We start from the raw sequence: 55,520 nt of genomic DNA, 5'->3' as shown, positions 1-55,520 counted from the left end.
GGGCTCCGTGGGACACCCCGCGTGGCCGGGCACCCGGAGGGGTCCACGAGGAGCGCCGCTCGGGAGGCACCCCCGCAGGCCGAACCCTGCGCGACCGTACGCGCGACCTGCGCGAACTGCTCGCCGGTGCCTTCGAGTTGCCGGCCGAGGAGACCGACCCCGGTGAGACCTCGGCCGTGGAGCCGTACACCGGCAACGGCACTGGCACCGGCGCTGACAACGACATCGACACCAACATCGGGTGGGACCGTGCGGCCGACGAGCCGGTGCCGCCGCACGAGCGCGCACCTGTCGACCGCGCGTCGCGCGCCCCCGCCGCTCCCGGCCCTGGCCCGAGTTCCGGACCCGACCTGCTCGGCACCCCGCCCCCGGACCCCGCCCTCCCCGCGGCCCACGTCCCGGACGCCCCCACCACCCCCCGCGTTCCCCGCACGATGGCCGCGCCCTCACGGGACGGTGAACTGCGGCGCACCTTCCGCCCGTTCCCGCCCCGTCCCTCCGCCGGGGAGGCGTTCGCGGAGAGCTGGTGGGGCAACGCGTGGGTGACGGCGCTGGAAGAGGGCGCGCTGGACACGGCACGGCTGGCGCGCGGCCGGGTGTACGCCGACAAGGGGAACGTCGACGCGATCACCGTCACGCCGGGGCTGGTGCTGGCGTATGTGCACGGCAGCAGACCCCGGCCGTACCGGGTGCAGCTCCGGCTGCGGACGCTGGACGACGCCGAATGGGACCGCTTCCTGGACGCGGCGGCGGAACAGCCGGGCCACATCGCCGCGTTGCTGGACAAGGAACTGCCCCACGCCCTGGCCGGGCCCGGGGCCCGGCCAGGAGGCGGATCCGGAGGCCGGGGCGTGCGCCTGCTGCCGGGCGCGGGCGAGCTCGAACCCCGGTGCAGCTGCCCCGACTTCGGGCACCCCTGCAAGCACGCGGCGGCGCTCTGCTACCAGACGGCGCGGCTGTTGGACGAGGACCCCTTCGTGCTGTTGCTGCTGCGCGGCCGGGGCGAGCAGGAGTTGATCGACGCGCTGTCACGGCGCAACGCGGCCCGCGCGGCGCGCGCCGCGCAGGAGCAGGAGCCCGCGCCGCTGCCGGGCGTACGGGCCCGTGACGCCCTGGCCCCGCGCGCCCTCCCGCCGTTGCCCGCCCCGGCGCCCCCACTGCCGCACCCGGAACAACCGCCGGTCTACCCGGGCGCGCCCGGCGGCCCCGACCCGTTCGCGCTGGACCAGCTGGCCACCGACGCGGCGGCCCGCGCGCACGCCTTGCTCACCACGGGTCGGGACCCGGTGGCCGAACTGACGCTCTGGCAGGACGCGGTGCGGCTCGCCGCCGCCCGCCCCGGCTCCGGTCTCACCGCCACCACCCGCGCCCTCTACTCCTCGCTGGTCGCCGCCACCGGTCGTACCCCGGCCGACCTGGCCCGCGCGGTCGCCGCCTGGCGCCAGGGCGGTCTCGAAGGGCTGGCCGTGCTGGAGCAGCCCTGGGACCCGCCGGCCGGCCGCTTCGACCGCGCCCGCCCCCTGCTGCTCGCCGCCGACTTCCCGGCCTTCCGCCCCTGGCGCAACCACCTCACCCACCCCCACGGCCACATGCAACTGCGCCTCGGCCAGGACGGCCTGTGGTACGCGTACGAGTCCGAACCGGGCCACGACGACTGGTGGCCGAGAGGCACTCCGGACCTCGACCCGGTGGGCGCCCTGACCGTCCTGGGACCGGCCGACGACGACTGACCACACCCCGCTACCGGAAGCCCCGCCGACCTCCGGCAGTCACCGACGCGGCCGTGCCCCGTGCCTCGCCCGCCCCTTCCCGTCGGGTTCGGTCGTGCGACACGCGGGGATGTGTGTTCGAACCCTGTACCAGTCGTCGCGTGGAGACGACGTGAGCGGCGTGTGACCTGCGTTGCGGTGAAGACGGTGCGAGAGTTGCCCGCTGACGTTCGGGAGTCGGCTGGGCGGATTCGAGGGCCTGGGACCGAGCACCGAGGAAGGGACGTCAGCGTGGAGCGGTGACCGTGGCGACTGCAGGCTGAACCACGTGGGCATCACGGTGCTGGACGAGGCCCGTCACCTTGGACCGTAACGTCGACCTGCTGGTTCGCCGCTGTCTGACCGACCCCGTCGTGCATTCGGGGCCATGACTCAGCTCGGCTTCACCCGCCGCGCCCTCCCCAAGGTCGCGCCGCTGGGCATCCCGGCTCGCTGCAGCACGCCTGCGTGATGCTCGGCACCCCCGTGACGGTCTGACCGGGTAAACAGGCACAAGCCGACATCTGACCACCAGTGTGGGCCCGACCGGTACGCCGGTCGGGCCCACACTGCGTGCAGCGGGTTCCCGTCGCCGTCGCTCAGTGGTCGGAATAACTGAAGTCGCCCACGGTCCAGGCGCTGACGTCCTTGATCGCAACCCGGTACATCCCGCCTGTCTCCGGGATCCCCATAGCGCCCTGGAGGATTCGGGCGACATGGAAGTGCAGATGTGTAGGCGGCCCCTTCGTCGCGGGAGTGTTGAAGACGGCGGCGAACTCGCCCAAGCGGGCGGAATCCGTCAGTACCTCCGAGACCCTCTGTCGCCACACTGCTTCGGGAGCCAGTCGACCGGTGATGACAGCACCACCGGTGACCACGGTCAGGGACATCTGGTTGCTCTGGCCGGACTCCACCAGGGCGGCGAGGTCAACCAGCAGTTCGTCAGGCTTCGACACGACACAGATTATATTCGCCGGCCATCCGGCTGCTTGAGCGGTGACGCCACCAGGCAAGGCAGGCGCTCACGGTCTTGCCGCCGGAGGCCCGGTGAGGACCACAGTCGAGGCATAACGGCACCTGCTGCCGTGCGCCCGTGTCTCGGCAGCCCACGGTCTGCTCGGGCCGGGGGCCGTGCCGGTCCGAGAAACCGGCCCATCCGCGACGATGCCACCGGCTTGACGAGCACGAGAGCGTGGCCGCGGACGAGGAGACAGATCCTCGGTACGGCGCTGAGGCGGCAGCAGGAGCGCCGACCCGCGGATCGCGGCACCCGAGTGCACACTTCCACGAGCTGCTCGATCGTCCCGGAATCGTCGAGGGCGGCGCAGACCCGGTCGAGGCGGATTACCTCGTCTTCGAGTGCGCGAAAATCTATATTGGCCAGAGTAGACATTGGGCTGCGGTGTGGTTAGGGTTTCTCTCGTAGCCGAGATCGAGCGAGGCTGGCAGAGATGAACTGCCGGTCAGTAGTGCAGTAGTTGCAGTCGCAGGACGGTGCGGTGGTGGAGTTCCGAAGCCAGAGTGGTTGCAGGACGGCGACGGGACTGACGACCGGACCGGGTGGCCCGCAGTGATCAGGGGCCGCCATGAGCAGTACGCAGTGGCAGTACCCGTAAGTGCAAGTTCGCAGTACCCAGCAGTGAGGTCATTGAGCGGTACCTCGGTGAAGGCGTCGGCTGCGGGCGCGCGCATCGGGAGGTTCGGCAGTGGGGTTCCAAGCCAGAGCAGACGAAGGACGGGCGACGGGGCTGGCTGCCGAAGAGTGGCGCTGTTCGAGGCCACCAGCAGTTTGCGGTACCAGCAATTCGCAGTTTCCGTCAGTGAGTAGTTGATCAAGAGGGAGAACGGAGGAGCCGAGCGCCATCAGGATCGCCCGGGCGGAAGTCTTGGACCCGGGTACCGCAGGACATCGACAGTGAGGTGGTCTCCGGTCAAGCAACCGCGATCCCCGCGTCCCCGACAGCGTTTCGGTCGGGTTTGCGGAAACAGAGGGCCGGTGCAGTGTCAGGGCCGGCGGATGGTGTAGTTCCTTCGGGGCCCTGGTGCCAGTACGGTGCCAGGGCCCCTCGACGCGTTCCACAGAGAGGTGCAATGACAGCAGACGACACGTTCGGCCGTCTCGACGACGACGATTGCCCCGCCTACACCATGGGCCGGGCCGCCGAGATGCTCGGCACCACACAGGGCTTCCTCCGCGCCATCGGCGAAGCCCGCCTCATCACCCCGCTCCGCTCCGCAGGTGGCCACCGCCGCTACTCCCGCTACCAGTTGCGCATCGCCGCCCGGGCTCGGGAACTCGTCGACCACGGGACTCCCATCGAGGCCGCCTGCCGGATCATCATCCTCGAAGACCAGCTCGAGGAAGCCCAGCGCATCAACGCCGAATATCGCCGCGCCGCCGAATCGGCGAACCCGACGGCAGCAGCATGAGATGAGCGTGCCCGTCAGCGTCGGCGGGCACCGCACGCACGGTCTCGTGCGCGGCTGATCACTTCCTGTGGTGACCCGGAGTGTGGGCGTGTAACGTCTGCGTCAGCTGTCGTGGTTCAGAATTCTCTGCCCGCGCCTTTGCTGTGGGCGTTTTGCTGTGCTGTGCCGCAGGGACCAGGGCGATCACCTCCGTCTGCCACATGGAGTGGGAGGCGTTCATCGACTGGAAGGCATGAGGCATGGCAACGGGAACTGTGAAGTGGTTCAACGCGGAGAAGGGCTTCGGCTTCATCGCCCAGGACGGCGGCGGCCCGGATGTCTTCGCGCACTACTCCGCGATCAACTCCACAGGCTTTCGTGAGCTCCAGGAGGGCCAGTCGGTGACGTTCGACGTCACCCAGGGCCAGAAGGGTCCGCAGGCCGAGAACATCAACCTGGTCTGACCTCGCAGACCTGCCCGAGCGGCGGCCCCCTGGTCTGTGGAGGCCCGGGGCCGCTGCGACTTCGGCTTGAACCTTCCTGACCTCGGTCGCCGCAAGCGTCGTCGGGCACGGAGCCGCATGTCTGGCGCGGCTACCGTGCAACTCGGAGGAACCGACGTTCAGACGCTCGCCCAGGCGTCGAGGAAGGCTTTCCGTCCAGCCGGAACGTCCGACCTGCGGGCTGCGTGCAGCACGCGCCAGGCGGTGAGCTCGAGATCTCGGAGCCACAGTTCTCCGATGACCTGTGTCTTGAGGTCGGGCAGATGGCCGGACTTCGACGAGGGCCTGACCGATCACCTCCCCGACCGCGACGCGCTGGGGCGGGAGCATCTCATCGACGGCCGAGAGGATCTGTCGGGCCAGGGCGGTTCCTTCTCCTGCCAGGGAACGCAGCACCAGAGCCTTGATGCCGACGGGTAGCAGGTACGCGGCGCCCGAAGACCTCCACAGCTCCGACCAGAAGCCTTCTCCTCCCTCGGTGGAAGCAGGCGGCGCGGCTGGCAGCCCGAGGAGATGGCCGGCTTCGTGACGCGAAGCCGGACCCAATTGATGTTCCAACTGGTGGGTCAGGGCAGCGGAGACGTGGGGGCGGACCTCAGGAAGCATCGGCGATCCTTGCGCGTGGGCGAGCGGAGATGCCCGTTCGGTGACCCTGGCCGGCCTGCGTCCCCAGGGCTGACGTCCGATCTCTGTGCCGGGCGCCCGGCCCTGGTGATCGGCTCCGCCATACGCCGGTCAGTGTCCGCCACTCGATTCGACGGCAAGGCGCTTGCGGAAGGTCTTGCCGCCGTCCTTCGACTCGTGGACGCCGTCCTGGGTGGCGGCCAGCACGTGTTCGGCGCCGACCGCGGTGAGCGCCTGGGGCGGGCCGCCCGGCACGGTGGAGACCTTCTTCCAGGTGGTGCCGCCGTCGGTGCTGTGGTTCAGGTCGCCGGCCGGGCCGATGCCGTAGAGGACGTCCGCGGTCTTCCAGGAGAGGAAGGCCAGCACCGGCTCCTTGCCCTTGGTGACCGCCTTGCCGGTAGGGGCCCTGCCTTCCGGCAGGGCCCCTAACAGTCAACGAGGTTGCTCACGGGCCTACTTGAAGGAGCGCAGGCGCAGGCTGTTCGTCACGACGAACACCGACGAGAACGCCATGGCTGCGCCCGCGATCATCGGGTTGAGCATGCCGGCCGCGGCCAAGGGCAGGGCGGCGACGTTGTAGCCGAAAGCCCAGAAGAGGTTGCCCTTGATGGTGGACAGCGTCTTGCGGGAGAGGCGGATGGCGTCGGCCGCCACCCGCAGGTCGCCGCGGACGAGGGTGAGGTCGCCGGCCTCGATGGCCGCGTCGGTGCCGGTGCCCATGGCCAGGCCGAGGTCGGCGGTGGCCAGGGCGGCCGCGTCGTTGACGCCGTCGCCGACCATCGCGACGGAACGCCCCTCGGTCTGCAGTCGCTTGACGACGTCCACCTTGTCCTGGGGGAGGACCTCGGCGATGACCTCGTCGATGCCGACGGCCTTCGCCACGGACTCGGCGACGAGCTGGTTGTCGCCGGTCAGCAGGACGGGCTTCAGGCCCAGCCTGCGCAGCTCGGCGACCGCCTCGGCGCTGGTCTCCTTGATCGCGTCGGCGACGGTCAGGACGCCGCGAGCCTCGCCGTCCCAGGCGACGGCGACTGCTGTACGGCCCTCGGCCTCCGCTGCGGCCTTGGCCTCGGCCAGCTCGCGCGGCAGCTCGATCATCCTCCCCCACTCTCGACTTCGCTCGAGCGGGGGGACCCCCATGGCGAGGAGCTTCTCGCGTCCGACAAGGACGGCGTGCCCGTCGACGACGCCCTGGACGCCGAGGCCGACGACGTTCTCGAAGTTCTCGGGCACCGGCAGGCTGCCGGCCCGCTCGATCGCTCCGGCGGCGATGGCCTGGGCGATCGGGTGCTCGGAGGCGTGCTCCAGCGAGCCCGCCAGCCGCAGCAGTTCGAGCTCGTCGACGCCTTCGGCGACGTACACGTCCTGCAGTGTCATCCGGCCGGTGGTGACGGTGCCGGTCTTGTCCAGGACGACGGTGTCGACGCGGCGGGTGGACTCCAGGACCTCGGGGCCCTTGATGAGGATGCCGAGCTGGGCACCGCGGCCGGTGCCGACCATGAGCGCGGTCGGGGTGGCGAGCCCGAGGGCGCACGGGCAGGCGATGATCAGGACGGCGACGGCGGCGGTGAACGCGGCGGTGGCATCGCCCGTGGCGCCGAGCCAGCCGCCGAGAGTGGCGACCGCGATGAGGAGCACGGCCGGGACGAACACGGCGGAGATCCGGTCGGCGAGGCGCTGCACGGCTGCCTTGCCGTTCTGCGCGTCCTCGACGAGCTTCGCCATCCGGGCGAGCTGGGTGTCGGCGCCGACGCGGGTGGCCTCGATGACGAGTCGGCCGCCGGCGTTGACCGTGGCGCCGGTGACGGCGTCGCCGACGGTCACGTCGACGGGTACGGACTCCCCAGTGAGCATGGAGGCGTCCACAGCCGAGGCGCCTTCGATGACGGCGCCGTCGGTGGCGATCTTCTCGCCGGGCCGTACGACGAACCGGTCACCGACAGCCAACTGCCCGACGGGGATGCGTACTTCCTTGCCGCCACGCAGTACCGAGACGTCCTTCGCGCCCAGCTCCAGCAGAGCCCGCAGTGCCGCGCCCGCCTTGCGCTTGGACTTCGCCTCCAGATAACGCCCGGCGAGGATGAAGGCGGTCACGCCGGCCGCGGCCTCCAGGTAGATGGCGGAGGAACCGTCCGAACGCGAGATGGTGAACTCGAAGCCGTGCCGCATGCCGGGCATCCCGGCGTGCCCGAAGAACAGCGCCCACAGCGACCAGCCCAGTGCGGCGAGGGTGCCGATGGACACCAGCGTGTCCATGGTCGCGGCACCGTGCCGGGCGTTCGTGAGCGCGGCTTTGTGGAACGGGAAGGCGCCCCACACGACGACCGGGGCGGCCAGAGTCAGCGACAGCCACTGCCAGTTGTCGAACTGCAGGGCCGGGACCATCGCCATCAGCACGACGGGCACGGACAGCGCCAGCGACACGAACAGCCGCTGCCGCAGCGAGAGCAGCTCGCCGTCCGCAGCCGTCGGGGCCTCGTCCTGCGCCCTGTTCCCGGTGGCCGGGGGCGGCGGTTCCTCGGCGGTGTAGCCGGTCTTCTCGACGGTGGCGATGAGGTCGGCGACCTCGATGCCCTCCGTGAACGAGACCTTCGCCTTCTCGGTGGCGAAATTGACGGTCGCGGTGACGCCGTCCATCCGGTTGAGCTTCTTCTCGATGCGGGCGGCGCAAGAGGCACAGGTCATGCCGCCGATGGAGAGCTCGACCTCGGAGGCGGGCGTGGACGCTGCGCGGGGGGACGTGTTTTCGGGAGCCGTGCTGGTCATGCGTATCTCCTGGGAGAGGCCGGAACGCACGGCGTCCGTATCAGCGGAGCGGTGCGTCCCGGCGCGGGAGGCAATGCGCGGTATGTGGGCCGGATGCCCGGACAGGACCTTCAGTCCCGGCCGACGAGCTCATAGCCGGCCTCGTCGACGGCGGCCCGGACGGCCTCCTCGTCGAGCGGGACGGCGGAGGCGACGGTCACCTCGCCGGTCTTGGCGATGGCCTGGACCGCAGTGACGCCCTCCAGGGCGGATATCTCCTGACTGACTGCGCCTTCGCAGTGGCCGCAGGTCATGCCCGAGACCTTGTAGACGGTGGTGACGCCGACGCCCTGGACGTCGGTCCCGGTGCCCGAGCCGCAGGAGCCGTCGGAGGAGCAGCAGGATCCGGAATTCGTCTGGGTGGTCATGGGTGCTCCCTCAGGGTGTGGATGCGTGGGGCTGCCGTCGCGAGGGCTGCTTCCGCGGTCCTCCCGACGATGCAGAGACTATACCCCCTAGGGGTATGGTGAGCCTGTGATCCCACTCACACGCACACGAGGCCGGCGGGTCCGGTGAGGCGTGTGCTCGTGGCGTACCGACGTGTGCGTGCCCTTCATGTGCGCCGCAGTGAACGGGAAGCTCGCGGCCGTGCGCCGCAAGGGCTTTGGTGAGAGGTGTAGTGGGTGGTGAGCGGTGACAGTGGCGGGCGGTCGGCACCGTGATCGCCGTCTCCGGAGCTGTGTGGCGTTTTCATGGCGTGGCCCGGCCGCGGAGCCGTGGTCGCTCTCGGGTGGCGGGAGGCGCCGCTGCTGCCGGCCGGTACCGTCTGCCTGGCGCTCCGCCTCTCGCTCCGTCCTGGTGTAGGGGCGAAGCGGGCTGAGGGAGGGAAGGTCGCGGTTCCGTTACGTGGGCCGTGGGCTGTAGTGGCTCAGGAACATGTCGACGCCGCTGGTGAGGAGACGGTCGGTGAGGTCGTCGTCGATATGTGTGCCGTAGGAGCCGAAGACCATATGGGGGAAGGCCAGGAGCGCGTAGAGCTGGATGATGGCCGTCTCCAGATCCGGGATCACCAGTCGGCCCTGGTCCGCCAGGGTGCGCAATGCGTTCGCGACCGCGGGATGGTGCCCCTCGGGTCCGTGCTGCTGCCAGGCCCGGCCCAGCTCGGGAAAGCGCTGCGCCTCGGCGGCCACGAGATTGCGCAGCGCCGCCACCTCGCGATTGGTGCGCACTGAGTGGACCCAGTTGCGTGCGGCGTCGAGGAGGGCCGTGCGGAGGTCCTCGGCCTCCGCCAGCCGTTCGAGAGCAGTCGCCGCATTTCCCGCGAGGGGTTCGTCGAGGGCGCCCGTGATCACCGCTGTCAGGAGCCGGCCCATCTCTTCCCTGCCCTTGCCCCCTGCTCCAATAAATCTCGGGTGTGTGTTCCTCGGCCTGCCGCTTTTCTACTAAAGATGTTCGTAGAATGTTCGCGCAGTCGACCTCATCCCCCGTTTACCCCCGTGGGGTATATTGACCGGCAGTACTCTCGACAGGAAGCCCCCGGTGCAGTGACGGCAGTCCCGGCAGCCCTCGCCTCGCGGACTCGCGCCCCCCGTGGCGTCGTCCGCTGGACCCGTGCTGCCGTCATCGCCCTGTTCGCCGCGCTCGCCGTACTGATTCACCATGAGGCGGCGGCCGCGCCCATGGCCTCGTCACCGTCGTCCGCCGTACACGTGATGCCCGGGGGCATGGTGATGGCAGGCAATCCCGCACTGCGGGCCATGGAGATGTCCCGGCACACGCACCGAGACGCGGCCGCGGAGCAGGCGGCCGCTGCGCTCGCCGGACCCGCTGCGGACGGCACCGAGAGCGCGCCATGTGTCGGCATGGCCATGCAGCACTGCGCGCCGGCGAGCGTCGGCGAGTTCACCCTCGTGCCGCCTGCGGACTCGACGGTGCCGTGGGGCCTCGACGCTTACGGCCCCGCCGCCCTTGGTGCGGCGCAGGCCGGGGCGGTGGGCCGGGCGCCCCCGGATCTGTCCGTTCTCTCTCAGTTGCGCATCTAGGCCGTGCCCAACGGCCTCCTCGCCGCTTTCTCATGCCGAGGAGCCGTCTCCGCACGTGTCGTCCCATGCGTACAGAGAGATTTGAGGTCAATCGACATGAACAGCATCAACCGCCGCTCCGTCCTGCTGGCCGGCCTCGGCGTCGCGGGCGCGGGCGCGCTCGCCGCCTGCAGCGCCGGCTCAGGCAGTACGCCTTCCCTGGTCAGCCCCTCCGGCTCGGCGGTCGCTGCCGCAGAGAAGAAGCGCCCCAGCACCGGCAACGTGCGCAACGTGACCCTGACCGCCGCGCCCGCCACGCTCGACCTGGGCGGTGGTGTCATGGCCAAGAGTTGGGCCTTCAGCGGCCGGACCCCGGGCAAGGAGATCCGGCTGTCCGTCGGCGACACGCTGGCCGCCGAACTCTCCAACCAGCTGCCGAACAAGACCACCACGTCCATCCACTGGCACGGCCTCGCCCTGCGCAGCGACATGGACGGCGTGCCCCCGGTCACCCAGCAGGCGGTGCGGGCGGGCTCCACCTTCACCTACCGCTTCCTCACCGATGCCCCCGGCACCTACTTCTTCCATCCCCATGTCGGTGTTCAGCTCGACCGGGGCCTGTACGCGCCGCTGATCGTCGAGGACCCGAAGGAGCCGCTGTCGTACGACGACGAGTGGGTCGTCGTCCTGGACGACTGGGTCGACGGTGTCACCGGCACGCCCGACGAGGTTCTCGCCGAGCTGAGGCAGGGCATGGGCGCCATGGACATGGGGGACGGCTCCGGATCCGGCAGCGGCCACGGTGGCCATGACATGGGGGACATGGAGGGGATGGACATGGGCGACGGTTCCGCCTCTCCGTCCGCCTCGTCCTCGTCCGGCGGGATGTCCATGAGGTTCATGCTGATGGGCGCCGAGAGCGAGCTGCTCGGCGGCGACGCCGGTGATGTGAAGTACGCGTACCACCTGGTCAACGGACGCGTCCCCGCGGACCCGGACGTCTACCGGGCCGAGCCCGGCAAGCGCGTACGGCTGCGGATCATCAACGCGGGCGGCGACACCGCGTACCGGGTGGCGCTGGGCGGCCACAAGCTGACGATCACCCACACCGACGGCTTCCCGGTCGAGCACCAGCAGGTCGACGCCCTGCTGATCGGCATGGGCGAGCGCTACGACATCCTGGTGACCCTCGGCGACGGCGTCTTCCCGCTGGTCGCCGTGGCAGAGGGCAAGAACGCCGGCGGTATGGCCCTGGTCCGTACCGGATCCGGCAGCGCGCCGCAGCCGTCCGTCCGGCCGAAGGAACTGAACGGCAGGATCCTGACCGCCTCCCAGCTGAAGGCGGCGGACGACGTCCGGCTCGCGTCGAAGAAGGCGGACCGGGTGCACCGCATCGAGCTGACCGGCGGCATGGGCACATACAACTGGGCCATCAACGGCAGGGCGTTCGACATGGACGACCCGTCCGCGAACCCCGTCCTCGTCGAGGAGGGCCGGCGGGTCCGGCTGGACTTCGTCAACACAACGGAAATGTGGCATCCGATGCATCTGCACGGCCACACCTACCAGCTCGCAGGTGGCGGCCCGCGCAAGGACACCGCCATCGTGCTGCCGAAGAAGACGCTGTCGGTGGAGTTCGACGCGGACAACCCCGGCCAGTGGATGCTCCACTGCCACAACGCGTATCACGGCGAGGTCGGGATGATGGCGCTGGTGGCCTACCAGGCGTGAACGCCGGCCGTCTCGCGTGCCGGCCGGTCCGCCGGCCGGCACAGGGCGGGTAAGCCCGGAACGCGGCTGATCGCTGCGAACGAAGCGGCGTCGCTTTGTTCACCGACTTTCGGCATCAGCTGTTCAGCAGCCCGGGAGGCACCCTGACGGTGTCGTGTTCGATGTTCACGAGAAGCAGCAGCACTGTGCCTCGGCCGGGCGAAGGGCGTGGTACGGGCTTCCGGTGGCGTCACCGGGACACTCGCAGCGAAGGGGAGGGCATCCACTCGTGGACCTGGGCATCATTGGGCAGGCCGCCGGGCTGTTCGCCGTCACCAACATCGACGACATCCTGATCCTGGCGCTGTTCTTCGCCCGGGGAGCCGGTCACCGCGGCTCCACCCGCCGCATCGTGCTGGGCCGGTATGTGGGCTTCGCCGCGATCCTCGCCGTGGCGGTGGCCGCCGCGTTCGGAGCGACCTTCCTGCCCGAGTCGGCCATCCCCTGTCTCGGCCTGCTGCCTCTCGCCCTCGGCCTCAAGGCGGCCTGGCAGGCATGGAAGGATCACCGCGAGGGCAGTGCGGACGAAGAGGAGGCCCAGGCCAAGGAGGGCGGCCCCAGCCCGCTGGAAGTCGCCGCGGTCACCTTCGCCAACGGAGGCGACAACATCGGCGTCTACGTGCCGGTGTTCGCCACCGCGGCATCGGCGGGATGAGCGTGTACGCCCTGGTGTTCCTCGTTCTGGTGGGCGTGTGGTGTTTCGTCGGCCGCTTCTTCGCGACCCGCCCCCTCGTTGCCAAAGCCCTCGCTCGGTGGGGGCACATCCTGCTGCCGCTGCTCCTGATCGCCCTCGGCCTGCTCATCCTCATCGAAGGCGGCGCCATCGGGCTGTGAAGCACCTGGGACACGCAGCGCGCGGGTGCTTCGGCGTCGTGCGTTGGTGTCGATATCCGGCCGTTCGATGATGTCACCGGGCTGGAGGTCCGACCGCGAGACCTTCCGGCCGGCCGAGTACTGCTGCTGCACGGTGTGCGGCAGCGAAACTCCGGCGGCACGCCACGCCGCGCCCGTCAGTCCGGAGCAGTCGTAGGAGCCCGGTCCGGTCGCCCCCCACTCGTACGGCTTGCCGAGCTGGGCGTAGGCGAACTCGATGGCGGTGCGGGCGTCCGCTGGCGGGGCCGTTGTTACATGATCTCTGCCTCGAGGTCCCCCAGCCGCATGCCGTCGCTCCCTTTCGCTGCACTACGCAGCCCCATAGTAGAAGCTTCATCAGCGGCCCCATGCCCGCATCCGCGGCTGGGACCCCTGCGCTCTCGGGGGAGTCGGGATCGACAGGGAAGGGCTGTCGAGCGCCGCCGCGCGGGTCAGGCGGCTCGGCGGACGGGCTCGTCGGCGCTGACGGCGGCCGGTGCCGGCGGGGCGGGAACGCGGCCGGGAAGAGCGATCGGCAGACGCAGGCGTTTCAGCGCGAGTGCGTTCACGGCCACGATGACGCTGGAGCCGGACATGGACAGGGCGGCGATCTCGGGCCGGAGGACCAGGCCGAAGGCGGGTTCGAACACCCCGGCGGCGATCGGCAGAGCGAGGGCGTTGTAGCCGATGGCCCAGCCCAGGTTCTGGCGCATCTTGCGCAGGGTGCCGCGGCCGATGCGCAGGGCGGTGGGCACGTCCAGCGGGTCGGAGCGCATCAGGACCAGGTCGGCGGTCTCGATGGCGACGTCGGTGCCCGCGCCGATGGCGATGCCGAGGTCGGCCCGGGCCAGGGCCGGGGCGTCGTTGACGCCGTCGCCGACCATGGCGACCGTGCGGCCGGTGGCCTGCAGTTCGGAGACCTTGGCGGCCTTGTCGCCCGGCAGGACCTCGGCGATCACCGTGTCGATGCCCAGCTGCTCGGCGATCCGCTCGGCGGTAGCCCGGTTGTCGCCGGTGAGCATGACCACTTCGATGCCGAGGGCGTGCAGCTCGGCCACGGCGGTGGCGGAGGTCTCCCGGGGTGCGTCGGCGATGCCGATCAGGCCGGCAGCTCGCCCGTCGACGGCGGCGATCACGACCGTACGGCCGGTGGCGGCCAACTCCTCCCGCTTCGCCGCTAGTTCCGTCAGGTCGACGTTCTCGCGTTCGGCCAGGCGGCGGTTGCCGACCACGATCCGGTGGCCGGACACGGTGGCGATGGCTCCGTGACCGGGGACGCTCGCGAAGCCCGCCGCGAATTCCGTCACGTGCTGCGTCGCCTCCGCATGGCGTACGACGGCTTCGGCGAGCGGGTGTTCGGACTCCCGCTCCACCGCCGCGACCAGGCGCAGCAGCTCGCCTTCGTGGAAGCCGCGAGCGGTGACCACGTCGGTGACTTCCGGCTCGCCCTTGGTGAGCGTGCCGGTCTTGTCCATGACGACGGTCTGGATGCGGGCGGAGGTCTCCAGCCCCATGGCGCTCTTGAACAGCACGCCGCGCTTGGCGCCCAGACCGGTGCCCACCATGATCGCGGTGGGCGTGGCCAGCCCGAGCGCGTCCGGGCAGGTGATGACCACGACCGTGATGGCGAACAGCATGGCGGCACCGAGGGAGCGGTCGGTGGCCAGCAGCCAGACGGCCAGCGTCGCGGCCCCGCCGATCAGCGCGACGAAGACCAGCCAGAACGCCGCCCGGTCCGCGAGCCGCTGTCCCGGGGCCTTGGAGTTCTGGGCCTGCTGGACCAGCTTGACGATCTGGGCCAGGGCGGTGTCCGTGCCGACCTTCGTCGCCCGCACGCGCAGCGTGCCGTTGGCGTTGATGGTGGCACCCACGACCTGCGAGCCCGGCTCCTTGTGCACGGGCAGACTCTCGCCCGTGACCGTCGACTCGTCGACCTCGCTGCTGCCTTCCTCGACCACGCCGTCGACGGCGATCTTCGCGCCGGGGCGGACCAGCAGCAGGTCGCCGACGACCACCTCGGCGGTGGGCACCTCGACCGGCTCGCCGTCGCGCAGCACGAGCGCCTTGGGCGGGGCCAGGTCGAGGAGGGCGCGGATGGCGTCGTTGGCGCCGCCGCGGGCACGCATCTCGAACCAGTGGCCGAGCAGGACGAAGGAGGTCAGCACGGTGGCCGCCTCGTAGAAGACGTCTCCGCCGCCGGTGAGCGTGACGATCAGGGAGTACAGCCAGCCGGAGCCCACGGCGACCGCCACCAGCACCATCATGTCCAGGGTGCGGGCCCGCAGGGCCCGTAGCGCACCGTCGAAGAAGATCACGCACGAGTAGAAGATCACCGGAAGGCTCAGCAGCAGCGCCCACACGTCCTCCCGCAGCCCGAACGGGACGGGCACGTCCAGGTGGAAGACGTCCTCGCCGATCGGCGACCAGATCACGATGGGGATCGAGAACAGCGCCGCGACCAGGAAGCGGTTGCGCATGTCGGCCACCATGGCCGCCATCGACATGGCGCCGTGCCCGCCGTGGCCCATCACCTCGTGGGGCGAGGGCGTCGCTTCCTCGTGCTCGTGGGCGGCGTGGTCCGCGGGCGCGGCCGGTTCGTGGACGTGAGGCGCGGCTGTCGTCTCGGGCCGCACGTTCGCGGGGCCCGCGTGCACGCCCGGCGGCGGCGCGCTCGGTGCCGTTGCGGTCGGGGCGGGCGGCTCCGGCTCGGCCATCGGATCGCAGACATGGGCCGGGACGGACTGACCCGCGCAGTGCAGGCCGCACTCCTGCACCCAGTCGCGCAGCTCCGCCAGGGACGTGCGCCTTGGGTCGAAGACCACCGTCGCCGTCTGCGCCACCGGGTTTGCCTCGACATCGAGCACGCCGGGCCGTCGCCCCAGTACGGCGGTGACAGCGCTCTGCTGGGAGGCCCAGTTGAGACCCCGTACGTCCAGCACCGCGGTACTGCATTCCTTGGGAGTACGGGCGTACCGGGGCTCGGAGGGGCTGGCGTGACCCTCATGGCCTTGGTGTTCCGTGTGATGGTCGTGCACGGTCACTTCTCCTTCGCAGGGCGGGCAGTGGCACCCTCCCAAGGTCGAGGGATGCGTGGCGGACCGGCGAGGGCGGTCACGATCCGGGCCGCCTGGACGCCGGTGGCGATCAGGGCGAGCGCGCTGACGAGTACGAGAATTCCGGAGCCGAGCCCGGGCTGGGAGCGCGGCGTCTGGTACAGCGCGCCCATGGTCGGCACAGCCAGCATGGTCATCGCCCAGAACCAGCGCCGGGCGCGAAGGGCGTCGACACGCGAGTCAGAGTGGTGGGCGGCGTTCATCAGTGGCCCTTCGGGTTGGGGCACCCATATTTCGACGGTGCGCGAAAGGAGGGCCGGCAGCAACACAACGGCGGCTTTGCCTCGGCGGCATCCGGTGGCGTCGGGGACGGGGAGGCGTGGTCCGTGGGAAGAACGGGTCCTCCTGGAGTTCGCGGAGGCGGTGGTCGGCTGGTGGCCGCCGGTGTGCCGCTGGGGGTGTCGCCGAAGGCGTCGACGAACGCGTGCACCAGGGCGGCGGCGGTGCAGCCGACTCCCCAGGGCCCCCAGGCCGCGGCTGGTGCGTCGGTGGCCAGGAGCGGGACGAGCGGGAGTACACAGACGATCACGAGTGCCGACGTCGCGCTCCGGGAGCGGTACGCCTTGGTCACGCAGCGATGGCGCACACGCCTGAGGTGGAAGGCGCTGTGCCCGGTGACGAGAAGTTGGACAGCGATCAGGGTCCAGGCCATGGCGATCACGGCTGTCACCTCCGGGCGCTGGTGTGATGCTGAGGCGCGGGCGGCTGGTCGCCATGCGACATGGGCGAGTGGCCGTGGCGCTTTCCGTGGCGGGCCCGGAAGGCGGGGGTGTGGGTGGCGTACGCCACCCAGTCGGCGCCGAGCCTCTCGGCGACCGCTGCGCGGCGCACGGACGCGTCGCATCGGGCTCACGATCATTGGGCCGGCGGTGCGGTCCGGCTTGGTCCGGTCGGCTGCTCAGCCTTCCGTCTCGCCTGCGGTGAGGGCGGCGAGAGCGGCGTCGAGGCGGCGGGTGGCCTCCTCGGCAACCGGGCGCAGGGTGTCGAGTTCGGTGAGGGCGACCATCGTGCCGGGGTCCAGGGCCTGTACGGCCGTGCTGTCGCCGTCGCGGCGGACGACCACGTTGCACGGCAGCAGCAGGCCGATGGAACGGTCGGTGTCCAGGGCACGGTGGGCGAGGGGTGGGTTGCAGGCGCCGAGGATGACGTAGTCCTCCATGTCATGGTCGAGCTTGGCCTTGAGAGTGGCGGTGACGTCGATCTCGGTGAGGATGCCGAAGCCCTGGTCGGCGAGGGCGTCGCGGGTGCGGGCGACGGCGGTGGCGAAGTCGGTGTCGAGGCGGACTGTGCGGTCGTGGCGCATGGGCGAGGCCCCTTCTCGGCGGCTTGAGCGGGGCGGGACGAGTGTCCGGCCCTGTGCGAGGTACTCGTAGGGCGTTTCCGGGTCTTTCCTGCCCTTGGAAATACCCCCCGGGGTACTTGTGTTACCTTCGGAGGCATACCCCCTGGGGTAATTCTTCGCTGGAAGGGAGCACAGCGTGTTCTTCGTCGACACGATCGAGGTGTCCGGGCTCGGCAACCGTGGCTATCTCGCCGGCGGTGAGCGAACGGCCGTCGCGGTCGATCCGCCCCGCGACGTCGATCAGATGATCGCGGCCGCGGCTCGGCGCGGGGTGCGGATCTCGCACGTGGTCGAGACACACGTGCACAACGACTACGTCACCGGTGGCCTGGAGCTCGCCCGGATCGCGGGTGCGGACTACCTCGTGCCGGCCGGGGCGCGGGTGTCGTTCGAGCGGACACCTGTGCGCGACGGTGATGTCACGGCCCTCGACACCGGCCTGGCGCTGCGCGCGCTGGCCACCCCCGGGCACACCCCGCACCACACCTCCTACGTACTGGAGGCGAACGGCACGGCGGTCGCCGTGTTCACCGGCGGGTCCCTGCTCATCGGCACCGTCGGCCGGCCCGACCTGGTCGAGCCGCGGCTGACGGAGCGCCTGGCCCGTGCCCAGCACGCGTCCGCGCACCGGCTGGCCGCCGAGCTCCCGGACGACACCGCCGTACTGCCCACGCACGGCTTCGGCAGCTTCTGCTCGTCCTCCCAGGCCGAGGGCAGTGACACGACCATCGGCAAGGAGAAGGTGTCCAACGAGGCGCTCACCCGGGATGTCGACAGCTTCGTCGCCGATCTGCTGGCCGGCCTGGACGACGTGCCCGCCTACTACACGCACATGGGCCCGGCCAACGCCGCCGGACCCGCGCCCGTCGACCTGACCCCGCCCGCCGTCGCGGACGCCGACGAGATCGCCGAGCGGCTGGACGCGGGGGAGTGGGTGGTCGATCTGCGCAACCGGGTCGCGTTTGCCGCCGGGCACGTCTCCGGGTCCTTCAACTTCGAGGTGGAGGGGCAGCTCGCCACGTATCTGGCCTGGCTGATCCCGTGGGGCAAGCCGGTCACGCTGCTCGCCGAGTCGCCCGCGCAACTCGCCGCCGCCCAGCGGGAGCTGGTCCGGGTGGGCATCGACCGCCCCGCCGCCGCGGCCACGGGCGGCCCGGCCGACTGGGTGCGCGAGGGCGAGGAGCCGGTTTCCTTCCCGAGGGGCACCTTCGCCGACCTTGCGGGACGGGGCGCGGACGTCGTCGTCCTGGACGTGCGCCGGACGTCGGAGCGGGCCGACGGATATGTCGAGGGCTCGGTGCACATCCCGGTCCACACCTTGCACCGCCGTCTCGACGAGGTGCCAGACGGGCAGGTGTGGGTGCACTGCGCGGGCGGAATGCGCGCCGCGATCGCCGCCTCCCTGCTGGCCGCCTCGGGCCGTGACGTCGTCGCCGTGGACGACTCCTTCGACGCGGCCGAGAAGGCGGGACTCGCCCTGCGGACCCCCTGACGACGCCGGCCGCCGCGGGAGCCGGCCGATCTTCCCTGACGACGTGACGAACAGGAGCCAGAAACCGAGATGAGCATCTTCCGACGGGCCCGCAGCGGCCCGGGGCGCGTGAGTGCGCAGGAGGCAGCCGCACGCACCGGGCACGACAACGCCGACGGCGGCGGTGACGCCGTACTGCTGGACGTGCGCGAGCCCTACGAGTGGCAGGCGGGTCATGCGCCGCGCGCCGTGCACCTGTCCCTGTCGGCGCTGGCCGCCGGGGCGGGGCTGCCCGCACCTGCGCAGGCGCGGCCCCTGATCGTGATCTGCCGCTCCGGCAACCGGTCCCGGCAGGCCGCCGAACTGCTCGTCGCCCGCGGCTCGGAGGCCGTCGACGTGGTCGGCGGGATGCAGGAGTGGGCCAAGGCGGGGTTGCCGGTGGTCGACGCGGGTGGTCGGAACGGCACGGTCGCGTGAGCGCTCTCCTCCTCGCCCTGGGCGCCGGGGCCGTGATCGGTCTGGCGCTCGGTGCGCTGGGGGGCGGCGGCAGTGTCCTGGCCGTCCCGGCGCTGATCTACCTGCTCGGCTTCAGCCCGGTCGGGGCGACGACCGCGAGTCTGGTCATCGTCACGCTCACCTCGGTCACCGCGCTGGTCGCGCACGCTCGCGACGAGCACGTGAACTGGCGTACCGGGCTGCTGTTCGCGGCGGCCGGGATCGGCCCGGCGATGCTGGGCGGCGCGCTCGCCGGACGCGTTCCGGCGGGCGTACTCACGGCCGCGTTCGGTGTCGTCGCGGGAGCGGCCGCCGTGCGTATGCTGCGGTCCCGGCCCGCTACGGAGGGGGCCGTGACGGTACGGCCGGGGCGGGCGGCTGCGGCCGGTGCCGGCCTCGGTGCGGTCACCGGTGTCCTGGGTGTCGGCGGCGGCTTCCTCGCCGTACCGGCGCTGGTGGGGGTGCTGGGCATGCGGATGCGGGAGGCGGTGGGCACCAGCCTGCTGGTCATCACCGTCAACTCGCTGGCTGCACTGTCGATGCGGGCCGGCACGGTCGAGGGGCTGGACTGGGCGGTGGTCGGCCCGTTCATCGGGGCCGCGATTCTCGGCGCCTGGGACGGCAAGCGGCTGGCCGTGAAGGTCTCCGGGCGCACGCTGCAGCGGATCTTCGCGCTGGTGCTGCTGGCCGTGGCGGCCTTCATGCTGATCGACGCGCTGCTGTGACGGCCGCCGCCGCGAGCACCTTCAGGCCAGGGACAGGAACAACTTCTCCAGCCGGGCGCGCATCGCCACAGGGTCCTCGCCGTTCTTGCGACCTGACTCCATATCCGCCACGCACTGCTGCAGGCCCGTCGCGATGATCGCGAAACCAGCCCGGTCCAGCGCACGCGAGGCGGCGGCGAGCTGCGTGACGACGTCCTCGCAGTCGCGTCCCTCCTCGATCATCCGGATCACACCGGAGATCTGGCCCTGCGCCCGGCGCAGCCGGTTCAGCACGGCCTTCAGGTCCGCACCCTCAAGCTCCAGTTCCACGATCACTCCTAGATAAATACCCCTCGGGGTACTGTACGTCCCGGTTCGGGACGGCGTCGACCATTAAGGATCACACCTGCCATGACGAACACCCCCGCTCCCGTCGCCCTCGGCGCGGACCAGGCCCGCACCCGGCTGCACGAGCTGACCGTCATCGACGTGCGCACGCCCGCCGAGTACGCCTCGGGCCACCTGCCCGGCGCCCTCAACATCCCCCTGGACCACGTCCGACGGGCGCTGCCGGAGATACGGCACGCCGCCGAGCGCGGCGACGTCCTCGTCGTGTGCGCCTCAGGCGCCCGCTCCGAGAACGCCTGCAAGCTCCTGGCCGAGCAGGGCGTCACCACGGCGACCCTCGTCGGCGGCACCGGTGCCTGGGCCGCCGAGGGGCACGATCTGCACACACCGGCGGCCTGTGACACCCGTTCCGGCTGGAGCATGGAACGCCAGGTCCGGTTCACGGCCGGCGCCCTGGTGCTCCTCGGCCTCGTCCTCGGCCTGCTCCTGCATCCGGCCCTCCTGCTGATCTCGGCCGGTGTCGCTGGCGGCCTGGTCTTCTCCGCTCTCACCGACACCTGCGGCATGGCGGTCGTGCTCGGCAAGCTGCCGCACAACCGCCCGCGCGCGGCCGACCTCGACGCCGCGCTCGCTGCTCTTCGCACTCGCTGACCCCGACGTTCCGGGGCGCCCTTCATGCTTCGCGGGCGTCCCGGGCGTCAGCTCGCCTCCGCAGAGCCCGCGGCGGCCTTCCGGCGCACGTCGTCCATGTCGACGGCGCGGATCTTCCCGATGAGTTCCTCCAGCGCCTGCGGCGGCAGCGCGCCCGGCTGCGAATACAGGACTGTCCGGTCGCGGACGGCCATCAGGGTGGGGATGGAGGAGATCCGGAAGGCGCCGGCGAGTTCGGGCTGCGCCTCGGTGTCGACCTTGCCGAAGACGATGTCCGGGTGGCGCTCGGACGCCTTGTCGTAGACGGGGCCGAACATCCGGCACGGTCCGCACCAGGCGGCCCAGAAGTCGATCAGCAGGATGTCGGAGCCGGTGACGGTCTCCTCGAAGTTGTCCTTGGTCAGTTCGACGGTCGGCATGGGTTTCCCTCCGCTCCTGTATACCCGGTGGGGTATCTGTGTCTGTTCGGTTCAACCGGTGCCGGTGCGGGTTTGTTCCACGCAGGCGGGCGGGAGCGGGAACCAGCGCATGCGCTCGAAGTCGGCCGGCAGCCCGGTGGGGCCGTCGTCGAGCCGGTCGGACGAGTGGCCAGTACCGCGCGGGCACGGGCGAGTTGACCGGCCGGCGCCTCTTCGCCCAGTCGGTGATCGCGGGCAGACGGAGCGGAGTAGTTGAAGTTGACGCGGGCCCAGCCGGGCTTGATGCCGTCGCCACGACGTAGTTGTGGTGCAGACAGGAGTGCTCTCCGTGGCGGATCCGGAAAGAGACGATGGACAGCCGACGGGCGTGGTGGTCGCCGAGGATCTCGATGCCGCGGTTGCTCTCCCGGACCGAGAGCGCGCGCCGCCAGTGGCGTTCCTCCGCGACCTGGATGGTCTCGGTTCCCACCGCCTGCTTGAGGGCGAAGACCAGTCCGGCCCGGATGGACTCCACGATCGCGGGGGTGCCGCCCTCCTCCCGGGCCACCGGGTCGTCGAGATAGCGGTGGCCGAGCGGGTCGACGAAGGCGACCGTGCCGCCGCCGGGAGCCGCGGGCACCCGGTTGCGCACCAGCTCGCGCCGGACGACCAGCATCCCCGGGGTCTGCGGACCGCCGACGAACTTGTGCGGGGACAGGGACAGCGCGTCCTTGTGGTTCCCGGCCCCCGGCGAGCTCTCGGCTGGATCGGGATGTACGGTGCCGCCGCCGCGTAGTCCCAGAAGGGCGGCGCGCCGTACACGTGCAGCAGACGCGTGATGCGGTCGGTGTCGGTGAGGATGCCGGTGACGTCGGACGCGGCGGAGAAGCTGCCGATCAGCAGTGGACGGTCGGCGTACCGCCGTAGCCCTGCTTCGAGTTCGGTGAGATCGATGTGGCCGTCGGCGTCCTCGTCGATGACCACGACGTCGGCGATGGATTCGCGCCAGGGCAGTTCGTTGGAGTGGTGCTCGTAGGGGCCCACGAACACCACCGGCCGCTCGTCCGGCGCCGGGCGGTCCGGGCGGCGCAGCTGGAGGATGCCGATCAGCTTGTTGACCGGGCCCCTGATCCGCAGAAGATCACCAGATCGCGCTCGGTGCCGCCGACCGCGTCCCGGATGATCCGGCGGGCGTCCTCGCGCAGCCGGGTGGTCTGCAGCCCGGTGCTGGAGCTTTCGGTGTGGGTGTTGCCGTAGCGCGGCAGCACCTGCTCACGGACGAAGTCCTCGACGAAGTCCAGGGAGCGTCCGGATGCGGTGTAGTCGGCGTAGGCGATCCGGTTCGGGCCGTAGGGGCCCTCCAGGATCTCGTCGTCGCCGAGGTCGTACTCATGGCGTCAGCTCGATGTCGATCTGGGGCGGCTGGTGGAGGGTGTTGTGGACCGTGCAGTGCGAGGCCACGGCCAGCAGGGCCGCACGCCGCTGCTCGGGCAGTTCCGGCGGCGGGACGATGACAAGGCGCAGGGAGGCGACCCGGGCCGGGCGGTCGGTGGCCATGGTGAAGTCCGTGCGGACGCGCAGCCCGGTGCGGGGCAGGCCGTGCCGGTGGAGGTAGCGGCCCGCGTAGAACGCCACGCAGGTGGCCACGGAGACCGCGAAGAGCTCGGTGGGGGTGGGTGCGGTGTCCGTGCCGCCCGCCTCCAGGGGCTGGTCGACATGGAGGCGGTGTCCGCGGACGTCCACGGTGTAGGCGTCGCCTTCGACGTGAATGACCTCCATGCGATGCATGTCCTCGGACTGAGGGTGGCCCGTGCCGAGGGTCTGAGGTGTGCTGCCGGTCATGGCCGGGCCCCTCTCTCTGGTGTCGACTGCTCCGGACTCCAGTCGACCGCTGAGCGCGGGATGGAGTGAGGGGCCGACGGGGTGCGTCGGGGACCGTTCGGCCCACGCGCCTGCTGGTGCGTCAATATACCCTGCTGGGTATTTTGTCAGGGTGTTCACGGCGGGCACATGGGTCCTGGGGCCAGTGGGCCCGGTCGAAGACATACCCGGGTGGGTACTCAGGTGGGGACCAGTGGCCCATGACCGTCCGTCATCGTCCGCACGACAGTGGGGGCATGGGCAAACACATAGTGGTTCTCGGCGGCGGAACCGCCGGCACCATGACGGCGAACCGGCTGTGCCGCACACACGGTGCGAGCGAGCACCGGATCACCGTGGTCGACCAGGACGGCGACCACGTCTACCAGCCCGGCCTGCTCTTCGTGCCGTTCGGGCTGGCCCAGCCGCATCACCTGGTGCGTTCCCGTCCCCGGCAGTTGGACGCGGCCGTCGACTACAAGCAGGCGAGCGTCGATCGGGTCGACCTGGACGCGCGGACCGTGCACCTCGCCGGTGGCATCCGGCTGCCGTACGACGTCCTCGTGGTCGCCACCGGGGCCAGGCTGCTGCCGGAGGAGACCGAGGGGCTGACCGGCCCCGGCTGGGGTGAGAAGGTCTTCACCTTCTACGACCTGCCCGGCGCCGTCGGTCTGCACGACGCGCTGGAACGCTTCGAGGGTGGCCGCCTGGCAATAGATGTCGCCGACCTGCCCCTCAAGTGCCCCGTCGCGCCCTTGGAGTTCGCGTTCCTGGCCGACTGGTACTTCCGGCACCGGGGCATCAGGGGCCAGGTCGAGCTGACGTACGCCACCCCGCTCGACGGGGCGTTCACCAAGCCGGTCGCCGCCAGGGCGCTGGGCGGGCTGCTCAGGGACAAGGGCATCGAGCTGGTCACGGAGTTCACCCTCGGCGAGGTCGACGGCGAACGCGGGCGGCTGGTGTCGTACGACGAGCGCGAGGTGCCCTTCGACCTGGCCGTCGTGGTGCCGCTGCACGGGGGCGCGGAGTACGTGGAGCGTTCCGAGGGTCTGGGCGACGAACTCGGCTTCGTCCCCGTCGACCCGCACACCCTGCAACTCCCGGGCCGTCCCGAGGTGTTCGCGATCGGCGATGCGGCGGGTCTGCCGGCGTCCAAGGCGGGGTCGGTGGCCCACTTCGAGGGTGAGGTGCTGGTGCACAACATCGGCCGCTTCCTCGCCGGGCAGCCGCTGGACGCCTCCTTCGACGGGCATGCCAACTGCTTCGTGGAGACCGGCTTCCACAGGGCGCTGCTGATCGACTTCAACTACGACACCGAGCCGCTGCCCGGTCACTTCCCGGGTCCGGTCGGTCTGCCGCTGCTGAAGGAGTCGCACGCGAACCATCTCGGCAAGCTCGCCTTCGAGTGGCTGTACTGGCACAGCCTGCTGCCCGGCCGGGAGCTGCCCGGGATCGGCTCGGCGATGCCGGAGCACGGCAAACGCCGCGTATTCGACTGAGAATCATGTGTCCGTCCGAGGCCGCATGTCCGTTCGAGGGGAGAGGACCCCGCCATGCCCACCATCACCTACGCCGACACCCCGGTCCCGATCGACGACGAGGGCTTCTTCACCGATCCCGACCGGTGGACCGAGCCGATGGCCGAACAGATCGCCAAGGAGTCCGGCATCGAGCAGTTGACCGACCGGCACTGGACGGTCATCCGCTTCATGCGCGAGCAGTACGCGGCCAAGGGCACCGGCCCCACCGTGCGCGTCCTCGGCAAGGCATCCGGTGTAGGCGTCAAGGAGCTCTACCAGCTCTTCCCCAAGGGCCCGGCGAAGACGGCCGCGAAGATCGCCGGGATCCCCAAGCCCCGCGGCTGCATCTGAGGAGCGTGAGCCGTCATGACCGGTGCCGCCACGATCGAGAAGGTCTCGATCATCGTCTCCAAGGGCTCCCTGGAAGGGATCTACCCCGCCCTGATCATGGCCAACGGCGCCCGCGCCGAAGGCATCGAGGCCGACCTGTTCTTCACCTTCTTCGGCCTGGACGCCATCACGAAGAAGCGCTGGGAGCACATCAAGCTGGCCACCGTCGGCAACCCCGGCCTGCACCTGCCGACTCTGCTGGGCGGCATGCCGGGGGTCCCGGACCTGGTCACCCGCTACATGGAACGCAAGATGGACAAGCTCGACATCCCTCCGATCCCGGAGTTCATCGAGATGATCGCCGACACCGGCGCGGGCATCTACGCCTGCAAGGCATCCGTCGACCTCTTCGAACTCGACAAGGACGACCTGGTCGAGCAGGTCCAGGGCATCATCACCGTCGGCGAGTTCTACGAGCACGCGGCCGGCAGCCAGATCATCTACACCTGAGATGGCCGGCACAGGTGCCGGGCGCGGCCTGCCGGACGGGATGCGGCGGGTGTCGGCGGTGGTCGCCCACCCCGACGACGAGTCGTTCGGCCTGGGTGGCCTGCTCGCCCTGCTGTCCGCCTCCGGTGTGCCCACGGCCGCCTCTGCTTCACCCATGGCGAGGCGTCCACCCTGCACGGCAGGCCCGGCGACCTGCGCACCGTGCGGGCGGGCGAACTCGCCAGCGCGGCAAGGGAACTGGGTGTCGAGCGCGTGGAACTGGCCGGGCACCCGGACGGGGCGCTCGACGACGTGCCGGTGCCCCGGCCCGCCGCGGAGGTGACCCGCCTCATCGGCGAGCACCGTCCCACCCACCTGCGGGTGTTCGACACGGGGGGCGCCACCGGGCACCGGGACCAGCAACGGGCCACCAGCGCCGTGCTGCTCGCCGCCCACGGGACGGGCGTCGTCGTCCTGGGGTGGACCCTGCCGCGGGACGTGGAGGAACGGCTGGACACCGAGTTCGGTACGTCCTTCCTCCACGCGCCCGAGTCAGTACCTGGGTGAGTCCTCGCGTGTCGGTCCGACGGGTTCGGTGCCGTGCTCGGCGAGGCCGGCGTGCAGGAGGAGCAGGTGGGCCAGGTCACGTGCCTCGCCGGCGGTGAGTGCCGCCCATGCGCCCGGCTCGCCGCCCTGGTCGCGGCCCACGTCCAAGGTGACCCGGCCGATGGGTCGCTCCGCGGGTGCGAGCCGCAGGAATCGCACGGCGATCCTGCGCCCGCAGGCGGTCACGACGCAACTGTCCTCGTTCGCCGGGGGTCGGTCATGTCCTGCCATCGCCATTGTCCTCACGCTCCTCCGCCGGGTTGGGTGACGGTCCCCGGCGGGTGTTGTCCGCGACAGAGGTGTCGTCGATGATTGAATACCCGGAGGGGTATAAGCGTCAGCAGTCGGCGAGGCCGCGTTGTTCCCCTCGTGCACATGCCGTCGTGACGCGCCGACCGGTGTCATCTCCGCACGGCGTGGACGAGTGCGTCGAGGGCCGTGCGGCTGCCGCCCTCGGCGTCGGTCACCCGCCGGGAGGCCGTCTCGGCCCGCAGGATGTCGGCGTACGGCCGCCACAGGTCGGCGACCTGCTCGGCGGTGTAGAGCACGCGCGGGTCCTGCGGGCCGCCGTATCCGTGCTCGGGGTTGGCCGCGTCGTGACCGACGAGCAACAGGGTGCCGCCCGAGCGGACGGCAGCGGCGGCCCGGGGCAGCACCTCGGCCATCTCTGGCCACGGCAGGTGCAGGTACGCGATCAACGCCAGGTCATACGTCGCCTCCGCGGGCGCCCAGAGGGTGAGATCGGCGTGGACGGTGTGCAGCCGTACACCGCGGTCGACGGCCAGCCGCCCGGCCTTCTCCAGGGCCACGGCGGAGAAGTCGACTGCGTCCACCTCCCAGCCCTGTTCGGCGAGCCAGACCGCGTTGCGGCCTTCGCCGGCGGCGAGGTCCACCGCCCGTCCGGACGGCTTCAGACCGGCCAGCTCCTCGGCGACGAAGCGGTTGGGCTCCGCCTTCCAGACCAGTTCCCTGCCGCGGTAGCGCTCGTCCCAGGTCGCCGCGTCCATGTCCTGCGCCTCATTTCTCCGCGTGCGCGGGCTCGTCGGTCGGGTCGATGCCGCCGTCCGGGTCCATCGTGTCGTCCCCCCCCGCGAGCAGATAAGGATAAGGACAGCTGCTGGGGTCCGGGGCGATGCAGGCGTTGCAGGGGCGGGATCGGTCCAGTACGCATTTCGGGGTCGGTTTCACATCTAGTCGCCTCTCTCGTCCGGGGTGGCGAGGCGTTCGGACAGCTGCCCCGCGGCACGTTTGAAGGTCAGGACGGGAACGTAGTGCCGTACGTGCGCGTCGACGAAGAACGCGAACGCCTCCGTCGCTGTCGTCGCCGGTGTCTCGGACGGGAGGTCCGGGAATCGGTATGCGAGCCGCTCCTGGACATCCTGGCGGGCGCGCTGCTCCGCTGCCGGTGCCGGAAGGTGGGTCGGTCGAGTGTCGGGGCAGTGTTTGCCGGGCTGGACGGACCGGTCGGTGACGACGGCGCGGGAGATCACCTTGCATCCCCTGAGATGGGATCACGGCGTCCGGGTCAGGCGAGCGTCAGGTACAGCTTCTCCGGTTCGGCCTCGCTCAGCGGCGGGACGTGTCCCGGGTGCTGTTCGGTGAGGCACTGGCGGATGCCGCCCGCCACTGTCTTGAAACCGGCCCGGTCCAGGGCGTGGGTGACCGCGGCCGGCTGGTTGACGACGTCCTTGCGGTCGCGGTCCGCCTCGATCATGGTGATGACCGCGGCCCGTTGTCCCTGGGCCCGTCGCAGCCGGTTGAGTACCTCGGCCCACGAGTCCGCTTCCTTGTCGTCGGTGTTCACTACTTCGGTGGTGTGCACCGGACACCACCTCGGGGCCGGGTTCGGGGAGCGTGTACCGCGTACCTAGGTGTCCTGCGGCGACGCGCTGACGCCGTTGCCGCGCGCGGTCTCGGCACGGACGGCGAGCGAGACCACAGGTTCGGTTGCGCCATCCGGCACCGCCGGGGTGTCGCCCGTCCGCTCCGGCGTTCGGTCGGAGCGCCCCAGCATGTACCAGCTGAACGCGACCCCTGCCGTCGCGGCCACGGAGGCCCATGTCCAGGGGCTGGTCAGCAGGGTGTGGCGCAGATCGGAGCCGGTCTGCTGGCTGAGGACGAAGACGCCCATGACGGCGACGAACCAGCCGAAGGACTTGCGCAGCGCGTCCTGCGGGATGCGCCCGGCGAGCAGGCCGCCGATGAGGCTGCCGACGACGGCGGTCGCTGTGACGAGGGCGGCGAAGCCCCAGTCGATGTGCACGCTCGCGAGGTATCCGGCCAGCCCGGCGAACGACTTCATGGCGATGACCAGCAGGGAGGTGCCGACCGCGACGGTCATCGGCAGCCCGCCGAGCAGGGCGAGCGCGGGGACGACGAGGAAGCCTCCACCGGCGCCGACCAGCCCGGTGACCAGTCCCACGACGATGCCGTCGAGCAGGACATGCGGGACGGGCAGTTCGTGGTGGGCCTTCTTCGGCGTCTGGCGGCGACCGCGGATCATGGCGACGGCGGTGGCGATCATCATGAGGGCGAAGGCGATGAGCAGGATGCCGCCGGGGATGAACTCGGCGAGCCGTCCGCCCGCGTAGGCGCCGGTCATGCCGGCCAGGCCGAACAGCAGCCCGGTACGCCAGCGGACGCGTCCGGCCCGCGCGTGGGAGACGACGCCGGCGGCACTGGTGACGCCGACGACGAACAGCGAGGTGGCGATGGCCTCTTTGGTCTCCATGCCGGCCAGGTAGACCAGGATGGGCACGGTCAGGATGGACCCGCCGCCGCCCAGTACACCGAGACTGACGCCGATGAGCAGGGACGCGGCGATGACGACGGCGATCATGGCGTGCCCCGCAGGGCGGCGACGACCGTGTCGAGGTCGGTGCGCGGGCCGCGGTTGTAGGGCAGCTTCGACAGCAGCATTCCCATGGCGCAGGTGTTGGTGAGCGCGGCGATGGTCAGCCCGGCACCGACGGCGGTGCCGATCAGGTGCAGTCCGGGCACGAACAGGCCCGCGACGCCGGTCAGCAGGACGAGGGTTCCGGCGACGAGTCGGACCTGGCGTTCCAGGTCCCAGCGCTCCGGGCCGCGGGTGAGCGGGCCGCCGCAGGACTCCCAGGCCACGACGCCGCCGTCGAGGACGCGCAGGTTGGGCAGTCCTGCTTCGGCGAGGGCCTGTTCGGCTTGGGCGGCGCGGGCCCCGGAGCGGCAGATGAGTATGACGTCCTCGTCGAGGTGGTGGAGCAGTTCGGCGCGGTGTTCGCGCAGGGTGTCGAGGGGGACGTTGTAGGAGCCGGGGATGTGGGAGGTGCGGAACTCGCCGGGCGTGCGCACGTCCAGCAGGCGCGGGCCCTCGCCGGATCGGGTCAGGTCGCGCAGGGCGGCGGGTTCGAGGCGTGGTGTGTCGGTGCGGAGGTTCATCGGGGCTTCCTGGTGTTTTCGTGGCGGTCGGGCGGGGCGGCGGCCGGTTCGCCCGACCGCCGCCCCGGGAGCGGGGTGTCAGACGTCGGCGGCTGCGGGCAGGGCGAGCCAGGCGCCGTATCCGCCGAGCAGGTCGGAGACGTCGGGGCGGCCCTTGTGGCGCAGCAGGCTGGCGGCGATGGAGGAGCGGTGGCCGCCCGCGCAGTGGACGACCAGCGGCCGGCCGGCCGGGATCTCCTCGATACGGCGGGCGAGTTCGGCCAGCGGGATGTGCAACGAGCCCTCGATGAAGCCCTCTTCGCGCTCGGCGGTGTTGCGCACGTCGAGCACCAGCGGGGGTGCGTCGCCGTCCAGCAGGCGGCGCAGGTCGTCGGCGGTCAGGCGACTGGCCTGTTCCATCTCGTCGGCCAGGGCGGGGAAGGCTCCCTCGGGCTCGCGCAGGTAGCCGCCGACCTTGTCGAAGCCGATCCGGGCGAGCCGGGTGACGACCTCCTCCTCGCGGTCCTGCGGCGCGATGACGAGGACGTCCTGTTCGGGGGCGACGACCATGCCGGACTGCTCGGCGAAGCGACCGTCGGCGGGGACGTTGATCGAGCCGCGCAGATACCCGGGCGTGAAGTCCTGCGGGGAACGGGCGTCGAGGATGACCGCTCCGAGCGCGCGCCGCTCCATGAACTCCTCCACGGACAGCGGGCGGGGTGCTGCGGCCGCGTCGAACAGGCCGTGTTCCTTGCGGTTGAGGATGGCGTCGTAGACGAAGTAGGCGGGCGCGGACGGCTGGCCCTCGGTCACCAGCGACACGAATTTCTCCTCGCTCATGGGCCGGCAGGCGTAGTTGGTGGCGCGCTGCTCGCCGATGGTGGACTGGCGCTGGGTGGAGAGGTTCTTGCCGCAGGCGGATCCGGCGCCGTGCGCGGGGAAGACCCGGACCGCGTCCGGGAGGTCCATCAACTTGTGCTGGATGGTGTTGTAGAGCATGCGGCCGAGTTCGTCGGCGGTGACGCCGATCGAGGCGAGCAGGTCGGGCCGGCCGACGTCGCCGATGAACAGCGCGTCGCCGGTCAGCACCCCGTAGGGGAGGGTGTCGTCGGCGTGCTCGTACACCAGGACGCTGATCGACTCCGGGGTGTGGCCTGGGGTTTCGAGGATCTGGAGCTGGACGTCGCCGAGGGTGATGCGTTCGCCGTCGACCAGCTTGTGGATGGGGTATTCGGCCTCGGCGCGCTGCCCGTAGCCGATCCAGGCGCCGGTCCGGTCGGCGAGTTCCAGGTGGCCGGCGAGGAAGTCGGCGTGGAAGTGGGTGTTGATGACCGCCTCGATGGTGAAACCGTGTTCGGCGGCGTCGGTGAGGTATTCGGAGACGTCGCGGCGCGGGTCGACGACGACGGCCTTGCCGGTGCTTTCGTCGGCGATCATGTAAGACGCCTGGGAGAGGCAGTCGAGGTAGTACTGGGCGAAGAACATGGTCGGGTGACCTCCGTGTCGACTGGGTTCAATACCCAGGGGGGTATATAGAAGGGTCTGGTCCGCCCTTGCAGGAGGACGAGGACGGGATGGTGGCCGGCCCGGGTCGGGGGAGGCCCGGGCCGACCGGTCAGAGGCGGCCGGTGAGCATGCCGTGCCAGTAGATCGGTGGCAGGCCGTACCGCTTGAACGCCCACATCGTGCGCCGCTCCTTGAACGGGTCGAGCAGCGGGAAGGAGGGCGTGGGGTTGAGGTCGTAGTCGAACTCGGCGAGCAGCATCCGGTCGCGGGCCGTCACCAGCGGGCAGGACGTGTAGCCGTTGTAACGGTGCGACGGCGTACGGCCGTTGATGACGTCGAGCAGGTTCGCCGCGACCACCGGGGCCTGTTTGCGCACCGCGGCACCGGTCTTGGAGGTGGGCAGGTTCGCCACGTCCCCGAGTGCGAAGACCTCGGCGTAGGCGGGGTGTTGGAGGGTGTGCTTGTCGACGGTCACGAACCCCTGCGGGCTCGCCGGGTCGGCGAGCGGACTCGCCTTGACCCAGTCGGGTGCGCTCTGCGGCGGCACGGCGTGCAGGAGGTCGTAGTCGATGATCTCTTTGGTGCCGCTGGCGTGGTCGGTGACCGTGACCTCGCGGGCGTCGCCGTCGATGGCGGTCATCTCGGAGCGCAGCCGCACCTCGATGCCGTACCGCGCGGCGACCTTCTCCAGGACCTGCGTCCAGGCGGGCACTTTGAACATCGCAGGATCGGGGATGACGAGGATGATCCGGATGTCGTCGAGGACTTTCCGCCTGCGCCAGTGGTCCGCGGCCAGATAGGCGATCTTCTGCGGGGCGCCGCCGCACTTCAGCGGCGTCGCCGGGTGGGTGAAGACGGCCGTGCCCGAGCGCATCGCGCGGATCAGTTCCCAGGTGCGCGGGGCGTACTCGGGCGCGTAGTTGCTGCTCACCTGGTCGTGCCCCACGGCCTCGTCGAGACCGGGGACGCCGTCCCAGTCCAGCTGGAGACCCGGCGCCATCACCAGATGTTCGTAGGTGAGTTCTGCACCGCCGGACAGGGTCACGTTGCGCGTGTCGGGGTCGACGGCCAGGGCTCGGCGGCGGATCCAGCGCACGCCGTCCGGGACGACCGACCCCTCAGGGCGGCGGCTGCTGCGCAGGGGGGCCTGGCCGCCGCCGACCAGGGTCCACAGCGGCTGGTACCAGTGGGTGTCGGACGGTTCGATCAGGGTGATGTCGCTGACGCCGGCGCGGCGCAGGCGGGCGGCGACGCTGATGCCGGCGCTGCCGCCGCCGATCACGGCGACGCGGTGGCGTCCGCGGATCGGAGTGTCGGTGGGGGAGGGTGTGGCGGCCAAGGCGGTGCTCCTTTCCGGCTGGCCGTCGTACGGGTGTCGGGCGGGGTCAGGCGGCGTGCTCGTGGGAACCGGCCGCGACGGGACGTCCGGCGCGGGCCCAGGCACCGGTGCCGCCGGTCACGGAGTAGGCGTCGATGCCGTAGGTGTTCATCCAGTCGGCAGCCGACTTGCTGCGGTTTCCGCTGGCGCAGATCACGAACACCGGGCGGCCGCTGGGCAGTTCGCCGCAGCGCGTGGGGACGGTGCGCAGCGCCATCAGGCGGGCGCCGGGCACGTGCCCGGCGGCGTACTCGTCGGCTTCCCGTACGTCGACCACGAGCGCTCCCTCGGCCCAGGCCGCCGCGAATGCTTCCTGTGTCACTTCACGAGCCACTTCCTTGCCTCCTCAATTACCCCCGGGGGTATCTCTCTGGCGAGAGTACGGCGGTTTGGAGGTGAGCGTCAAATACCCCTGGGGGTATTTGCCCGAGAGGCAATGCGCGGCTTTGTGTCAGGGCCGGAAACGAGCTGTGGCCCCTGAGCCGTGGCCCTGGGCAGCCGGAGCGTCATCCGCGTCCCGCCGCCCGGTCCGGACTCCGCGGTGACCGTGCCGCCGTGGGCGGTGACCAGCTCCTTGACCACGGCGAGGCCGATGCCGCTGCCGCCTCCGGCACGAGAGCGGGTCCCGCGCCACAGCCGGTCGAAGACGTGCGGCAACTCGTCGGCGGGGATACCGGGGCCGGTGTCGACCACCTCGACGACGGCTTCGGCGGGCGTGGAGGACGTGGTGACGGTGACGGTGTCACCGGGGCGGCAGTGACGGGCGGTGTTGCTCAGCAGGTTGCCGAGGGCCTGGTGCAGCCGGTCGGCGTCACCGCGGACCGGCAGGGGAGCGGGGCCGGGGACGGTGTGAACGGCCAGTCCGGCGGTGCGCAGCTCGGCCTGCCGCTCGGCCACGGCGGCGCCGGCCAGGGCGTTCAGGTCCACCTCGGCCAGGTGCAGGGACATCCGGGCGGACTCGGCCTCGGCGAGTTCACCGAGGTCGTCGATGATGCGGCCCAGCCGCAGGGCCTGGTCGTGCAGGGAGGCAAGACGGTCCGGGGTCGGCTCGGTGTAGCCGTCGCGGAGTTCCTCCAGCCCCGCCTGCAGCGAGGCCAGGGGGGTGCGCAGTTCGTGGGCGACGTCGGCGGCGAGGCGGTGGAGGGCCTGTTCGGCGTGGCTCACGTCGTCGGCCATGGCGTCGAAGGCGTGGGCGAGGTCGCCCAGTTCACCGGGTGCGTCGATGCGGGCCCGTGCGCCGCGGTCCCCGGCGGCCAGTGCACGCGCGGTTGCGGCGACCCGGACGACGGGAGCCGTCAGGCGCCGGGTGACGAACCAGCTCACGCCCAGCGCCAGAGCCAGCGCGCCAACAGCGGCCGCGGCCACCCAGCCCCAGGCGACGGACCGGCCCGCCGATGCGGAGCCGGCCGAGAAGACGAGGCGTACGGAGCCGACCGTGTGGCCGTCGACCACTACCGGAGCGCTCACACCGGGGCCCGAACCGGCACCCTGCCCTTGATGCCCGCGACCGGAACCGGGCATGCCGTGCTCGTCCGACGACCCGGAGCCCGAGTCGTCGGAAATCACCTCGGCGTCCGCGTCGCGCACCGTGAGCACCACATCGGCGCCGGTCGCGACGGAACGCGCGACCGACAGATCAGCCGATGCCCAGCCGCCCGCAGCCCGGTAGGCGTCGGCGGCGGCCGTGGCCACCCGGTCGGCGGTCCGCTGCCGGTCGGCCTGATGGGCGCTGCTGAGCCCGCGGTCGGTTCCGACGAGCGCCGCGGCCGTCAGCAGGGCGACGGATGCCAGCGCCACCAAGGCGAACGCGGCGAACAGCCGTCGCCCGAGCGGGCCGAGCCCACCGGACGGCCGAACGCCGGAGCGCGGCTCACGTGTCACGGGCCCACCCCAGGCGGTAGCCCACGCCCAGCACCGTCTCCACAAGGTCGGGGCCGGCGCCCACGAGCTTGTGGCGCAGGTTCTTCACATGCGAGTCGATCGTCCGCTCGTACCCGGCGAACTCGTAGCCGCGCACCCGGTTGACCAGCTCGTAGCGCGAGAACACCCGGCCCGGTACCGACGCCAGCGCGGTCAGCAGGCCCCACTCGGTCGGCGTCAACTCGAGAGAACAGCCGTCCAGCACCGCCTCGTGCCGAGCTTCGTCGATCCGCAGCCGTCCCTCGCCGTATGAGACCACGGGCGCCGCCCCCGTCGCCGTACCCCGGGCCCGTTGCAGCACCGCACCCACCCGCAGCACCACCTCGGTCGGGCTGAACGGCTTGGTCACATAGTCGTCGGCACCCAGCCGCAGCCCATGAATGCGGTCCTCGACGGTCGTACGCGCAGTCAGCACCACCACCGGCACTCGCCCACGCTCACGGGCCTCGCGCAGCACCTCGTCCCCGTCCACGTCCGGCAGCCCGAGATCCAGCAGCGTCAGATCGATCCCTGGCTCACCGAGAAGCCGCACCGCCTCTGCACCCGAGCCGGTCGTCAGCACTCCGTATCCCGCGCGCTCCAGGTAGCGGCGCAGCAGCTCGCGGATCTCCTTCTCGTCCTCGACGACGAGCACGGTGGCGGCCATGTCCCACGTCTACGCCTCCCGCGCACGCCCGGGGAGGGGCCGAACAGCCCCAACCCGCCCGTCGGTTGTCTCCATCCCGTCTCCATACGCACCGCACGCCGACTGCAGGGTCCGGGGCGACGGTGATGGTGCGGGAGCGGAAGACGCTCCCGCGGACCCGAGGAGGTTCGCCATGAAGCGCAACATCAAGATCGCGACAGCGGTCACCGCGGCCGCCCTTGCCATCGGCGGAGTGCTGGCAGTCGGCCCGGTGACCGCGGGCACGGGCGGCGGTGCGCCGGCGGCCGCGCAGACCACGTCCCAGAGCATGTTGAAGAACGCTCAGTACCAGGGGCGCCACCACGGCGGTGACACGGACGGCATCCGCCGGCACGACGGAACCTGCAACGGAGCCGCCCTGGCCGAGCAGGGCACCCTGACGGCCTCCCAGAAGGCCACGCTGGCGGGCATGGCCGAGGAGGAGAAACTTGCGCACGACCTCTACACGGCGTTCGCGGCACGCTACGACGCACGGGTCTTCGAGCGGATCGCGGCGGCGGAGACCAGCCACCTGACCGCCGTGCGCACTCTGCTGAACCGCTACGACGTCACCGACCCGACTGCCGGCGAGCAGGCCGGTGAGTTCACCGACCCCGCCGTGCAGGCGACCTACGACCGGCTCCTGAATCAAGGCGAGGACAGCCTGTCCGAAGCCCTGAAAGCGGCCCGCGCGGTCGAGACCGACGACATCGCCGCACTGACCCAGGCCCTGTCCGGGCTCACCGCCCCGGACACCCGCCAGGTGTACACAAACCTGCTCGCCGCCTCCGAGCGGCACCTGACGGCGTTCGAGGACTGGATCGCCGCGCAAGTGGGGAGGTGATGTCGGGTCGGCATGTGTGGTGCTCAGACCGGGGCGTCCGGCAGGCCGCGCTCGATCGCATCCATCGCGCGTCGTCGGAAACCGGCTTCCGACGACGCGGCGCGCAGGGTTGTCCGGTGAGCCGGGATCGGGGTGGGGCGGCAGGCGTACGGTGAAGCGGGTGCCGCCATCGGGTGCGTGGCGGTGGGCGGTGGGCGGTGACGGCGGCGCCGAGCCGGCCGGCCGGCCGGTGGGCGATCGCGAGTCCGAGGCCGCTGCCCACGGGACGGACGCCCCGGTAGCGTCCGGTGAGGGTGCCGCGTTCGAAGACGACGGCGATGTCGTCGTCGGTGAGGCCCGGGCCGCCGTCGCGGACCGCCAGGACGGCGCCGGGAGCTTCCGTGCGCAGGGCCAGGACGAGGGGCTTTCCGGCCGGTGTGACGCGCAGCGCGTTCTCGGCGAGGCCGTCGATCGGACATCGCCGATCCGCTGGGCCTCAAGGCCACCTCGGTCGACGTCACCGAAACCGGCCTCGACGTGACTCTCGAGGGAGGGCCGAGCCGGTTCCCGGCGCGGAACAGTGTCTGAACGGTGCGCACACAAGAGCGGCGTGCCGGGCGCATGACCGGCACGCCGCTCTCAACGCTGCGGATCGACATTCTGGGCCTTGAGGTCCTGAACGTAGGGCGGGTACGCGCCCTGAGCCGACGTCGACGGCTGCGCGTAGCGGTGCGGGATCGGCCTCGCAGTCGGCAGTACCGTCGCCTCAACCGCGGCGGCGACCGGGAAGCGAACTCGGCCCTGCATCGGATCGTGCAACCCGACGGCGCGTCGACCCGCGTACCCAGGACCACGTCGAACGCCGCAGCAAAGAGGGCAAAACCCGGTGCGAGTCAGTCGAAGTCTCAAGCGCTACGTTGCACGGGAGGTCTTCCACCTGCTCAAACTGTGCAGTCGCAACCCCCGGCACAGGGGAAGTCGTGATACGTGAGAGGGTCTGAGGCGTGAGTGAGACACCGTCGAACACCCTGCAATACCGCTTTGACGGGCCAGAAGAGGCTCCCGTCCTGATCCTGGGCCCCTCCCTGGGCACCACCTGGCACATGTGGGACCGTCAGATCCCGGAACTGACCAAGCAGTGGCGGATCTTCCGCTTCGACCTGCCGGGCCACGGCGGCGCACCGGCGTACCCCGGCGGCTCGATCACCGAACTGGCCGCCCGTCTGCTGGCCACGCTGGACGCGGTCGGTGTGCAGCGGTTCGGCTACGCGGGCTGCGCGCTCGGCGGCGCCATCGGCACCGAACTCGCGCTGCGCCACCCCGAGCGCCTCGCCTCGCTCGCGCTGATCGCCTCCTCGCCGCGCTTCGGCACGGCCGACGAGTTCCGCCAGCGCGGGGTGATCGTGCGGACCAACGGCCTCGACCCCATCGCGCGGACGTCCCCCGACCGCTGGTTCACCGCGGGGTTCGCGGCGGCGCAGCCCGCCATCACCGAGTGGGCCGTGCAGATGGTCCGCACCACCGACCCCGGCTGCTACATCGCCGCCTGCGAGGCGCTCGCCTCGTTCGACGTGCGCGCCGAACTCGGCCGGATCGGCGTCCCCACCCTCGTCCTCGTCGGCTCCGACGACCAGGTCACCGGCCCCGCCGAGGCCCGTACGCTCGTCGCGGGCATCCCGGACGCCCGGCTCGCGGTCGTCCCCGGGGCCTCCCACCTCGTCCCGGTGGAGCAGCCCGCCGCCGTCACCGATCTGCTCGTCCGCCACTTCTCCACCGCCTGGCAGCCCGCCTACGACTCGACCACCGGCCAGGTCGCCATTCCGGCCGCCCCGGTCAAGCCCGCCCTCGCGGCCGTCCTGCCGCAGACCGGACCGGTCGCCGAGATCGCGCCGCCCGCCCTCCAGCCGGAGGCGACGGGCAGACCGGACCCGTACGACGCCGGGCTGAAGGTCCGCCGCGAGGTGCTCGGCGACGCGCACGTGGACCGGGCGCTGGCATCGGCGGACGACTTCTCCGGCGACTTCCAGGAGTTCATCACCCGCTATGCCTGGGGCGAGATCTGGGACCGGCCCGGCCTCGACCGCCGTTCCCGCAGCTGTGTCACCCTGACCGCGCTCGTCGCCGGCGGGCACCTGGACGAGCTCGCCTTCCACACCCGCGCCGCCCTGCGCAACGGCCTCACCCCGAACGAGATCAAGGAAGTCCTCCTCCAGGCGGCCGTCTACTGCGGGGTACCGGCCGCGAACAGCGCGTTCCGCGTGGCCCAGCAGGTCATCCGCGAGGAGACCACCCCCGAGGAGTGAGCCGCCGCCGACCGCCCGCCCGGGGGAGGATGGAGTCATGACCATGAAGCTCACGAAGAAGTCGCACGCCTGCGTCCGGCTGGAGAAGGACGGACGCACGCTCGTCATCGACCCGGGAGGGTTCAGCGAGGAGGACGCCGCCCTCGGCGCGGACGCCGTGCTGGTCACCCACGAGCACCCGGACCACTTCGACGAGGGACGGCTGCGGGCGGCCCTGGAGGGCAACCCGGCCGCCGAGATCTGGACCCTGCGCTCGGTCGCCGAGAAGATCTCCGCCGCCTTCCCGGGCCGGGTGCACACCGTCGGCCACGGCGACACGTTCACCGCCGCCGGCTTCGACGTGCAGGTCCACGGCGAGCTGCACGCGGTGATCCACCCGGACATCCCGCGCATCACCAACGTCGGCTACCTCGTCGACGGCGGCCGCGTCTTCCACCCCGGCGACGCCCTCACCGTCCCCGGCCGGCCCGTCGAGACGCTGATGCTCCCCGTGATGGCCCCCTGGAGCAAGATCTCCGAGGTCATCGACTACGTCCGCGAGGTCGGGCCGCAGCGGGCGTACGACATCCACGACGCCCTCCTCACCGACCTCGCCCGCCCCATCTACGACCGCCAGATCGGCGCCCTGGGCGGCGCGGAACACCTCCGGCTCGCGCCCGGGGCCTCGGCGGACGTGTAGCGGCCCACGGGACCAGGAGCCCACGGGACCAGGGGCCCCACCGGGCCCGTGACCGGCGGGACGGGCGTTGTCGGACCCGCCCGGTAGGTTGTGGGGCATGCGCATCGCGACCTGGAACGTGAACTCGATCACCGCCCGCCTCCCGAGGCTCCTCGCCTGGCTGGAGAGCAGCGGCACGGACGTGCTCTGCCTCCAGGAGGCCAAGATCGCGGAGGACGGCTTCCCGCTGGACGCCTTGCGCGAGGCGGGCTACGAGGCCGCCGTGCACGCGACGGGGCGGTGGAACGGCGTGGCGGTGATCTCCCGCGTCGGCATCGAGGACGTCGTCAAAGGCCTGCCCGGTGATCCCGGCTACGACGGCTCCGTGGAGCCCCGCGCGATCTCGGCGACCTGCGGCCCGGTCCGCGTCTGGTCGGTGTACGTGCCGAACGGCCGCGAGGTCGACCACCCGCACTACGCGTACAAGCTCCAGTGGTTCGAGGCCCTCAAGGCCGCCGTCGCCGGTGACGCGGCCGGCAGCCGCCCCTTCGCCGTCATGGGCGACTACAACGTGGCGCCGACGGACGACGACGTGTACGACGTCGCCGCGTTCGAGGGCCTCACCCACGTCACCCCCGCCGAGCGCGCCGCACTGGCCTCCCTGCGCGAGGCGGGCCTGACCGACGTCGTCCCCCGGCCCCTCAAGTACGAGCACCCCTTCACGTACTGGGACTACCGCCAGCTCTGCTTCCCGAAGAACCGTGGCATGCGCATCGACCTCGTCTACGGCAACGAGCCGTTCGCCAAGGCGGTCACCGACGCGTACGTGGACCGGGAGGAGCGCAAGGGCAAGGGCGCCTCGGACCACGCGCCGGTCGTGGTGGACCTGGAGGTCTGAGCCGCGCGACACCTCCGGGGCCGCGCGGGCCGTCACAGCAGGTCGAGGTCCACCGACTCGGCGAGCGCCGCGAGGCCCGCCTCGTTGGGGTGCAGATGGTCCCCGGTGTCGTACGCGGGGAGCAGCCGGGCCGGACGAGCCGGGTCGCGCAGCACCTCGTCGAAGTCGAGGACCCCGTCGAACGCCTCGCCCGCCTCGCCGCCCCGGATCCACTCGTTCACCGCGACCCGCTGGGCGTCGGCGGCGGCCGTGCAGCGTGCCTCGCCCTCGCAGGGCGCCACGGTCGCCACGAGCACGCGCAGACCCCGCTCGCGGCCCCGGGCCGCGATCTCCCGCAGCCCGGCGACGACCTCGCCCGCCGTGGCACCCCAGCGGACGTCGTTGACGCCCTGGAAGACGACGACGGTACGGGCGGAGGTCTGGGCGAGGACATCGCGGTCGAGGCGGTGCAGGGCACTGACGCCGCCCGTGTCGGTGGAGACACCGTCACCGGGGTAGCGGTCGGTGACCACCCGGTTCGCCGAGATCCCCTGGTTGAGGACGCCGTAGCGCGGGACCTCGTCCTGGCTCAGCAGCCGCCGGGCCAGGACGTCCGGCCACCGCCGGTTCGCGTCGACCGTCGTGGCCTCCCCGTCCGTGATCGAGTCCCCGAGGAGTACGACGGAGCCCGGTCCGCCACCCACGTCCACGCCGGTCAGCAGCGGCCAGGACGAGATCGTGGAGGTGTACGCCGTGGCCGACGCGTCCCCCGCGTGGTTCCCGGGCTCGCTGACGTACGACGTCTGCCGGGCGAGCCGGTGCACGGGGGCGGCCGTCACGGTGCCGGGCAGGTGGAAGCTCACCAGCAGGTCGGTGTCCGGCGGCACCTCGAAGCCCAGCGGATCGCTGAGCGCCTGCGCACCGGCCGGGATCTCGGTGCCGGCCGCACCCTGGAAGGACAGGGCCACCGGCTTGCTCCGGGCGCTCGCGCCCGTCGCCCGCACCGCCACCGTCGCGCCGCCCACCCGTACCGGCGCCGAGGCGAAGGTGTTGTCGAGCCGGATCCGCACCCGGTGCCCGCCCGCCGAGGTGTGGACGACCAGCCGCAGGGTCCGGTCCGTCCAGGGGCCGACGGCCGGGTAGCCGGACGTGGAAGCGGCCCAACCGCCGGTCCAGGCAGCGGTGTCGGGGCGGACCGAGAGGGCGAACACATGCAGGTCGGGGACGCGCGGGAGGGACACCGAGGAGACCTCGCGGCCCCGTACGAGCGGCACGGTGACGACGTACAGCCGTGCCTTCTCGGCGAGTTGACCACCGGGGGAGTTCACATGGGGGAGGGCGACGGCCTTGGTGGCGAGCGGTCCGGTGCGCCAGTCGGGGGCGGTCAGCCGGTACGGGGAGCGGGCCCCGTCCCGGTAGCGGACGGTGCCGACGCCCGTCGCGGCGCCACCACCCGTGGCGGCCACCAGGAAGGCGAGGGCGTCGCCCCGGCCCCGTACGCGCACGGCCTGGCCCGCGGCGCGCACGTTGTCGGGCTCGCCCGCCGCGCGGCGCGGCCAGGTCAGGCGCGCGCCCTGAACGGTCAGCGTGCGCCCCGGCGTCCATCCGGCGGACGTCAGGTCGGTGGCGGAGAGGGAACGGCCGGAGCCGTCGAAGTCGGCCTCTGCGGGCCGCGCGTCGTCGCTGACCGCCCTGTTGTCGAAGAGGTGTTCCAGCGGGGCCGGTTCGGCCTCCGGGCCGGCGGCGGCTTCGGCGGTGGCGACGGGTGCGACCGCCGCCAGGAGTGCCAGGACGACGACCGTTCTCCAGACGCGTCGGCGCACGCGTGATCCCTTCTGCTCGCTGGACCCGCGACGGCGGCGATGCCGACGGACGCGACATCGCTGCGCCCACGGGTGCGACACCGGTACAACGACGAGACGACCGATGTGTCATGACGACGGATGTGCCATGAAGCTAAAGAGGCGTCAGGGACCCGTCAATGAGGCAGGCGGGAACCACGGCCGAACTCCCGGCGAACAAGCGGTTTCCGCGCGCCTGTGGTGCGAAGGGTGAGGCGAATGACACGCTGAGCCCATGAACATCTCTTTCCTGGGCAACTGGCGCAAGAGGCGTGACCCCGCGTTCGGGGTCGCGGTGTTCACCGGCGGCGACGGTGACGACGACGGTCACGAGGGCCTCGCCGAACTTCTCTCCGAATGCGAACTGCTGCGCGCGCAGGCGGCGCTGGCCGGCGTCGAACTCGACGACTCCGCAGGGTCGTTGGAGGCGATCGACCAACTCGTCCCGCGCTGGCGCGACGACGAGGAGACCGCGGCCTGGCTCGGGAACGACGCGGGTCTCTACCTGGGCACGGTCGTCGTCCGGACCGTCCCGGGCGCCCGCTGGGAGATCTGGCCCAACGGACAGCCCGTGGTGCGGCTGGACTCCGGACGTGAGATCGACGTGGTCGAGGCGGGCCAGGCGTGGGCCGCCAGCGGCGCACCGGAACTCTCCCAGCTCTACGCCGAGGTCGCCGAGCAGTGATCAATGGCCGATGGCCGATGGCCGGTGACCGACAATACGGCTAATCCCCGCGAGTGCGTGTCGCGTCCTGAGGTCCCCTCCGTCCGGATAGTTTGCGGCACCTGCGACACCACACGGTCGAGGGCGAGTAGGGCGGGCAGGGCATGGCGGTCGATCCGCTGATCGAGATGCACGACGTGAACAAGTACTTCGGCGAGCTGCATGTCCTCCAGGACATCGGCCTCACCGTCGGCAAGGGGGAGGTGGTCGTGGTCATCGGCCCCTCGGGGTCGGGGAAATCGACGCTGTGCAGGGCCATCAACCGGCTGGAGCCCATCCGTTCCGGCACGATCCGGATCGACGGGCAGCCGCTGCCGAGCGAGGGCAAGGCCCTGGCGGCTCTCCGCGCGGACGTGGGCATGGTCTTCCAGTCCTTCAACCTCTTCGCGCACAAGACGGTCCTGCAGAATGTGTCGCTCGGTCAGGTCAAGGTGCGCAAACGGAAGAAGGAGGAGGCGGACCGGCGCTCCCGCGAACTCCTGGACCGGGTCGGTCTCGCCGACCAGGCGCCGAAGTACCCGGCCCAGCTCTCCGGCGGCCAGCAGCAGCGGGTCGCCATCGCCCGCGCCCTCGCCATGGACCCCAAGGTCATCCTGTTCGACGAGCCCACCTCGGCCCTCGATCCGGAGATGATCAACGAAGTCCTCGAAGTGATGCAGCAGTTGGCGCGTGAGGGCATGACCATGGTCGTCGTCACCCATGAGATGGGTTTCGCCCGCTCGGCCGCCAACCGGGTGGTCTTCATGGCGGACGGCCGCATCGTCGAGGACCGCTCTCCGGACGTTTTCTTCACGAACCCGGAGAGCGACCGCGCCAAGGACTTTCTCTCCAAGATCCTCAAGCACTGACCACCGGCTCCGGACCGGGTGCGGGCCTCGACTACGATGAGCGGTTCATCCACTTGGGGTGAGCGAGGCCGTGGACGCCACCCCCGGCCGAACAGGGACGCCGCTGCCGGGCGCGCAGCGGCCAGGGGCCAGGCCCGCCCGGCAGCAGCCGGAGATCACTGCTCGCGCAGCGGGATCGACACGTACGACGGGTCGTTCGGCGGCGAGGAGAAGGTCAGCTGCGCGCCGGTCGGGTTGTGCTCGATGTAGAGCGGGTCGACCGTGTCGACGACCAGGGCGAGACGGTGGCCCGCCGGAACGTCGTAGGCCGTGGAGAGCAACTCCAGGTCCACGCCGAACGGCTTGCCGGGCGTCTCGCCGTGGAAGGTGTACGGCGCGTGGCTGACCAGCTTGCCGAGGCCGAGCGGGCCCACGTCGTAGAGGTATGCGACGAGGGTGCCGCTCTCCTTGGTGGCCGTCACCGTGGTGTGCAGCTTCGCGGTGCCGCGCACGGCCTGCGAGGTCGGGTACTTCTCCGACTGCCACACGGCCGCCCAGCGGCGCGGCAGCAGCGGTATCGATGCCACAGGCGGGAGTTGGGCCACCTGGTCCAGGATGCTGGAGAGGAAGACCACCCCGCCGTTCGCGCCCGAGTCGACGTTCGCGCGGATCGTGGTGGAGTTCGCCAGAGTGATCTTCTTGCGGGTGGCGGTGACCGACTTCCAGTCCGGGTAGCCCTCGAAGGCGCCGCCCGTACGGGACTTGAGCCGGACGGGCTGCTCGCGGTCGATGCCGTTGGCGGTCCCCTTCAGGTAGCGGTCGAACCAGCGCCGGGTGTCCGTCCACACGTCGTTGGGGAGGCCGAACAGACCGGTCATCTCGGTGGTGGCGTGGTCGCCCGGCCGCAACTCCAGCCGCTTCGGGCCGGTGAGCTTCTCGTAGAAGTCGGCGTACTGGTTGGGCGGGAAGATCGAGTCGCCCCAGGCATTGGCGAGCATGACGGCCGTGCCGTGGGTGTTGAGCTGGTCCACATAGGTCCTGGGGGAACGTTTCTTCCCCCAGGTGATCATGTCCCCTTCCTTGGCGAGGTTGGAGGCGTAGAAGTCCGCGAAGATCTGCTGGAGTTCGGGGCTCTGCCGGCCGGTGATCCGTCCGGCGCCGTCGAGCAGGGCGGAGGCCTGGAGGTGCTGGGTGCGTCCGCCGTAGATCGAGTCGATCAGGTCCGACCAGCCGCTCAGCGCGGCGACCGCCTTGACGCGTTTGTCGTGCGCGGCGGCGAGGAGACTGATGCCCGCCCCGTACGACAGCCCCGCCATGCCGATGTGCGCCGCGTCGGCCGGGGTGTTGGCGAGCGCCCAGTCGATCACCTTGGAGGCGTCGGCTGTGTCGGGTGGCCCGGCGACCTCTATGTATCCGCTGGACTCCCAGAAGCCGCGCACGTTGTAACTGACCACGACGTACCCCGCGTCGGCCAGCTTGCGGGCCTGGGCCAGGTATTCGACCTGGGGCAGGCCCCAGCTCGTGGGCAGCACCAGGAGCGGGTACGTGCGGGAGGCGTCCGCCGGGGCGACGACATTGGCCTTGAGGACGGTCCCGCCGTCGCCCTCGATGTCGACGAAGCGGGTGGTGGGCGTGGCGGTGGCGCCGGACGCGGCCTGGGCGGCGGGGGCGAGACCGAGGGCCGTACCGGCGACCAGGGTGGCCGAGACGGCCCCCACGGCGCTCGTCCGCAGCGCCCTGGTCGTACGCGATGTGGTGCCGTGCGGGTGTCTCACGGGTCGCTCCTCACTCGTGTCAGTGCAAAGTGACCCGACGGTAACCGGACACCCTTACCGGAAGTAACTCCTCGGTAAGTTACGTGACGGTAACGTTCGGCGGTGAACTATGAGGCGCGGTGGGAGATCTGGGCGGGGGCGGACGGTGCGGGTGCCGGGGTCTGGGCCGCCCGGGTGACGTCCGCGACGAGCTCGACCACGTCGGCGCCGTACGCCTGGGAGTTGACGACCTTCAGGAGGAGCACGAAGGTGCCCGTGCCGTACTTGCGGTGCAGGCGCTCGTGGTTGCGGGCGAGATAGCGCGTGGCGGCCTGGTTGGTGATGGCGCGCTGGCCGCAGAAGAGGAAGACCGGCCGGGCCTGGTCCGGCTGTCCGGTGGTGAGCCGGGCCAGGAGCACGTGCTCGGTGACGCCGGGCTCCAGGCGGTACTGCTCGCTGCCGATCTGGAAGGCCGCCCGGTGCGGGCCGGGCTCAGGATCGGTGTTGAAGGTGATGCCGGGCAGCATCGCCCCTATGTGCGCGGCCATCCGGCGGTTTGAAATGGGGCCTCCCACGCAGAACTCGGTGCGCTCGCCGAACCCCTGCTGAGCCGCGTCCTGGGTGATGATCTGGGCGTGCGAGCCGCAGTCCTTGATCAGCGCGGAGAGCTCCAGCAGCGCGAACACGTCGAAGCGGTGGACCGCCAGGTCCGCACTGGACGGATCCCGGTTGACCACCAGCAGGGACTCCGAGTTCGCCGGCAGCCCGAAGAACGCCTGCTTGCGGCGGAGCTTCCGCTTCCACAGGTACGTCCGGAAGAACCAGCCCAGGGAAGCACTGAGCCCGGCCGCGATCACGCCGAGGACGATATTGCGCACGTCGTCATTCATGGCCGCGCATGGTAGCGGGCGCCGTCGAACGGTGCTCGAATCCCGTGTCCGATTCGGGGCCTGGAGTGCCTCCTGACGGGGCCATGGCAGCCGCGTTAGTCTGCGCGGACGGTCCTTGACTGGAGGTACGGATGCGTCTGCGTCGCTCTGTCGCGCGGAAACTGGCTGTACTGGCGGCGACGTCCGCCGTGATGTCGGTGGGGGCGGCCCCGCCGACCTCAGCGGCGACGAACACCCCCTCGAAGAGCCCGGTCGCCGTCGGCTACGGCGGCGCCGTCTCCAGCGTCGACCCGGACGCCTCCGCCGCAGGCATCGAGGTGCTCCGCAAGGGCGGCAACGCGGTGGACGCCGCGATCGCCACGGCCGCCGCCCTCGGCGTCACCGAGCCCTACTCGGCGGGCATCGGCGGAGGCGGCTACTTCGTCTACTACGACGCCGAGTCCCGCACGGTGCACACCGTCGACGGCCGCGAGACCGCGCCGCTCAGCGCCGGCGAGGACCTCTTCCTGGAGAACGGGCAGCCGATCCCGTTCGCCGAGGCCGTCACCAGCGGGCTGAGCGTCGGCACCCCCGGCACCCCCGCCACCTGGGGGACCGCGCTGAAGAGCTGGGGCAGCAAGCCCCTCGGCAAGCTGCTCAAGCCCGCCGAGAGACTCGCCCGCGACGGGTTCGTGGTCGACGAGACCTTCCGCGCCCAGACCGCCTCCAACGAGGCCCGGTTCCGCAACTTCCCGGCCACGGTCGACCTCTACCTCCCCGGCGGCAGTCTCCCGGTGGTCGGCTCGACCCTCAAGAACCCCGATCTGGCCCGCACCTACGCCGAGTTGGGCCGCAAGGGCGTCGGCGCGCTCTACCGGGGCGACCTCGCCCAGGACATCGTCGACACGGTCAACAAGCCGCCCGTGGACCCGGCTTCGGGCTACAACGCCCGCCCCGGCGACCTGACGAGGGCCGACCTCGCCCAGTACCGCACCAAGCGCCAGGCCCCCACGAAGACGTCGTACCGCGGCCTCGGCGTGTACGGCATGGCGCCCTCCTCCTCCGGCGGCACGACGGTCGCCGAGGCGCTCAACATCCTGGAGCGGACCGACCTCTCCAAGGCGAACGACGTCCAGTACCTGCACCGTTACATCGAGGCGAGCCGGATCGCGTTCGCCGACCGGGGCCGCTGGGTCGGCGACCCCGCCTTCGAGGACGTACCGACGAGGGAACTGCTCTCGCAGCGGTTCGCCGACTCCCGCGAGTGCCTGATCAAGGACGACGCGGTGCTCACCAGCCCCGTCGCCCCGGGCGACCCGCGCAACCCGGCGCCCTGCGCGACCGGCGGCACGGCCGCGCCGACGACGTACGAGGGCGACAGCACGACTCATCTCACGGTCGCCGACAAGTGGGGCAACGTCGTCTCCTACACCCTGACCATCGAGCAGACCGGCGGCAGCGGCATCACCGTCCCGGGCCGGGGCTTCCTGCTCAACAACGAGCTGACGGACTTCTCCTTCACCCCGGCGAACCCCGCCGTGCACGACCCCAACCTGCCGGGACCGGGCAAGCGGCCTCGTTCATCGATGTCACCGACGATCGTGCTCGACCGGCATGGCAAGCCCGTGGTGGCGCTCGGCTCGCCCGGCGGCGCGACCATCATCACGACCGTGCTGCAGACCCTGACCGGCTTCCTCGACCGGGGGGTGCCGCTGGTCGACGCGATCGCCGCGCCGCGCGCCAGCCAGCGCAACCAGACCACCACCGAACTCGAACCGGGCCTGTGGAACAGCCCGTTGAAGACCGAACTCGAAGCCATCGGGCACGGCTTCCGGCAGAACCCGGAGATCGGCGCGGCCACCGCCGTCCAGCGTCTGCCGAACGGCAAGTGGCTGGCCGCCGCGGAGACCGTACGGCGCGGCGGCGGCGCGGCGATGGTCGTGCACCCCGTCAGGTAGCGCCCCCGGGTGCGCCCTTGGAGACGGGCGGCGGCGTCGTACGGAATGCCAGCCGCCCGTCCTCCACCTCCGCCACCACCCGGCTGCCGGACGGCAGCCGCCCGTCGAGCAGCAGCCGCGACAGCGGGTTGTCGACCTCCCGCTGGATCGTGCGGCGCAGCGGCCGGGCGCCGTACTCGGGCTGGTGGCCGTGGCGGGCGAGATGGTCGACGGCCTGCTCGCCGAACTCGATCGTGACGCCCCGCGCGTGCAGCCGCAGCCGCGTCCCCTCCAGCAACAGATCGGTGATCCGCCGCAGTTGGTCGTCGCCGAGCCGGCGGAAGACGACGATCTCGTCGATACGGTTGAGGAACTCGGGCCGGAAGTGCTCCCGGAGCGGCCGCAGGATCCGCTCCCGCCGGTCCTCCTCGTGCGCCTCGGTGCCGCCCGCCGAGAAACCGAGCCCCGCCCCGCCCCGGCCGATGGCGTCCGAGCCCAGGTTGCTCGTCATGACGACCACGGCGTTGGTGAAGTCGACCGTACGGCCCTGGGAGTCGGTGAGCCGGCCGTCGTCGAGGACCTGGAGCAGCAGGTTGAAGACGTCCGGGTGGGCCTTCTCCACCTCGTCCAGCAACAGCAGCGAGTACGGGTGGCGTCGTACGGTCTCGGTCAGCTGACCGGCCTCCTCGTGGCCGACGTAGCCGGGCGGGGCGCCCACCAGGCGGCTGACCGTGTGCCGTTCCTGGTACTCGCTCATGTCGAGCCGCACCATCCGGTCCTCGCTGCCGAAGAGGGCCTCCGCGAGCGCCCGGGCCAGCTCCGTCTTGCCGGCACCGGTCGGGCCCAGGAACAGGAAGCTGCCGATCGGCCGTTCGGGACTGGCGAGCCCGGCGCGCGAGCGCAGCACGGCGTCCGCCACCACGTCCACCGCCTCGTCCTGTCCTACGACCCGGCGGCGCAGCCGCTCCGCGAGCCCCAGCAGCCGTTCCCGCTCTTCCTGGGTGAGGCTGCTGACGGGGATGCCGGTCTGCCGGGAGACGACCTCGGCGATGTCCTCGGCACCGATCTCCAGGCTCTGCCCGTCGTCGGCCCGCGCCTCGTCGCGCCCCGCGTCGATCCGCTGCCGCAACTCCCCGATCCGGTCCCGCAACCGGGTCGCCTGCTCGTACCGCTCACCGGTGACCGCCTGGTCCTTGTCACGGGTCAGCTGCTCGATCTCCCGCTCCAGGGCTCGTACATCCGTGCCCTTGGTCCGCGCCCGCAGCCGGACCCGGGCCCCGGCCTGGTCCATCAGGTCGATGGCCTTGTCGGGCAGCCGTCGGTCGGTGAGATACCGGTTGGACAGCTCCACGGCGGCCGCCAGCGCCTCGTCGGTGTAGCGGACCTGGTGGTGGGCCTCGTAGCGGTCGCGCAGCCCCCGCAGGATCTCCAGGGCGTCACCGCTGTCGGGCTCCGGGACCAGCACCGGCTGGAACCGGCGGGCCAGCGCCGCGTCACGCTCGATCCGCCGGTACTCCTCCAGCGTCGTCGCCCCGACGATGTTCAGCTCGCCGCGCGCCAGGGCCGGTTTGAGGATGTCGCCCGCGTCCAGCGCGCTGCCCTCGCCGGAGCCGGCGCCCACGACCGTGTGCAACTCGTCGATGAAGACGACCAGTTCGGCGGAGTGCGCGCGGATCTCGTCGACGATGTCGGTGAGCCGCTCCTCGAAGTCGCCGCGGTACCGGGTCCCGGCGACCACACCGGACAGGTCCAGGGCGACCACCCGGCGCCCGGCCAGCACATCGGGCACGTCCCCGTCGGCGATGCGCTGGGCCAGCCCCTCCACGATCGCGGTCTTGCCGACGCCGGCTTCACCGATCAGCACCGGGTTGTTCTTGCCGCGCCGGGAGAGCACCTCGACGGTCTGCTCGATCTCCGCCTCCCGTCCGATGACCGGGTCGATACGGCCCTGGAGGGCGAGGTCGGTCAGGTCGCGGCCGTACTTGTCGAGGGTCGGGGTGGCGCTGCCGGAGCGGCGCGGCAGGTCGGAGCGCGGAAACCCGGGCAGGGGGATGCCCACGGGCGGCGTCGGTGCCGACGGGTCCGCCGCGTCCGGCGGCAGCGCGCCGGCCGACAGGTGCGCGGCGCCGAGGATGTGACCGGCGGCCGAGTCCGGGTTGGCGGCGAGGGCGCTGAGGACGTGTTCGGGGCCGAGGTGGCCGGAGCCGGTGACCCGGGCCAGCTCGTGCGCGTCCAGCAGCGCGCGCTTGACCGCCGGGGTCAGCGCGAGCGACGCGGGCGCGGGGCCCTGGCCGGGTTTGTGCCGCTCGGGGCCCGACCGCTCGTCGATCGCACCGGCCAGCGCGTCGGGGTCGGCGCCCGCGCGGGCCACCAGACTTCGGGTCGGTTCGGCGCTCAGCGCGGCGCGCAGCAGATGCTGGGTGTCCAGGTCGGTGCTGCCGTGCCGCGCCGCGTAGGCCGCTGCGTCGGCCACCAGTTGGCGGGCCTGGCCGCTCATCAGCCGGCCGATCTCGATCCGCTGCGGGCGCGGGCCGCCGAAGAAACGGGCGAAGAACTCAGTGAAGGGGTCCGGACCGTAGCCCTCGGGCCCCGGGAATCCGCTGTTCATTCGCCGCCGGGTTCCCGTGTGCGGGCGGTCTCTAGCCACAAGTAACTGTTGCACTCGTGCAGGTCCCAGCCGGTTCTCGGCCCGGCCAGCGTGGTGTGCTGGTCGAGCAGTGCGCGGGCCTGGCCGTAGGAGAGCCGGGCCAGCCCTGAGTCGGGGGGAGTTGGCGTACAGGAAGTAGCGCCGAGATTGATTTTGGTCGCTCAATGTGACGCATAGTCCGAAAGCATTGCGCCGACCCCGTTGGGTCCGTAGCTGCCTCGCTGCCCAAGGGCTGGACAAGAGCTCGAACCGGACCGTGTCTGCGTGTCGAGCGTGACGTCACGGGGTCGAAGATCGTTGCCGTCGCATGAACAACACCAAGCGCGTACTTGCCGCTCTCGTCCTCGCGGGGGCTGCCCCCACGATGGTGAGCGAAGCCAGCGCAGCAGACGGACCGATCATCTACAAAGGCGACAATGGCTACGTCTGCATCAGGGTGCCCAACGGCAACGGAGGGTCCTACCGGGTGTGTGGGCCCCTGGACAATCTCAGGGAGTACCTGACTCCCCAGAGCAACCAGGAGGAAGACTAGACGGTGGGCGGCACAGCCCCGGGGCGCCTGCCCGACCTATACCCTCTGTGCGGGTGAGCCGCGCCCAGGTCTGTCAGCGGATGCCAGTCACTTCTCGCCGGCGTACTGCTCGATGTCCTCGTCCTCAGCGGAATCCATCGCGTGCAGGCTCTCTCGCCCCGTGCCCGTCGCGGGAGCGCACTCATGGGGTAGGTACAGGGTGCGGTCGGGGGTGAGGATGACGGTGGCGTCGGTCAGGCCGTTCCAGTGGTGGCCGCTGCCGTTGTAGCGGGGGGTGAGGTAGGACCATTCGAGGTTTCCGGCGATCATCGCCTCCAGCGCGTCCAGGTAGGTGAGGAGGCCGCTGTCCTGACCAGTCACGCCGGCGCGCAGTTCGGCGGCGAGGTGGTCGAACTCGGATTCGGCGTGGTGGACGGTCGCGGCGATGCGGTCGACGGCTGCCTGTAGGTCGCCGCCGTTCTCGGCGAGCGCGAGCTGGATCTCGTTCATCATGTCGCCGCTGTAGAGCTCCTTGCGGTAGGAGAAGACGTCGTTGACGCCGATCCAGTGGCGTGCCACCAGCATGTTGAGGCGCCGCAGTTCGGGCAGCTTTTGCAGGCGGTCGCTCAGGTCGATGCCGAGGCCGAATTCGAGGAGGGGGAAGCAGCACTCCCCGATCGAGCTGTTGCGGTATGTCTCGTAGGTGGGCAGATCCAGTGCCGCGAGGTCCTGAACGAGGTCACGCTCGGCGTGGCAGGCCTCCAGGAACTCATACAGGGTGCGCGCGTAGCGCTGCCACACCCGCTCAGAAGCCAGGGGAAGGGTCTGCTCCCGCAGATGCCCGAAGGCTCGGGTGAAGGCGGTGTCGACTGCGGGCGGACTGCCGTCGAGGACGACAGGCAGTTGGTGGATGCCCAGCTGCCGGATCCGGGACGGCGGTGCCTGGGCGAAGACGTCGTCGATGCTGAACAGGACGTCGATCCAGGCGCAGACCAGTTCGATGCGGTCCTCGCGGACGTCGGCATAGGTGAGCAGGTTCCACAGGCTGGTGCGGTGTTCCAGGAACGTCTCCAGCTCCCCCTGGCTGTCGTAGGCATCGCGCAGGAGTGCTGCGAGGCGGGCCGCACAGCGCTGTTCCAGAGCCTGGAGTCCGGGGCGGCGCCGGGCGGGCGTGAACCGGGGGAAGAGCGGCATCCGGAAGCAGGGGTGGTCCTCGGGCGACCCGACTGTGGTACCCGAGGGGGCGCCGTCCTCTGCGTGGCCGGGGGCTCTCATCACTGCTCTCCCCTACCGCTCTGGCACCCGGCGGGCGAGGCCGTACGGCGGATTGCAACCAGAGGGCCCGCCTTGGGGGTGAGGAGGAAACGGGGCAGTGGCCGTAAGGGTGCGGCGTTGGCCTTGCGTAGTTGCCAGCGGTTGCTGATCGTCGCGAGGGCGAGGACGGTCTCCGTCATGCCGTAGTGCTCGCCCAGGCACTTGCGGCGCCCGCCGCCGAAGGCCGTGAACGCCTGGCGCTGGGCGGGGGTGACGCGTTCAGGCAGCCACCGGTCCGGATCCAGACGCTCCGGGTCGGGGAAGATGCCGGGGTCGCGTTGCAGGGCGTAGGGGGAGACGATCACATCCGCGCCCGTGGGAACGGTGAAACCGGCGACCACAGTCTCCTCAAGGGCGACGCGGCTGAGCATCCAGGTCGGGGGCCACAGCCGCAGCACCTCGGTGAGGACCTGGCGCGTGTAGGGCAGGCGCTCGATGTCGGCGAAGGCGGGAGCGTTTCCGGCGAGCTCGCGGTCCAGCTCGGCCCACAGCCGGCTCTCCACGTCCGGGTGGTCGGCCAGGGCGTGCAGGGTCCAGGCGAGCAGGGAGGCGGTGGTCTCGACACCTGCGGCCAGCACCGACAGAACCTGATCACGTACCTCCGTATCGTCGAGAGGGCGGCCATCGTCGGCGGCGGCGGCCATCACCAGGGACAGCAGGTCGTCCCCCGGCGCCTCGCCGGTCCGGTACTGCGCGATCACGTGACCGACGGCCAGCTCCAGGCGGGCCTGTGCCTGATGGAAACGGCGGTTGGCCGGCAGCGGAAGACGGTGCAGCAGCGGCCACGGCATCAGCAACTGGCGGAACATGCCCTCCAGCAGCACCGGCAGGGCCGCGGCCATGGTGTCCGCTGCCTTGCGGCCGGCGGGGGCCGCGATCAGAGTCCGCGCTACCACCTGGGCCGCCAGCCCGTACATGCGCGCTTCCACATCCAGCAGCTCACCTTCACGCCATCCGTCGACCGCCTGCTCGGCGCAGTCACCCATCACCGGGGCGTACCGGGCGACCTGGTCACGGTGGAACGCTGGCCGCATCACCGGCTGCTGACGCCGGTGGTCGGCGTTACTGCACGTGATCACACCGTTGCCGACCAGGACCCGCGCCGTGTCCATGAACGGCCCGCCCTTGTCGAACACCGACGACACCAGCACCTGGTTCGCTGCCTCCGCCGCATTGACCACATACACCGCACGCCCGGCGAGCTGCACCCTCACCACTGCCGGCCCTTCCCGCAGGGAGCTGAGAAAGGTGAGGGGATCACGCACCATCTGGGTCACGTGACCCAACCACGGCACACCACCCCCGACCCGCTGAACCTGCTGAGCCCCCACCGCGCCAACTCCCTCCGCTACCTGTCCGGCAGCACACCGAACGACAACCGCCCGCCCAACCGCGCGCGAGACACAAATCCGTTTCCTCGTCCCCCACAGACCCCGCCCGTACCGCGCCGCTCGCGACGTGCCCGCCGGTCAGCCGCTCATCCGGGTACGCGGGTACGCGGGGGCGCACGACAGCATTCCTGCGGCGGGTGTTCACTCCGGGGCTCTCACGTTCACCAAGTCGACCGCGCACCGCGCCCAGTCCAGCTCGCCCCGCGGGCCGAGTTCGTCCGGACGACTTGGTGGAGCTTGGTCCACACGCGGGCTTTGCTCCACTCGGTGAAGCGGCGATGGGCGGTTGGCCCAGGCGGGTCGAAGCAGGGCCCAGGTGCACCCGGAGGTCGCGACGAATTCGGCGTGCTCCTTGTCCGGACCGGTCAGGGCGCCCGAGCCGGGTCGTCCCGCTCTTGTGCGCCACCAGGTTCCAGTCGCCGTCTACCAGCGTCCAGTGCGCCAGCAGCTCCTCTGGCGACCACTCTTGCCGCACGCCCGCCCCTTTGGCCTCGATCATTCGATCAGAGCAACGACGGCGCCCCGGACGGGGAAACGGGACTCGTTCTGCTGCTCAAGACCTACTTTGCGGCTGTTGTCTGGGCTAGGACAGCGGGGCCGATTTCAGTGACTGTTAGTGGCTGTACGTTTACTCGTTGATGATCGATGAACTTGAGGTGGAAGCCGGTCCGTTGGCGCGGTGGCAGGTGCATTGGTGCGACCCGCGGCGGGAGGTGTCGTGGTACGCGGCCGATCCGGTGCTGGCGGGCCTGCCGACGCTGGCGGAGTGGGCGCACGCGCACGGCACGCAGAGGGGACAGCCGGTGCTGCTGCGGGCCGATGGTTGGTCTGTGCCGGAGGTCAACGGTTCTTCGCCTCGGCGCGGATGCGCAACGCGAGCGCGGGCACGCGCAGGAAGTACGCCTTCGCAGTAGCCGTCTGGCTGGGGTTCCTTGACGCGGCGGGCCGGGCCTGGCACGACGCCGACGAAGAAGACGTCGCCGGGTTCAAGTTCTGGCGGATGACCGACGAGGCCAACGTCCGGCGCGTGGCTGGCGGGACGGTGCTGGACGACCTGGTCGCGATCAGCGCGTTCTACCGCTGGGCCGGGTCCCGGTTCGGAGTGAGTGATCCGGTGGCCCGGCGGCAGGTTCCCGGCCCTGATCCGGGCACGAGTACGGAGTCGTTCGAGGCTGGTCCGCATATCGTGCGCGGCAAGGACGTGAAGTGGCTGGACCCGGCCGGCTACGCCCGTTGGGCCGACGTGGGACTGCGCGGACTGGACCTGCGTGGTCGGGAGATCGACGGGTGGCGCGGGCGCAACAGCCAGCGTGACTGCGCGTTCGTCGACGGGCTTTACGGCACCGGGCTGCGGCTGAGTGAGTGGGCCAGTGTCCTGCGTCTGGAGCTGCCCGCCGACGACGCGGCCCGCACCTACTACACGTGCCGGCTGTCAGCGGCCTGCGCCAAGGGCGGTCGCGGGCTCCGGTTCTGGATGCCGCGCAGCGTGCTGGCCGACGTACTGGCCTACGAGGAGGGCGAACGCGCCGCAGCGGTCCGCCGCGCTCAGCGCGACGGCCGCTACGAGCGGCTGCCGCGGTTGCTGTTGGTCGAACGCAGGACCCGCAACCGGCGGCTGGAGATGCGCGACACAGGCGGCCGCCAGGTGGCCGCGTCGCTGGACTCGCTGGACCCCGGCGCCCGCAAGAGGCTGTTCCGCCGGACCGCCGCCGGACCGCCGCCGGACTGGAACCGCTGGCGGTCTGGCTGAACGAGGACGGCATGCCACGCGAGGCGCACGGCTGGCAGCACACCTTCGACACCGGCAACGAGCGGATCGCCCGCGCTGGACTGACCTCGTTTGAGGCGAACGCGCACATGATGCGGCACTCGTTTGCTCTGCACTGGTACGCGGTCGGCCGACTGCTCTACGAGCGGCAGGTCGCGCACCTGAACGCTGAGGAGGTACGCGACCTCCGCGCCCAGTTCGGCGACACCTGGTATCTGGTCAAGACGCCGCTGGGGCACGTCGACGTGACCACCACGATGGATACGTACCTGGAGCCTTTCCGGGACCTGGACGTCTCGCTGCTGATCGAGCACGCTCACGGCGACATCGAACACGTCCACGTCCAGATCGAGCGACTACGGCCGCTCGTCGACGACCCGCTGGCCCCCGCCTTCCGCCACGCCCGCGAACAG

General features: G+C 71.1%; 54 protein-coding genes and 7 pseudogenes (2 of these 61 cut by a window edge). 25 read left to right on the top strand and 36 right to left on the bottom strand.

Translation table 11 applies throughout. From position 1 onward, the window contains the following. Window positions 1–1,730, top strand: partial view of an SWIM zinc finger family protein gene (locus tag P8T65_RS08910; protein ID WP_316724842.1) — the 3' portion only. The gene continues 970 nt to the left of window position 1, outside the view; the window shows 1,730 of its 2,700 coding nt (coding positions 971–2,700); the start codon falls outside the window, past its left edge; it ends in the stop codon at window positions 1,728–1,730. 617 nt (window positions 1,731–2,347) lie between these two features. On the opposite strand, the gene P8T65_RS08905 is transcribed toward P8T65_RS08910, so the two are convergent. Then, window positions 2,348–2,704, bottom strand: a complete 357-nt coding sequence (locus tag P8T65_RS08905) for a hypothetical protein (RefSeq protein WP_316724840.1) — start codon at window positions 2,702–2,704, stop codon at window positions 2,348–2,350. Window positions 2,705–3,839: 1,135 nt separating this feature from the next. Here P8T65_RS08905 and P8T65_RS08900 point away from each other — a divergent pair. The 3 genes from P8T65_RS08900 to P8T65_RS08890 all read left to right on the top strand — a co-directional run bounded on the left by P8T65_RS08900 (window position 3,840) and on the right by P8T65_RS08890 (window position 5,080). Then, window positions 3,840–4,178, top strand: coding sequence for a MerR family transcriptional regulator (locus P8T65_RS08900; RefSeq protein ID WP_316724839.1), 339 nt, complete (start codon window positions 3,840–3,842; stop codon window positions 4,176–4,178). 239 nt (window positions 4,179–4,417) lie between these two features. Further along, window positions 4,418–4,621 (top strand): cold-shock protein, encoded by a 204-nt coding sequence (locus P8T65_RS08895; protein ID WP_316724837.1) that lies wholly within the window; start codon window positions 4,418–4,420, stop codon window positions 4,619–4,621. 276 nt (window positions 4,622–4,897) lie between these two features. After that, window positions 4,898–5,080: a hypothetical protein gene (locus P8T65_RS08890; protein ID WP_316724836.1), complete on the top strand. Its 183-nt coding sequence runs from the start codon at window positions 4,898–4,900 to the stop codon at window positions 5,078–5,080. A gap of 315 nt (window positions 5,081–5,395) precedes the next feature. On the opposite strand, the gene P8T65_RS08885 is transcribed toward P8T65_RS08890, so the two are convergent. From P8T65_RS08885 to P8T65_RS08870, 4 genes are all read right to left on the bottom strand, one after another. Continuing rightward, on the bottom strand, window positions 5,396–5,650 hold the full coding sequence (locus P8T65_RS08885) for a hypothetical protein (RefSeq protein WP_316724834.1): 255 nt from the start codon (window positions 5,648–5,650) through the stop codon (window positions 5,396–5,398). An 87-nt stretch (window positions 5,651–5,737) separates the two neighbouring features. Then, window positions 5,738–8,050 (bottom strand): heavy metal translocating P-type ATPase, encoded by a 2,313-nt coding sequence (locus tag P8T65_RS08880; protein ID WP_316724832.1) that lies wholly within the window; start codon window positions 8,048–8,050, stop codon window positions 5,738–5,740. A gap of 110 nt (window positions 8,051–8,160) precedes the next feature. Further along, complete coding sequence (locus tag P8T65_RS08875) at window positions 8,161–8,457, bottom strand: heavy-metal-associated domain-containing protein (RefSeq protein WP_316724831.1); 297 nt, start codon at window positions 8,455–8,457, stop codon at window positions 8,161–8,163. Window positions 8,458–8,931: 474 nt separating this feature from the next. After that, window positions 8,932–9,402: a TetR/AcrR family transcriptional regulator C-terminal domain-containing protein gene (locus P8T65_RS08870; protein WP_316724830.1), complete on the bottom strand. Its 471-nt coding sequence runs from the start codon at window positions 9,400–9,402 to the stop codon at window positions 8,932–8,934. Window positions 9,403–9,573: 171 nt separating this feature from the next. Between P8T65_RS08870 and P8T65_RS08865 the strand changes: the two genes are divergently transcribed. The 3 genes and pseudogenes from P8T65_RS08865 (at window position 9,574) to P8T65_RS08855 (ending at window position 12,654) form a co-directional block, all read left to right on the top strand. After that, entirely contained in the window at window positions 9,574–10,071 is a 498-nt protein-coding gene (locus P8T65_RS08865; RefSeq protein WP_316724828.1) for a hypothetical protein, read from the top strand. 96 nt (window positions 10,072–10,167) lie between these two features. Continuing rightward, entirely contained in the window at window positions 10,168–11,781 is a 1,614-nt protein-coding gene (locus tag P8T65_RS08860) for a multicopper oxidase family protein (RefSeq protein ID WP_316724827.1), read from the top strand. A 268-nt stretch (window positions 11,782–12,049) separates the two neighbouring features. Beyond that, window positions 12,050–12,654: pseudogene (locus tag P8T65_RS08855) on the top strand (cadmium resistance transporter). Between the two features lie 126 nt (window positions 12,655–12,780). Here the strand turns inward: P8T65_RS08855 and P8T65_RS47225 are convergent. The 5 genes and pseudogenes from P8T65_RS47225 to P8T65_RS08830 all read right to left on the bottom strand — a co-directional run. Further along, window positions 12,781–12,834, bottom strand: a pseudogene (locus P8T65_RS47225) (hypothetical protein); the annotation flags it as partial. Between the two features lie 290 nt (window positions 12,835–13,124). Then, the gene (locus P8T65_RS08845) at window positions 13,125–15,707 is read right to left on the bottom strand and encodes a heavy metal translocating P-type ATPase (protein WP_316724825.1); all 2,583 of its coding nucleotides are present in this window, start codon (window positions 15,705–15,707) and stop codon (window positions 13,125–13,127) included. A 2-nt stretch (window positions 15,708–15,709) separates the two neighbouring features. Continuing rightward, on the bottom strand, window positions 15,710–15,988 hold the full coding sequence (locus P8T65_RS08840) for a hypothetical protein (protein WP_316724824.1): 279 nt from the start codon (window positions 15,986–15,988) through the stop codon (window positions 15,710–15,712). Continuing rightward, on the bottom strand, window positions 15,988–16,446 hold the full coding sequence (locus P8T65_RS08835) for a hypothetical protein (protein ID WP_316724822.1): 459 nt from the start codon (window positions 16,444–16,446) through the stop codon (window positions 15,988–15,990). Before P8T65_RS08835 ends, P8T65_RS08840 begins: the two co-directional genes overlap by 1 nt. A 237-nt stretch (window positions 16,447–16,683) precedes the next feature. Beyond that, entirely contained in the window at window positions 16,684–17,088 is a 405-nt protein-coding gene (locus P8T65_RS08830) for a DUF302 domain-containing protein (protein ID WP_316724821.1), read from the bottom strand. Between the two features lie 175 nt (window positions 17,089–17,263). Here P8T65_RS08830 and P8T65_RS08825 point away from each other — a divergent pair, with 175 nt between their 5' ends. The 3 genes from P8T65_RS08825 (at window position 17,264) to P8T65_RS08815 (ending at window position 19,818) form a co-directional block, all read left to right on the top strand. Then, entirely contained in the window at window positions 17,264–18,619 is a 1,356-nt protein-coding gene (locus P8T65_RS08825) for an MBL fold metallo-hydrolase (RefSeq protein ID WP_316724819.1), read from the top strand. Between the two features lie 69 nt (window positions 18,620–18,688). After that, window positions 18,689–19,075, top strand: a complete 387-nt coding sequence (locus P8T65_RS08820; RefSeq protein WP_316724817.1) for a rhodanese-like domain-containing protein — start codon at window positions 18,689–18,691, stop codon at window positions 19,073–19,075. After that, entirely contained in the window at window positions 19,072–19,818 is a 747-nt protein-coding gene (locus tag P8T65_RS08815) for a sulfite exporter TauE/SafE family protein (protein ID WP_316724815.1), read from the top strand. Before P8T65_RS08820 ends, P8T65_RS08815 begins: the two co-directional genes overlap by 4 nt. Window positions 19,819–19,839: 21 nt before the next feature. Here P8T65_RS08815 and P8T65_RS08810 read toward each other — a convergent pair whose 3' ends face one another. Beyond that, window positions 19,840–20,127: a metal-sensitive transcriptional regulator gene (locus tag P8T65_RS08810; protein WP_316724814.1), complete on the bottom strand. Its 288-nt coding sequence runs from the start codon at window positions 20,125–20,127 to the stop codon at window positions 19,840–19,842. Between the two features lie 81 nt (window positions 20,128–20,208). Between P8T65_RS08810 and P8T65_RS08805 the strand changes: the two genes are divergently transcribed. Further along, on the top strand, window positions 20,209–20,796 hold the full coding sequence (locus tag P8T65_RS08805) for a rhodanese-like domain-containing protein (protein ID WP_316724813.1): 588 nt from the start codon (window positions 20,209–20,211) through the stop codon (window positions 20,794–20,796). A 47-nt stretch (window positions 20,797–20,843) separates the two neighbouring features. On the opposite strand, the gene P8T65_RS08800 is transcribed toward P8T65_RS08805, so the two are convergent. The 5 genes and pseudogenes from P8T65_RS08800 to P8T65_RS08780 form a co-directional block, all read right to left on the bottom strand. Continuing rightward, window positions 20,844–21,215 carry a thioredoxin domain-containing protein gene (locus P8T65_RS08800; protein WP_316724812.1) on the bottom strand — a complete coding sequence of 124 codons (372 nt, stop codon included), beginning with the start codon at window positions 21,213–21,215 and terminating at the stop codon, window positions 20,844–20,846. 376 nt (window positions 21,216–21,591) lie between these two features. After that, window positions 21,592–21,870: pseudogene (locus P8T65_RS08795) on the bottom strand (aminotransferase class V-fold PLP-dependent enzyme); the annotation flags it as partial. Window positions 21,871–22,016: 146 nt separating this feature from the next. Continuing rightward, window positions 22,017–22,238 (bottom strand): annotated as a pseudogene (locus P8T65_RS08790) (aminotransferase class V-fold PLP-dependent enzyme); the annotation flags it as partial. A 62-nt stretch (window positions 22,239–22,300) separates the two neighbouring features. Further along, window positions 22,301–22,462, bottom strand: coding sequence for a hypothetical protein (locus P8T65_RS08785; RefSeq protein WP_316724811.1), 162 nt, complete (start codon window positions 22,460–22,462; stop codon window positions 22,301–22,303). Window positions 22,463–22,583: 121 nt separating this feature from the next. Further along, window positions 22,584–23,036: an OsmC family protein gene (locus P8T65_RS08780; protein ID WP_316724809.1), complete on the bottom strand. Its 453-nt coding sequence runs from the start codon at window positions 23,034–23,036 to the stop codon at window positions 22,584–22,586. Window positions 23,037–23,311: 275 nt separating this feature from the next. On the opposite strand from P8T65_RS08780, the gene P8T65_RS08775 reads away from it, so the two are divergent. From P8T65_RS08775 to P8T65_RS08760, 4 genes and pseudogenes are all read left to right on the top strand, one after another. Next, window positions 23,312–24,553: an FAD/NAD(P)-binding oxidoreductase gene (locus tag P8T65_RS08775; RefSeq protein WP_316724808.1), complete on the top strand. Its 1,242-nt coding sequence runs from the start codon at window positions 23,312–23,314 to the stop codon at window positions 24,551–24,553. Window positions 24,554–24,607: 54 nt separating this feature from the next. Further along, window positions 24,608–24,925, top strand: a complete 318-nt coding sequence (locus tag P8T65_RS08770; RefSeq protein WP_316724806.1) for a TusE/DsrC/DsvC family sulfur relay protein — start codon at window positions 24,608–24,610, stop codon at window positions 24,923–24,925. A gap of 15 nt (window positions 24,926–24,940) precedes the next feature. Beyond that, entirely contained in the window at window positions 24,941–25,414 is a 474-nt protein-coding gene (locus P8T65_RS08765) for a DsrE/DsrF/DrsH-like family protein (protein WP_316724804.1), read from the top strand. A 153-nt stretch (window positions 25,415–25,567) separates the two neighbouring features. Continuing rightward, window positions 25,568–25,960, top strand: a pseudogene (locus P8T65_RS08760) (PIG-L deacetylase family protein); the annotation flags it as partial. On the opposite strand, the gene P8T65_RS08755 reads toward P8T65_RS08760, so the two are convergent. The 11 genes from P8T65_RS08755 to P8T65_RS08705 all read right to left on the bottom strand — a co-directional run bounded on the left by P8T65_RS08755 (window position 25,946) and on the right by P8T65_RS08705 (window position 34,845). Then, complete coding sequence (locus P8T65_RS08755; protein WP_316724803.1) at window positions 25,946–26,230, bottom strand: hypothetical protein; 285 nt, start codon at window positions 26,228–26,230, stop codon at window positions 25,946–25,948. The pseudogene P8T65_RS08760 and the gene P8T65_RS08755 sit on opposite strands and share 15 nt — an antisense overlap. Window positions 26,231–26,400: 170 nt before the next feature. Beyond that, entirely contained in the window at window positions 26,401–27,006 is a 606-nt protein-coding gene (locus P8T65_RS08750) for a class I SAM-dependent methyltransferase (RefSeq protein ID WP_316724802.1), read from the bottom strand. Window positions 27,007–27,189: 183 nt separating this feature from the next. Then, window positions 27,190–27,489 carry a three-helix bundle dimerization domain-containing protein gene (locus P8T65_RS08745; RefSeq protein ID WP_316724801.1) on the bottom strand — a complete coding sequence of 100 codons (300 nt, stop codon included), beginning with the start codon at window positions 27,487–27,489 and terminating at the stop codon, window positions 27,190–27,192. Between the two features lie 35 nt (window positions 27,490–27,524). Then, complete coding sequence (locus P8T65_RS08740) at window positions 27,525–27,821, bottom strand: metal-sensitive transcriptional regulator (protein ID WP_316724800.1); 297 nt, start codon at window positions 27,819–27,821, stop codon at window positions 27,525–27,527. Window positions 27,822–27,866: 45 nt separating this feature from the next. Continuing rightward, entirely contained in the window at window positions 27,867–28,838 is a 972-nt protein-coding gene (locus P8T65_RS08735) for a sulfite exporter TauE/SafE family protein (protein WP_316724799.1), read from the bottom strand. After that, window positions 28,835–29,416 carry a rhodanese-like domain-containing protein gene (locus tag P8T65_RS08730; RefSeq protein ID WP_316724798.1) on the bottom strand — a complete coding sequence of 194 codons (582 nt, stop codon included), beginning with the start codon at window positions 29,414–29,416 and terminating at the stop codon, window positions 28,835–28,837. Before P8T65_RS08730 ends, P8T65_RS08735 begins: the two co-directional genes overlap by 4 nt. 78 nt (window positions 29,417–29,494) lie before the next feature. Further along, window positions 29,495–30,880 carry an MBL fold metallo-hydrolase gene (locus tag P8T65_RS08725; protein ID WP_316724797.1) on the bottom strand — a complete coding sequence of 462 codons (1,386 nt, stop codon included), beginning with the start codon at window positions 30,878–30,880 and terminating at the stop codon, window positions 29,495–29,497. Between the two features lie 130 nt (window positions 30,881–31,010). Beyond that, window positions 31,011–32,240: an FAD/NAD(P)-binding oxidoreductase gene (locus P8T65_RS08720; protein WP_316724796.1), complete on the bottom strand. Its 1,230-nt coding sequence runs from the start codon at window positions 32,238–32,240 to the stop codon at window positions 31,011–31,013. Window positions 32,241–32,286: 46 nt separating this feature from the next. Further along, a complete protein-coding gene (locus tag P8T65_RS08715; protein WP_316724794.1) occupies window positions 32,287–32,601 on the bottom strand; it encodes a rhodanese-like domain-containing protein in 315 nt (104 codons plus the stop codon). 80 nt (window positions 32,602–32,681) lie between these two features. Next, entirely contained in the window at window positions 32,682–34,160 is a 1,479-nt protein-coding gene (locus tag P8T65_RS08710; RefSeq protein WP_316724793.1) for a HAMP domain-containing sensor histidine kinase, read from the bottom strand. Further along, a complete protein-coding gene (locus P8T65_RS08705; protein ID WP_316724792.1) occupies window positions 34,150–34,845 on the bottom strand; it encodes a response regulator transcription factor in 696 nt (231 codons plus the stop codon). Before P8T65_RS08705 ends, P8T65_RS08710 begins: the two co-directional genes overlap by 11 nt. A gap of 172 nt (window positions 34,846–35,017) precedes the next feature. On the opposite strand from P8T65_RS08705, the gene P8T65_RS08700 reads away from it, so the two are divergent. Continuing rightward, on the top strand, window positions 35,018–35,707 hold the full coding sequence (locus tag P8T65_RS08700) for a DUF2202 domain-containing protein (RefSeq protein WP_316724791.1): 690 nt from the start codon (window positions 35,018–35,020) through the stop codon (window positions 35,705–35,707). Here the strand turns inward: P8T65_RS08700 and P8T65_RS47220 are convergent. Then, entirely contained in the window at window positions 35,604–36,095 is a 492-nt protein-coding gene (locus P8T65_RS47220; protein ID WP_399103022.1) for a sensor histidine kinase, read from the bottom strand. The two genes, P8T65_RS08700 and P8T65_RS47220, sit on opposite strands and share 104 nt — an antisense overlap. A 595-nt stretch (window positions 36,096–36,690) precedes the next feature. On the opposite strand from P8T65_RS47220, the gene pcaC reads away from it, so the two are divergent. The 3 genes from pcaC (at window position 36,691) to P8T65_RS08685 (ending at window position 39,545) form a co-directional block, all read left to right on the top strand. Further along, window positions 36,691–37,989: a 4-carboxymuconolactone decarboxylase gene (gene pcaC / locus P8T65_RS08695; protein ID WP_316724790.1), complete on the top strand. Its 1,299-nt coding sequence runs from the start codon at window positions 36,691–36,693 to the stop codon at window positions 37,987–37,989. Between the two features lie 43 nt (window positions 37,990–38,032). Further along, window positions 38,033–38,668: an MBL fold metallo-hydrolase gene (locus P8T65_RS08690; protein WP_184903911.1), complete on the top strand. Its 636-nt coding sequence runs from the start codon at window positions 38,033–38,035 to the stop codon at window positions 38,666–38,668. 97 nt (window positions 38,669–38,765) lie between these two features. Then, entirely contained in the window at window positions 38,766–39,545 is a 780-nt protein-coding gene (locus tag P8T65_RS08685) for an exodeoxyribonuclease III (protein WP_215450480.1), read from the top strand. 32 nt (window positions 39,546–39,577) lie between these two features. On the opposite strand, the gene P8T65_RS08680 is transcribed toward P8T65_RS08685, so the two are convergent. Then, window positions 39,578–41,347, bottom strand: a complete 1,770-nt coding sequence (locus tag P8T65_RS08680; protein ID WP_316724789.1) for an SGNH/GDSL hydrolase family protein — start codon at window positions 41,345–41,347, stop codon at window positions 39,578–39,580. Window positions 41,348–41,600: 253 nt separating this feature from the next. Between P8T65_RS08680 and P8T65_RS08675 the strand changes: the two genes are divergently transcribed. Beyond that, window positions 41,601–42,050, top strand: a complete 450-nt coding sequence (locus tag P8T65_RS08675; protein ID WP_045556509.1) for a DUF6278 family protein — start codon at window positions 41,601–41,603, stop codon at window positions 42,048–42,050. A 143-nt stretch (window positions 42,051–42,193) separates the two neighbouring features. Then, window positions 42,194–42,937, top strand: a complete 744-nt coding sequence (locus P8T65_RS08670; RefSeq protein WP_316724788.1) for an amino acid ABC transporter ATP-binding protein — start codon at window positions 42,194–42,196, stop codon at window positions 42,935–42,937. Between the two features lie 155 nt (window positions 42,938–43,092). Here the strand turns inward: P8T65_RS08670 and P8T65_RS08665 are convergent, their stop codons facing one another. Both P8T65_RS08665 and P8T65_RS08660 read right to left on the bottom strand, forming a co-directional pair. Next, window positions 43,093–44,691, bottom strand: coding sequence for an alpha/beta fold hydrolase (locus P8T65_RS08665; RefSeq protein ID WP_316724787.1), 1,599 nt, complete (start codon window positions 44,689–44,691; stop codon window positions 43,093–43,095). A gap of 107 nt (window positions 44,692–44,798) precedes the next feature. Then, window positions 44,799–45,560, bottom strand: a complete 762-nt coding sequence (locus P8T65_RS08660; protein ID WP_316724786.1) for a hypothetical protein — start codon at window positions 45,558–45,560, stop codon at window positions 44,799–44,801. 131 nt (window positions 45,561–45,691) lie between these two features. Between P8T65_RS08660 and ggt the strand changes: the two genes are divergently transcribed. Further along, entirely contained in the window at window positions 45,692–47,497 is a 1,806-nt protein-coding gene (gene ggt, locus P8T65_RS08655) for a gamma-glutamyltransferase (RefSeq protein WP_316724785.1), read from the top strand. Here ggt and P8T65_RS08650 read toward each other — a convergent pair. Together P8T65_RS08650 and P8T65_RS08645 are read right to left on the bottom strand one after the other, a co-directional pair. Beyond that, window positions 47,490–50,084, bottom strand: coding sequence for an ATP-dependent Clp protease ATP-binding subunit (locus tag P8T65_RS08650; RefSeq protein WP_316724784.1), 2,595 nt, complete (start codon window positions 50,082–50,084; stop codon window positions 47,490–47,492). The two genes, ggt and P8T65_RS08650, sit on opposite strands and share 8 nt — an antisense overlap. 53 nt (window positions 50,085–50,137) lie before the next feature. Further along, window positions 50,138–50,239: pseudogene (locus P8T65_RS08645) on the bottom strand (site-specific integrase); the annotation flags it as partial. 191 nt (window positions 50,240–50,430) lie between these two features. Here P8T65_RS08645 and P8T65_RS08640 point away from each other — a divergent pair. Then, window positions 50,431–50,655 (top strand): hypothetical protein, encoded by a 225-nt coding sequence (locus tag P8T65_RS08640; RefSeq protein WP_316724783.1) that lies wholly within the window; start codon window positions 50,431–50,433, stop codon window positions 50,653–50,655. 87 nt (window positions 50,656–50,742) lie between these two features. Here the strand turns inward: P8T65_RS08640 and P8T65_RS08635 are convergent, their stop codons facing one another. The 3 genes and pseudogenes from P8T65_RS08635 to P8T65_RS08625 all read right to left on the bottom strand — a co-directional run. After that, complete coding sequence (locus P8T65_RS08635; protein ID WP_316724781.1) at window positions 50,743–51,909, bottom strand: terpene synthase family protein; 1,167 nt, start codon at window positions 51,907–51,909, stop codon at window positions 50,743–50,745. After that, window positions 51,909–53,243, bottom strand: a complete 1,335-nt coding sequence (locus tag P8T65_RS08630; RefSeq protein ID WP_316731525.1) for a cytochrome P450 — start codon at window positions 53,241–53,243, stop codon at window positions 51,909–51,911. The genes P8T65_RS08635 and P8T65_RS08630 overlap by 1 nt, the downstream gene beginning before the upstream one ends. A 246-nt stretch (window positions 53,244–53,489) precedes the next feature. Beyond that, window positions 53,490–53,678 (bottom strand): annotated as a pseudogene (locus P8T65_RS08625) (IS5/IS1182 family transposase); the annotation flags it as partial. A 526-nt stretch (window positions 53,679–54,204) separates the two neighbouring features. On the opposite strand from P8T65_RS08625, the gene P8T65_RS08620 reads away from it, so the two are divergent. Both P8T65_RS08620 and P8T65_RS08615 read left to right on the top strand, forming a co-directional pair. Further along, window positions 54,205–55,089, top strand: a complete 885-nt coding sequence (locus tag P8T65_RS08620) for a hypothetical protein (RefSeq protein ID WP_316724780.1) — start codon at window positions 54,205–54,207, stop codon at window positions 55,087–55,089. 11 nt (window positions 55,090–55,100) lie between these two features. Beyond that, window positions 55,101–55,520: the 5' portion of a hypothetical protein gene (locus P8T65_RS08615; RefSeq protein ID WP_316724779.1), read on the top strand. It continues 72 nt past the right edge of the window; 420 of the gene's 492 nt are visible here — the first part of the coding sequence; the start codon lies at window positions 55,101–55,103; its stop codon lies off the right edge, out of view.

Source organism: Streptomyces sp. 11x1, from assembly GCF_032598905.1.
Classification (GTDB): domain Bacteria; phylum Actinomycetota; class Actinomycetes; order Streptomycetales; family Streptomycetaceae; genus Streptomyces.
Note: the sequence above shows the minus strand (reverse complement) of the source record. Positions and strands in the feature narration are given on the sequence as shown.

Excerpts from the sequence above, each read along its gene's own strand:
- P8T65_RS08900 (WP_316724839.1), top strand. The coding sequence starts at position 3,840 with ATGACAGCAGACGACACGTTCGGCCGTCTCGACGACGACGATTGCCCC.
- P8T65_RS08895 (WP_316724837.1), top strand. The coding sequence starts at position 4,418 with ATGGCAACGGGAACTGTGAAGTGGTTCAACGCGGAGAAGGGCTTCGGC.
- P8T65_RS08890 (WP_316724836.1), top strand. The coding sequence starts at position 4,898 with ATGACCTGTGTCTTGAGGTCGGGCAGATGGCCGGACTTCGACGAGGGC.
- P8T65_RS08880 (WP_316724832.1), bottom strand. The coding sequence starts at position 8,050 with ATGACCAGCACGGCTCCCGAAAACACGTCCCCCCGCGCAGCGTCCACG.
- P8T65_RS08875 (WP_316724831.1), bottom strand. The coding sequence starts at position 8,457 with ATGACCACCCAGACGAATTCCGGATCCTGCTGCTCCTCCGACGGCTCC.
- P8T65_RS08870 (WP_316724830.1), bottom strand. The coding sequence starts at position 9,402 with ATGGGCCGGCTCCTGACAGCGGTGATCACGGGCGCCCTCGACGAACCC.
- P8T65_RS08860 (WP_316724827.1), top strand. The coding sequence starts at position 10,168 with ATGAACAGCATCAACCGCCGCTCCGTCCTGCTGGCCGGCCTCGGCGTC.
- P8T65_RS08840 (WP_316724824.1), bottom strand. The coding sequence starts at position 15,988 with ATGAACGCCGCCCACCACTCTGACTCGCGTGTCGACGCCCTTCGCGCC.
- P8T65_RS08830 (WP_316724821.1), bottom strand. The coding sequence starts at position 17,088 with ATGCGCCACGACCGCACAGTCCGCCTCGACACCGACTTCGCCACCGCC.
- P8T65_RS08820 (WP_316724817.1), top strand. The coding sequence starts at position 18,689 with ATGAGCATCTTCCGACGGGCCCGCAGCGGCCCGGGGCGCGTGAGTGCG.
- P8T65_RS08805 (WP_316724813.1), top strand. The coding sequence starts at position 20,209 with ATGACGAACACCCCCGCTCCCGTCGCCCTCGGCGCGGACCAGGCCCGC.
- P8T65_RS08800 (WP_316724812.1), bottom strand. The coding sequence starts at position 21,215 with ATGCCGACCGTCGAACTGACCAAGGACAACTTCGAGGAGACCGTCACC.
- P8T65_RS08780 (WP_316724809.1), bottom strand. The coding sequence starts at position 23,036 with ATGACCGGCAGCACACCTCAGACCCTCGGCACGGGCCACCCTCAGTCC.
- P8T65_RS08775 (WP_316724808.1), top strand. The coding sequence starts at position 23,312 with ATGGGCAAACACATAGTGGTTCTCGGCGGCGGAACCGCCGGCACCATG.
- P8T65_RS08770 (WP_316724806.1), top strand. The coding sequence starts at position 24,608 with ATGCCCACCATCACCTACGCCGACACCCCGGTCCCGATCGACGACGAG.
- P8T65_RS08765 (WP_316724804.1), top strand. The coding sequence starts at position 24,941 with ATGACCGGTGCCGCCACGATCGAGAAGGTCTCGATCATCGTCTCCAAG.
- P8T65_RS08755 (WP_316724803.1), bottom strand. The coding sequence starts at position 26,230 with ATGGCAGGACATGACCGACCCCCGGCGAACGAGGACAGTTGCGTCGTG.
- P8T65_RS08750 (WP_316724802.1), bottom strand. The coding sequence starts at position 27,006 with ATGGACGCGGCGACCTGGGACGAGCGCTACCGCGGCAGGGAACTGGTC.
- P8T65_RS08735 (WP_316724799.1), bottom strand. The coding sequence starts at position 28,838 with ATGATCGCCGTCGTCATCGCCGCGTCCCTGCTCATCGGCGTCAGTCTC.
- P8T65_RS08730 (WP_316724798.1), bottom strand. The coding sequence starts at position 29,416 with ATGAACCTCCGCACCGACACACCACGCCTCGAACCCGCCGCCCTGCGC.
- P8T65_RS08725 (WP_316724797.1), bottom strand. The coding sequence starts at position 30,880 with ATGTTCTTCGCCCAGTACTACCTCGACTGCCTCTCCCAGGCGTCTTAC.
- P8T65_RS08705 (WP_316724792.1), bottom strand. The coding sequence starts at position 34,845 with ATGGCCGCCACCGTGCTCGTCGTCGAGGACGAGAAGGAGATCCGCGAG.
- P8T65_RS08700 (WP_316724791.1), top strand. The coding sequence starts at position 35,018 with ATGAAGCGCAACATCAAGATCGCGACAGCGGTCACCGCGGCCGCCCTT.
- P8T65_RS08690 (WP_184903911.1), top strand. The coding sequence starts at position 38,033 with ATGAAGCTCACGAAGAAGTCGCACGCCTGCGTCCGGCTGGAGAAGGAC.
- P8T65_RS08685 (WP_215450480.1), top strand. The coding sequence starts at position 38,766 with ATGCGCATCGCGACCTGGAACGTGAACTCGATCACCGCCCGCCTCCCG.
- P8T65_RS08675 (WP_045556509.1), top strand. The coding sequence starts at position 41,601 with ATGAACATCTCTTTCCTGGGCAACTGGCGCAAGAGGCGTGACCCCGCG.
- P8T65_RS08670 (WP_316724788.1), top strand. The coding sequence starts at position 42,194 with ATGGCGGTCGATCCGCTGATCGAGATGCACGACGTGAACAAGTACTTC.
- P8T65_RS08660 (WP_316724786.1), bottom strand. The coding sequence starts at position 45,560 with ATGAATGACGACGTGCGCAATATCGTCCTCGGCGTGATCGCGGCCGGG.
- ggt (WP_316724785.1), top strand. The coding sequence starts at position 45,692 with ATGCGTCTGCGTCGCTCTGTCGCGCGGAAACTGGCTGTACTGGCGGCG.
- P8T65_RS08650 (WP_316724784.1), bottom strand. The coding sequence starts at position 50,084 with ATGAACAGCGGATTCCCGGGGCCCGAGGGCTACGGTCCGGACCCCTTC.
- P8T65_RS08640 (WP_316724783.1), top strand. The coding sequence starts at position 50,431 with ATGAACAACACCAAGCGCGTACTTGCCGCTCTCGTCCTCGCGGGGGCT.
- P8T65_RS08635 (WP_316724781.1), bottom strand. The coding sequence starts at position 51,909 with ATGAGAGCCCCCGGCCACGCAGAGGACGGCGCCCCCTCGGGTACCACA.
- P8T65_RS08620 (WP_316724780.1), top strand. The coding sequence starts at position 54,205 with ATGCGCAACGCGAGCGCGGGCACGCGCAGGAAGTACGCCTTCGCAGTA.